50 protein-coding genes (1 of these 50 running past the window's edge) are annotated in these 57,671 nt (G+C 66.0%); 20 read left to right on the forward strand and 30 right to left on the reverse strand.

Annotation, left to right across the window (positions count from 1 at the left end; genetic code table 11):
* Positions 1 to 163 precede the first annotated feature (163 nt).
* Positions 164 to 1,375 (reverse strand): hypothetical protein, encoded by a 1,212-nt coding sequence (locus tag HH308_RS24560; RefSeq protein WP_170196903.1) that lies wholly within the window; start codon positions 1,373 to 1,375, stop codon positions 164 to 166.
* Complete coding sequence (locus HH308_RS24565) at positions 1,372 to 1,587, reverse strand: hypothetical protein (RefSeq protein WP_170196904.1); 216 nt, start codon at positions 1,585 to 1,587, stop codon at positions 1,372 to 1,374. Before HH308_RS24565 ends, HH308_RS24560 begins: the two co-directional genes overlap by 4 nt.
* A 169-nt stretch (positions 1,588 to 1,756) precedes the next feature.
* Between HH308_RS24565 and dusB the strand changes: the two genes are divergently transcribed.
* From dusB to phoU, 3 genes are all read left to right on the forward strand, one after another.
* Positions 1,757 to 2,905 carry a tRNA dihydrouridine synthase DusB gene (gene dusB, locus HH308_RS24570; RefSeq protein WP_312870841.1) on the forward strand — a complete coding sequence of 383 codons (1,149 nt, stop codon included), beginning with the start codon at positions 1,757 to 1,759 and terminating at the stop codon, positions 2,903 to 2,905.
* A gap of 257 nt (positions 2,906 to 3,162) precedes the next feature.
* Positions 3,163 to 5,136, forward strand: coding sequence for an LCP family protein (locus tag HH308_RS24575; protein WP_170196905.1), 1,974 nt, complete (start codon positions 3,163 to 3,165; stop codon positions 5,134 to 5,136).
* 81 nt (positions 5,137 to 5,217) lie between these two features.
* Positions 5,218 to 5,883, forward strand: a complete 666-nt coding sequence (gene phoU, locus HH308_RS24580; protein ID WP_170196906.1) for a phosphate signaling complex protein PhoU — start codon at positions 5,218 to 5,220, stop codon at positions 5,881 to 5,883.
* A 710-nt stretch (positions 5,884 to 6,593) separates the two neighbouring features.
* Here the strand turns inward: phoU and pstB are convergent.
* From pstB to HH308_RS24610, 6 genes are all read right to left on the reverse strand, one after another.
* Positions 6,594 to 7,370 (reverse strand): phosphate ABC transporter ATP-binding protein PstB, encoded by a 777-nt coding sequence (gene pstB / locus HH308_RS24585; protein WP_170196907.1) that lies wholly within the window; start codon positions 7,368 to 7,370, stop codon positions 6,594 to 6,596.
* A gap of 52 nt (positions 7,371 to 7,422) precedes the next feature.
* Positions 7,423 to 8,322 carry a phosphate ABC transporter permease PstA gene (gene pstA / locus HH308_RS24590; RefSeq protein ID WP_170196908.1) on the reverse strand — a complete coding sequence of 300 codons (900 nt, stop codon included), beginning with the start codon at positions 8,320 to 8,322 and terminating at the stop codon, positions 7,423 to 7,425.
* A gap of 1 nt (position 8,323) precedes the next feature.
* The gene (gene pstC, locus HH308_RS24595; RefSeq protein WP_170196909.1) at positions 8,324 to 9,361 is read right to left on the reverse strand and encodes a phosphate ABC transporter permease subunit PstC; all 1,038 of its coding nucleotides are present in this window, start codon (positions 9,359 to 9,361) and stop codon (positions 8,324 to 8,326) included.
* Between the two features lie 185 nt (positions 9,362 to 9,546).
* On the reverse strand, positions 9,547 to 10,617 hold the full coding sequence (pstS, locus tag HH308_RS24600) for a phosphate ABC transporter substrate-binding protein PstS (RefSeq protein ID WP_312870842.1): 1,071 nt from the start codon (positions 10,615 to 10,617) through the stop codon (positions 9,547 to 9,549).
* Positions 10,618 to 10,788: 171 nt separating this feature from the next.
* Positions 10,789 to 11,676: a mycothiol synthase gene (gene mshD, locus HH308_RS24605; RefSeq protein WP_170196910.1), complete on the reverse strand. Its 888-nt coding sequence runs from the start codon at positions 11,674 to 11,676 to the stop codon at positions 10,789 to 10,791.
* A complete protein-coding gene (locus tag HH308_RS24610; RefSeq protein WP_170196911.1) occupies positions 11,673 to 12,428 on the reverse strand; it encodes a winged helix-turn-helix transcriptional regulator in 756 nt (251 codons plus the stop codon). Before HH308_RS24610 ends, mshD begins: the two co-directional genes overlap by 4 nt.
* 116 nt (positions 12,429 to 12,544) lie before the next feature.
* Here HH308_RS24610 and HH308_RS24615 point away from each other — a divergent pair, with 116 nt between their 5' ends.
* From HH308_RS24615 to HH308_RS24625, 3 genes are all read left to right on the forward strand, one after another.
* Positions 12,545 to 13,486: an LmeA family phospholipid-binding protein gene (locus HH308_RS24615; RefSeq protein WP_170196912.1), complete on the forward strand. Its 942-nt coding sequence runs from the start codon at positions 12,545 to 12,547 to the stop codon at positions 13,484 to 13,486.
* Positions 13,487 to 14,216: 730 nt separating this feature from the next.
* Entirely contained in the window at positions 14,217 to 15,050 is an 834-nt protein-coding gene (locus tag HH308_RS24620; RefSeq protein ID WP_170196913.1) for a sulfurtransferase, read from the forward strand.
* A gap of 6 nt (positions 15,051 to 15,056) precedes the next feature.
* Positions 15,057 to 15,362 (forward strand): DUF1416 domain-containing protein, encoded by a 306-nt coding sequence (locus HH308_RS24625; protein WP_170196914.1) that lies wholly within the window; start codon positions 15,057 to 15,059, stop codon positions 15,360 to 15,362.
* A 420-nt stretch (positions 15,363 to 15,782) separates the two neighbouring features.
* Here the strand turns inward: HH308_RS24625 and HH308_RS24630 are convergent, their stop codons facing one another.
* From HH308_RS24630 to HH308_RS24665, 8 genes are all read right to left on the reverse strand, one after another.
* Positions 15,783 to 16,667: an ROK family protein gene (locus tag HH308_RS24630; RefSeq protein ID WP_170196915.1), complete on the reverse strand. Its 885-nt coding sequence runs from the start codon at positions 16,665 to 16,667 to the stop codon at positions 15,783 to 15,785.
* Positions 16,664 to 17,653, reverse strand: coding sequence for an SIS domain-containing protein (locus tag HH308_RS24635; protein ID WP_170196916.1), 990 nt, complete (start codon positions 17,651 to 17,653; stop codon positions 16,664 to 16,666). Before HH308_RS24635 ends, HH308_RS24630 begins: the two co-directional genes overlap by 4 nt.
* An 11-nt stretch (positions 17,654 to 17,664) precedes the next feature.
* On the reverse strand, positions 17,665 to 19,188 hold the full coding sequence (locus HH308_RS24640; protein ID WP_170196917.1) for a GMC family oxidoreductase: 1,524 nt from the start codon (positions 19,186 to 19,188) through the stop codon (positions 17,665 to 17,667).
* A 13-nt stretch (positions 19,189 to 19,201) separates the two neighbouring features.
* On the reverse strand, positions 19,202 to 19,960 hold the full coding sequence (locus tag HH308_RS24645) for a DeoR/GlpR family DNA-binding transcription regulator (RefSeq protein ID WP_170196918.1): 759 nt from the start codon (positions 19,958 to 19,960) through the stop codon (positions 19,202 to 19,204).
* Between the two features lie 40 nt (positions 19,961 to 20,000).
* Positions 20,001 to 21,425 (reverse strand): APC family permease, encoded by a 1,425-nt coding sequence (locus HH308_RS24650; protein WP_170196919.1) that lies wholly within the window; start codon positions 21,423 to 21,425, stop codon positions 20,001 to 20,003.
* Between the two features lie 615 nt (positions 21,426 to 22,040).
* On the reverse strand, positions 22,041 to 23,846 hold the full coding sequence (locus tag HH308_RS24655) for a peroxidase family protein (RefSeq protein ID WP_170196920.1): 1,806 nt from the start codon (positions 23,844 to 23,846) through the stop codon (positions 22,041 to 22,043).
* A 64-nt stretch (positions 23,847 to 23,910) separates the two neighbouring features.
* A complete protein-coding gene (locus tag HH308_RS24660) occupies positions 23,911 to 25,230 on the reverse strand; it encodes a cytochrome P450 (RefSeq protein ID WP_170196921.1) in 1,320 nt (439 codons plus the stop codon).
* Between the two features lie 25 nt (positions 25,231 to 25,255).
* Complete coding sequence (locus HH308_RS24665; protein ID WP_170196922.1) at positions 25,256 to 25,921, reverse strand: hypothetical protein; 666 nt, start codon at positions 25,919 to 25,921, stop codon at positions 25,256 to 25,258.
* 177 nt (positions 25,922 to 26,098) lie between these two features.
* On the opposite strand from HH308_RS24665, the gene HH308_RS24670 reads away from it, so the two are divergent.
* The 7 genes from HH308_RS24670 (at position 26,099) to HH308_RS24700 (ending at position 33,910) form a co-directional block, all read left to right on the forward strand.
* A complete protein-coding gene (locus HH308_RS24670; RefSeq protein ID WP_170196923.1) occupies positions 26,099 to 27,274 on the forward strand; it encodes a PucR family transcriptional regulator in 1,176 nt (391 codons plus the stop codon).
* A gap of 165 nt (positions 27,275 to 27,439) precedes the next feature.
* Entirely contained in the window at positions 27,440 to 28,087 is a 648-nt protein-coding gene (locus HH308_RS24675; protein ID WP_170196924.1) for a heme-binding beta-barrel domain-containing protein, read from the forward strand.
* A 779-nt stretch (positions 28,088 to 28,866) separates the two neighbouring features.
* A complete protein-coding gene (locus HH308_RS24680; RefSeq protein ID WP_170196925.1) occupies positions 28,867 to 29,787 on the forward strand; it encodes a phosphotransferase in 921 nt (306 codons plus the stop codon).
* Positions 29,784 to 31,040, forward strand: a complete 1,257-nt coding sequence (locus HH308_RS24685; protein WP_170196926.1) for an aspartate aminotransferase family protein — start codon at positions 29,784 to 29,786, stop codon at positions 31,038 to 31,040. Before HH308_RS24680 ends, HH308_RS24685 begins: the two co-directional genes overlap by 4 nt.
* Positions 31,041 to 31,223: 183 nt before the next feature.
* Entirely contained in the window at positions 31,224 to 32,354 is a 1,131-nt protein-coding gene (locus HH308_RS24690; protein WP_170196927.1) for a cupin domain-containing protein, read from the forward strand.
* 30 nt (positions 32,355 to 32,384) lie between these two features.
* Entirely contained in the window at positions 32,385 to 33,233 is an 849-nt protein-coding gene (locus HH308_RS24695; RefSeq protein ID WP_170196928.1) for a fumarylacetoacetate hydrolase family protein, read from the forward strand.
* Positions 33,194 to 33,910 carry a maleylpyruvate isomerase family mycothiol-dependent enzyme gene (locus HH308_RS24700; protein ID WP_170196929.1) on the forward strand — a complete coding sequence of 239 codons (717 nt, stop codon included), beginning with the start codon at positions 33,194 to 33,196 and terminating at the stop codon, positions 33,908 to 33,910. The genes HH308_RS24695 and HH308_RS24700 overlap by 40 nt, the downstream gene beginning before the upstream one ends.
* Positions 33,911 to 34,423: 513 nt before the next feature.
* Here HH308_RS24700 and cydC read toward each other — a convergent pair.
* The 5 genes from cydC to HH308_RS24725 all read right to left on the reverse strand — a co-directional run bounded on the left by cydC (position 34,424) and on the right by HH308_RS24725 (position 41,613).
* The gene (cydC, locus tag HH308_RS24705; RefSeq protein ID WP_170196930.1) at positions 34,424 to 36,115 is read right to left on the reverse strand and encodes a thiol reductant ABC exporter subunit CydC; all 1,692 of its coding nucleotides are present in this window, start codon (positions 36,113 to 36,115) and stop codon (positions 34,424 to 34,426) included.
* Entirely contained in the window at positions 36,099 to 37,781 is a 1,683-nt protein-coding gene (gene cydD, locus HH308_RS24710) for a thiol reductant ABC exporter subunit CydD (RefSeq protein WP_312870843.1), read from the reverse strand. Before cydD ends, cydC begins: the two co-directional genes overlap by 17 nt.
* Positions 37,778 to 38,812, reverse strand: a complete 1,035-nt coding sequence (gene cydB, locus HH308_RS24715; RefSeq protein WP_170196932.1) for a cytochrome d ubiquinol oxidase subunit II — start codon at positions 38,810 to 38,812, stop codon at positions 37,778 to 37,780. The genes cydD and cydB overlap by 4 nt, the downstream gene beginning before the upstream one ends.
* A gap of 9 nt (positions 38,813 to 38,821) precedes the next feature.
* Complete coding sequence (locus tag HH308_RS24720) at positions 38,822 to 40,387, reverse strand: cytochrome ubiquinol oxidase subunit I (protein ID WP_211188829.1); 1,566 nt, start codon at positions 40,385 to 40,387, stop codon at positions 38,822 to 38,824.
* Positions 40,388 to 40,719: 332 nt separating this feature from the next.
* The gene (locus HH308_RS24725; RefSeq protein ID WP_170196933.1) at positions 40,720 to 41,613 is read right to left on the reverse strand and encodes an aminodeoxychorismate lyase; all 894 of its coding nucleotides are present in this window, start codon (positions 41,611 to 41,613) and stop codon (positions 40,720 to 40,722) included.
* A gap of 36 nt (positions 41,614 to 41,649) precedes the next feature.
* Here HH308_RS24725 and ygfZ point away from each other — a divergent pair, with 36 nt between their 5' ends.
* Both ygfZ and HH308_RS24735 read left to right on the forward strand, forming a co-directional pair.
* Positions 41,650 to 42,843 carry a CAF17-like 4Fe-4S cluster assembly/insertion protein YgfZ gene (gene ygfZ, locus HH308_RS24730; protein WP_170196934.1) on the forward strand — a complete coding sequence of 398 codons (1,194 nt, stop codon included), beginning with the start codon at positions 41,650 to 41,652 and terminating at the stop codon, positions 42,841 to 42,843.
* A gap of 172 nt (positions 42,844 to 43,015) precedes the next feature.
* Positions 43,016 to 43,189, forward strand: a complete 174-nt coding sequence (locus tag HH308_RS24735; RefSeq protein WP_170196935.1) for a DUF3073 domain-containing protein — start codon at positions 43,016 to 43,018, stop codon at positions 43,187 to 43,189.
* Positions 43,190 to 43,489: 300 nt separating this feature from the next.
* Here the strand turns inward: HH308_RS24735 and purM are convergent, their stop codons facing one another.
* The 3 genes from purM to HH308_RS24750 form a co-directional block, all read right to left on the reverse strand.
* On the reverse strand, positions 43,490 to 44,596 hold the full coding sequence (gene purM / locus HH308_RS24740) for a phosphoribosylformylglycinamidine cyclo-ligase (protein WP_170196936.1): 1,107 nt from the start codon (positions 44,594 to 44,596) through the stop codon (positions 43,490 to 43,492).
* Positions 44,597 to 44,725: 129 nt separating this feature from the next.
* Positions 44,726 to 46,285 carry an amidophosphoribosyltransferase gene (purF, locus tag HH308_RS24745; protein WP_211188823.1) on the reverse strand — a complete coding sequence of 520 codons (1,560 nt, stop codon included), beginning with the start codon at positions 46,283 to 46,285 and terminating at the stop codon, positions 44,726 to 44,728.
* Positions 46,286 to 46,397: 112 nt separating this feature from the next.
* Entirely contained in the window at positions 46,398 to 46,772 is a 375-nt protein-coding gene (locus HH308_RS24750) for a sterol carrier family protein (protein WP_211188831.1), read from the reverse strand.
* 421 nt (positions 46,773 to 47,193) lie between these two features.
* Here HH308_RS24750 and HH308_RS24755 point away from each other — a divergent pair, with 421 nt between their 5' ends.
* On the forward strand, positions 47,194 to 48,702 hold the full coding sequence (locus tag HH308_RS24755) for a glutamate-cysteine ligase family protein (RefSeq protein ID WP_170196939.1): 1,509 nt from the start codon (positions 47,194 to 47,196) through the stop codon (positions 48,700 to 48,702).
* An 18-nt stretch (positions 48,703 to 48,720) separates the two neighbouring features.
* Here the strand turns inward: HH308_RS24755 and HH308_RS24760 are convergent, their stop codons facing one another.
* Entirely contained in the window at positions 48,721 to 49,800 is a 1,080-nt protein-coding gene (locus tag HH308_RS24760) for an NAD(P)H-dependent amine dehydrogenase family protein (RefSeq protein ID WP_170196940.1), read from the reverse strand.
* A gap of 34 nt (positions 49,801 to 49,834) precedes the next feature.
* Positions 49,835 to 50,617, reverse strand: a complete 783-nt coding sequence (locus HH308_RS29605) for a hypothetical protein (RefSeq protein WP_211188824.1) — start codon at positions 50,615 to 50,617, stop codon at positions 49,835 to 49,837.
* A 118-nt stretch (positions 50,618 to 50,735) separates the two neighbouring features.
* Between HH308_RS29605 and HH308_RS24770 the strand changes: the two genes are divergently transcribed.
* Positions 50,736 to 51,038, forward strand: a complete 303-nt coding sequence (locus HH308_RS24770) for an antibiotic biosynthesis monooxygenase family protein (protein ID WP_170196964.1) — start codon at positions 50,736 to 50,738, stop codon at positions 51,036 to 51,038.
* Positions 51,039 to 51,040: 2 nt separating this feature from the next.
* Here the strand turns inward: HH308_RS24770 and HH308_RS24775 are convergent, their stop codons facing one another.
* The 4 genes from HH308_RS24775 to purL form a co-directional block, all read right to left on the reverse strand.
* Positions 51,041 to 51,448: a DUF2752 domain-containing protein gene (locus HH308_RS24775; RefSeq protein ID WP_312870844.1), complete on the reverse strand. Its 408-nt coding sequence runs from the start codon at positions 51,446 to 51,448 to the stop codon at positions 51,041 to 51,043.
* 81 nt (positions 51,449 to 51,529) lie between these two features.
* Entirely contained in the window at positions 51,530 to 51,976 is a 447-nt protein-coding gene (locus HH308_RS24780; RefSeq protein WP_170196941.1) for a CD225/dispanin family protein, read from the reverse strand.
* Entirely contained in the window at positions 51,976 to 52,461 is a 486-nt protein-coding gene (locus HH308_RS24785) for a CD225/dispanin family protein (RefSeq protein WP_170196942.1), read from the reverse strand. The genes HH308_RS24780 and HH308_RS24785 overlap by 1 nt, the downstream gene beginning before the upstream one ends.
* 601 nt (positions 52,462 to 53,062) lie before the next feature.
* Positions 53,063 to 55,348 carry a phosphoribosylformylglycinamidine synthase subunit PurL gene (purL, locus tag HH308_RS24790; RefSeq protein WP_170196943.1) on the reverse strand — a complete coding sequence of 762 codons (2,286 nt, stop codon included), beginning with the start codon at positions 55,346 to 55,348 and terminating at the stop codon, positions 53,063 to 53,065.
* A 296-nt stretch (positions 55,349 to 55,644) separates the two neighbouring features.
* Here purL and HH308_RS24795 point away from each other — a divergent pair, with 296 nt between their 5' ends.
* The 3 genes from HH308_RS24795 to HH308_RS24805 form a co-directional block, all read left to right on the forward strand.
* Entirely contained in the window at positions 55,645 to 56,409 is a 765-nt protein-coding gene (locus HH308_RS24795) for a GntR family transcriptional regulator (RefSeq protein WP_170196944.1), read from the forward strand.
* Between the two features lie 2 nt (positions 56,410 to 56,411).
* Positions 56,412 to 56,639 carry a 4Fe-4S dicluster domain-containing protein gene (locus HH308_RS24800; protein WP_170196945.1) on the forward strand — a complete coding sequence of 76 codons (228 nt, stop codon included), beginning with the start codon at positions 56,412 to 56,414 and terminating at the stop codon, positions 56,637 to 56,639.
* Positions 56,640 to 56,713: 74 nt separating this feature from the next.
* A protein-coding gene (locus HH308_RS24805) for an ABC transporter substrate-binding protein (protein ID WP_170196946.1) crosses the window boundary here: on the forward strand, positions 56,714 to 57,671 show its 5' portion. Its footprint extends 455 nt past the window's final position; 958 of the gene's 1,413 nt are visible here — the first part of the coding sequence; its start codon is at positions 56,714 to 56,716; its stop codon lies beyond the right edge, outside the window.

Here is a 57,671-nt window from a genome sequence, read left to right on the forward strand (position 1 = left end):
CGGCGTTGACGCACAAATCTGCACGTCAGAGCATCCCCGCCCGACGTTTCCGCTGATCAGCGACCCGAACTCCGGTTCACCTGCGCGCAACCTCGCCGAAACATTCGATGTGACGTGCATCACTCCTATGCCGAAAGTCGAGACGCTAGCGGAATTTCCCTGCTCAGACAGCCGCGTGCCCCGCACCGACGGCGCGCCCGTGCGCGGCGACGAGTCCGACGATGTCGGCCGGGACGTCGTCGCGTCCGCTCAGCGCCTCCACCGCTCGGCTGACCACCGCGGCGTCGCGCGCGATGGGCAAGTCCAACACCACACCCACCTGCTCCGGTGACATGACCGCGACCACCGGCGCCAGCGATCCCCACTGTCCGGCGGCGTCGGCCTGCCCGATCAGGTCGTCGAGCAACTCGGTGTCGAGCCCGACGATGCGTCCGGCGAGAAATGTCCGCGGTTCGGTCGGCAGTTCGCCGGCGAGCGGCAGCAGGTCTAGCCACATGTCGTCGGCCAGCGCGGCGTCCATGACCGCGGCGACGGTGTCCGGCGCCTGGACTGCGGGATTCGACGCGAAGACGCGCAGGCTCTCCACGGACATCAACCGCGTGACCGGCAGCAGCGTGGCCCACGCCCCGGTTGAGTGCGCGGCGCCGATGAGATCAGCGAGTACCTCCGTATCAAGCTGTGCCGCCAGGTCTCCCATGGTTCTGCGGTGCTCGTCGCCGATGGCGTCGAGCAATCCGAGCGCGTGACTCCACAGTCCCTCGTCTCCCGCGGCCGCCAGGATTCCGGGCAGCCGGTCCGACACGACGTCGACGACGTAGTCGATATTGGCGCGATCCTCCAGCAGGAATGCGACGCGCAGCAGATCGGAGTCGTTGATCTCCCGGGCGGCGGTGCGCAGTGCGTCGTCGGAGATCGCCCCGACGAACCTGCCGAGCGTGATGTGCTCGCCGTCGGCGACGAGTTGCGCCGCGACCTTGCCGGCGAGGCTCGCCGGGAGCGCGGAGAGGATCGGGCCGCAGCGTCGGGGATCGAGTTCGGCGGCGACGCGCGCGAGGAAGCCCACCCGCAGGTTGCCGGCGACCGCGATTCCGCGAGACACCTCGATCGAGCTCGCGATCGCCGCGGTCAGCAGTGGACCGAAAGCCACGGCGGCCGCCTTGGCGGCGATCGGGGCGGGCACCAGCTTGGCCGCGGCGGCGATCCGCTTGAGTTTGTCGCCGTCGGCGTCGAACAGGCGGTCGCTGACCGACATCCGCACAGTCTTCAGCGAATCGGGCGACACCTCGGCGAGAAATGCCAGCCGCTCTTCCTCGACGCCGAGTGTGCGGGCCAGTTTGGTCAGTTCCGCGGCATGCGCGAGTTCGGTGGCGTTCACAGTCCCAATACTTTCTTGATCGCCGGTCGGGCGAGACGCGGCGCGTGATCCAGCGAGGCCTTGATGGCGCGGTCCATCGCGGTCGCGCGGTCGGCGAGCGCGGCGCGCAGCATCGCGTCGAGCGCGTTGAGATCTTCCGGTGGCAGCGCCGCGACGTCGTCGGGCAATGGGGCATTCAGCGTCTTCGACAAAGACGACGCAGCGGGAGACATGCGGCTCCTCCTGAAATTCACTCACGTAACTTACCGATGGGTCAGAATGATTTGTAACACGTTTCATAGCTGGCGGGAAGCACTCGGGCTGCCAGAACACGACTCCGTTGCACACTTGCGCCCGACGACGATTTCGCCCGACGCGCCGGTCGATGGGAGAATCGTGCAGGTGAACACCTCTGCAGCACTGTCGACCGGTACCCGGATCGGGCCCTATCCGGTCGACCCGCCGGTCGTGCTCGCGCCGATGGCCGGCGTCACCAACCGGGCATTCCGCCGCCTCTGCCGCGAATACGGGAGCCCCGACGCCATCTACGTCTGCGAAATGATCACCGCGCGCGCCATCGTCGAGCGCAATGAGAAGACACTGCACATGATGTCGTTCGACGCCGACGAATCGCCGCGGTCGATGCAGCTCTACGGCGTCGACCCGCGAACTCTCGGCGAAGCGGTGCGCTTCATCGTCGGGGAAGGTCTCGCCGACCACATCGACCTCAACCTCGGCTGCCCGGTTCCGAAGGTGACCAAACTCGGCGGCGGCGCGGCCCTCCCCTACAAGCGTGGATTGTTCACGAAGATCGTCCAGTCGATGGTCGCCGCGGCCGAGCCCGCCGGAGTGCCGGTGACGTTCAAGTTCCGCATCGGCATCGACGACGACCATCTCACCTATCTCGACACCGGCCGCATCGCCGAAGACAACGGCGCGGCGGCCGTCGCCCTGCATGCCCGCACCGCCGCCCAGCGCTACTCCGGCACCGCCGATTGGTCGGCGATCGGCGAATTGAAGCAAGCTGTGACCACAATCCCAGTTTTCGGAAACGGCGACATCTTCGCGGCGTCGGACGCCGTGGAGATGATGGCGCAGACCGGCTGCGACGGCGTCGTGGTCGGGCGCGGATGCCTCGGCCGGCCGTGGCTGTTCGCCGAACTGTCGGCGGTCCTGCGCGGCGAGGCACCGCCGACGCCCCCGACGCTCGGCGAGGTCGGGACCATTCTCGCTCGCCACGCATTGCTGCTCGCCGAGCACCACGGCGAGGATCGCGGCCTTCGTGACCTGCGCAAACACATGACCTGGTACCTGATGGGGTTTCCCGTCGGATCCGATCTGCGACGCTCCTTCGCCCAGGTGTCGACGCTCGCCGAACTCGACGGTCTGATCGCCCAGCTCGACCCGACCGTCCCGTTCCCCGACGACGCCACCGGCCCACGCGGGCGTCAGGGGTCGCCGGGAAAGGTCTCGCTCCCGCACGGCTGGCTCGACGACCCAGACGACGCCACAGTCCCCGCGGGTGCAGATGTGATGCACAGTGGCGGATAGCGCGCGAAGCCGTCGTCGGCGCGGCTCCCTGAGCCCCATTCTCAGGTCAACCAATTAACATGGCACGAACCGCTGCGAATCGTCGCGGCGCTCAGTGGTGCGCTCGACAGCCCGACTGAGCATGAACACCAAGAGGAGCAACGTTGACTGACACGCCGTCGGGCTCGCAAGAGCCAGAACAGCCGTCTCAGCCATCTCGACGCTCCGGTGCTCGTAGGGCGGGCAACCGAGCGTCGAATCCGAACGAGTTCACCCAGATGTTCGCCGATCGCACGCCGCCGACGACGTCGAATCGCAGCTCTGCACCGGCGACGCCCGACTCGTCGGCAGGCCCCCCGACCGACCGTCTGCGCGAACCGCGTAACCGTGACCGCTACGTCCGCAACCGCAACCGGGTAACCGTGCGCGACCTGATGGAACAGATGGATGCGACCGGACAGCTCCCCCGCGTCACCGACGAGCCGCGCGCGCAGCGCCCGCGCCCGGCCTACGATCCCGGACCCGTCTCCAACGACGTCACCACCAAGATCCCCCAGATCGTCACCGGCAGTCCGGTCGACCTGTCCGACGCCGCGACCGCGGCCCGCGTCATCGCCGAGTCCCGCGGCCAAGGACACGGCCGCCCACTTCAGCCGACGCCCGACCTACCCGACCCCATCGAATTGCGCTCGGCGGCTCTGCGCAAGCCCAAACGGACGCGGCGCCAGATGTTCGTCCGCGACGCCACCATCGCCGGGCGCATCGTCGTCGCCATCGCCTGCATCGTCGCCCTCGGCGGCGCGGGGTACGTGTGGAATTACAAACGTTCGTGGGACGGCAACTGGAATACCATCAGCGCCGTCAACCCCGACGACGCGAACATCCGCAACAAGGACGCGCAGTACGGCGACGAGAACTATCTGATCGTCGGCACCGACACGCGCACCGGCAACAACTCCAGTGTCGGTGCGGGCACGGCCAGCGACGTCGAAGGTGCCCGCTCGGACACCGTCATCCTGGTCAACGTGCCGGCCAACCGTAGCCGCGTGGTCGCGGTGTCCTTCCCACGCGATCTCCAGGTAGACCGGCCGCAATGCCGCGACTGGGACAACAGCAGCGGCACCTATGGCCAGAGCATGCCCGCCGAGACCGACGTCAAACTGAACTCGGTGTACGCCGTGGGCGGACCGGAATGCCTGGTCAAACTGCTCACCGAGATGAGCGGGTTGAACATCAACCACTTCATCGGCATGGACTTCAGCGGCTTCCGCAAGATCGTCGACCAGGTCGGCGGCGTCGAGGTCTGTTCGCCCACGCCACTCTACGACTACGAGATCGGCACCGTTCTGAAGAAGGCGGGCAAGCAGAAGCTCAACGGTCGCACCGCGCTGCGGTATGTGCGCGCCCGGACCATCTCCACCGAAGGCAACGGCGACTACGGGCGCATCAAGCGGCAGCAGAAGTTCATGTCGTCGCTGCTGCGGGCCACGTTGTCGGGCAATGTGCTGTCCAATCCGAGCAAACTGAACGGCATCGTCAACACCTTCATTCAGAACAGCTTCGTCGACGGCGTCGACACGCAGTCGCTGCTCGACCTCGCTGACTCGATGCAGGGCATCGAAGCCGGTCGCGTCACGTTCCTGACCATCCCGACGTCGGGTACGTCCACCGACGGTCAGAACAACGAGATCCCACGCACCGACGACATCAACAACATCTTCAACGCCATCATCGACGACCAGCCGCTGCCCGGCGAGACGAAGAAGAAGGCGGCCAAGAACACCTCCGCGCCGTCGTCGGACCCGGCGCCGACCACATCCGCACCGAAGACCACCAAGCTGTCGGCGACCGCGATGTCCCCGGGCAATATCGGCGTGCGCGTGCTCAACGGCACGGGTAAGTCGGGGCTGGCCACCGAGGTCTCGGAGAAGCTGACCCCGCTCGGCTTCGACGTGCGCGGCGTCGCGGACGCCTCCGAGCAGCAGTCGACCACCGTCGTCCGCTACGGCACCGGCGAGGAAGACGCCGCGGCGACCCTGGCGAAGATGTTCCCGGGCGCGTCGATCCAGCCCGACCACACGGTGAAGTCCGGCGTCGAGGTGATTCTCGGCGGCGATTACTCCGGGTCGTTGTCGTCGACGCCAGACGCGGGCACCAAGCTCACTGTCACTCAGCTGCCTGCGACGGTCGGATCGAGCGACCTTCCCAACGATCTCGCGGTCACCAACGCCGGCGACACGACCTGTCAATAGCCGCAGGCATTAAGCCCGCCTTCATACCCCGTTTACCGTGCGGTGACCGGTGCCGTCGGTCGCAGCACGTAGTGTAGATACATGCGAACTGCGTATCAGGAGCAGATGGCTGCTCTCAATGCTGTCCTCGGTCAGATGTGCGAGTTGGCGGGGCAGGCGATGTCCAGCGCCACCCAGGCACTTCTGCAGGCCGATCTGGCGGTTGCCGAGCAAGTCATCTCCGACCACGACCGGATGACCGCACTGTCGGTGCGGGCCGAGGAACAGGCATTCGCTCTGCTCGCACTGCAGGCTCCTGTCGCAGGCGACCTGCGCTCCATCGTCAGCGGATTTCAGATCGTCGCCGACGTCGACCGGATGGGCGCACTCGCGCTGCATGTCGCCAAGGTCGCTCGACGCCGCCACCCCGCGAAGGCGCTGCCCGAAGAAGTGAACGGTTACTTCGCCGAGATGGGCCGGCTCGCGGTGCAGTTGGCGCACAATGCACGTGAGGTGCTGACGTCGCAGGATCCGGAGGCTGCTCTGACCCTGCAGGAAGACGACGACGCGATGGACGATCTGCATCGCCACCTGTTCACCGTGTTGATGGACCGCGACTGGACGCACGGCGTCGCCGCGGCCGTCGACGTTACGCTGCTCGGACGCTACTACGAGCGCTTCGCCGACCACGCCGTCCTCATCGGGCGCCGCGTCGTCTTCCAGGCCACCGGCAAGACCCCGGAGCAACTCGCCGACGCCGAAGCCTAGGGGACGGTAACCCGAGCAGCATTGGCGCCGGTTGACGTCGCGCTGCGGTAACCGACGTCGCGCAGCGGTAGGCCGGAAAAACAGGAAAACTGCTGATGAGCAAGGGCAGAATGCCCTCGGCGACCCACTATTCGGACGATTTTCTCCCAGCCGACCCACACCACACCACACCAACCACCCCCGCCGCCGCTGAACAAAGCAGCTTCCACTCAACGCCGACCGCACATCAGCCCGGCAACGCCCACCACAATCTCAACACACAGATTCATAACACCTCAGATTCGCATCAGCGAACGGATCCGGCCGAGGCGGCACGAGACCCGACGACACCGTCGACCCCACCAGTCACAACGAACCGCCGCGGCCGCAGCTGCCGACACCGCACGTTCTGGAGGCGACACACCACTGATGGCGTGTCGCACTTAAAGAGTTGCATGACCGTTGCGGTCCTCTGCCGGTTGAGCGAGCGCAGCGAGTCGAAACCCCACCCGCCGGGCACTGACGAAACCCACAGCGTCACAGCGGTTTCGACTCGGCTTCGCCTCGCTCAACCAGCAGGACGCAGCGAAGCAGGATGCGCGCAAGACATCAATACCACTAGCCGCGACACACCACTAGTCCTGTCACCAGTCCGTGAACGACCTGCACAAACACCTCGTCCCCAGCACCGAGACAGGTGCTGGGGACGAGTGTTTGGCAGACGGCCGAGCCTAGCCGAAGCGGCCCGAGATGTAGTCCTCGGTTTCGCGCTTGAGCGGGTTGGAGAACATCACCTCGGTGTCGTTGATCTCGACGAGGTGCCCCGGCTGGCCGACGGCCTCGAGATTGAAGAACGCCGTCTGGTCGCTCACGCGGGCGGCCTGCTGCATGTTGTGAGTCACGATGACGATCGTGTACTCCTTCTTGAGCTCACCCATCAGATCCTCGATGGCCAGAGTCGAGATCGGGTCGAGCGCCGAGCAGGGCTCGTCCATCAGCAGGACGTCGGGCGAGACGGCGATGGCGCGGGCGATGCATAGCCGCTGCTGCTGGCCGCCCGACAGTCCGCCGCCCGGCTTGTCGAGCCGGTCCTTGACCTCGTTCCACAGGTTCGCGCCGCGCAGGCTGCGCTCGGCGACGTCGTCGAGAGTGGACTTGTTGCGCACGCCTTGAAGTTTGAGCCCGGCCACGACGTTGTCGCGAATCGACATGGTGGGGAACGGGTTCGGCCGCTGGAACACCATGCCGATGGTGGTGCGGACGCTGACCGGGTCGACACCCTTGCCGTAGACGTCCTCGCCGTCGAGCAGCACCTTGCCGGTGGCGTACGCGCCCGGGGTCACCTCGTGCATCCGGTTGAGGGTCCGCAGCACGGTCGACTTACCGCAGCCCGACGGACCGATGAAGGCTGTGATGCTGCGCGGCGGAACCTCCAGCGTCACCTCCTTCACCGCGTGGAACTTGCCGTAGTAGACGTTGAGGTCTTTGATGTCGAGGCGCTTGGCCATGAGTCTTCAGTCCTTGAGAAGTGCGAGTGTTGTGGTCAGGAGGTCTGAGCGGTCAGGAGGTCTTCGGCGCGAAGAACTTCGCGATCCACTTGGCCCCGAAATACGCCAGGGCCACCAGAATGACCAGGGTCAGGGCAGCTCCCCACACCTTCTCGAAGGCGCCGGGACCGTTGTTGTACTGCTGCACCATCATCAGCGGCAGCGATTCCTGGTTGCCGTCGAACGGATTCCAGTTCATCGCCTTGGTCGAGCCGACGAGGATCAGCACCGGGGCCGACTCCCCCATCACGCGGCCGATGGCCAGCATCACGCCGGTAACGATGCCCGACAGCGCCGTCGGCAGAACGATGCGCGCGATCGTCTTCCACTTGGGCACGCCGAGCGCATAGGCCGCCTCGCGCAGATCCTGCGGGACGATCTTCAGCATCTCCTCGGTGGAGCGGACCACCAGCGGAACCATGAGCAACACCAGCGCGATCGCGACGAGGAAGCCCATCCGCGGCAGACCCAGCGTCGTGCGCCACACCGCGTAGACGAACAGTGCTGCCACGATCGACGGCACACCGGAGAGAATGTCGACCATGAACGTCGTGACGCGGGCCAACACCGAGCGCCCGTTGCTGTATTCCACCAGGTAGATAGCCACGAAGATACCCAGCGGAATGGAGAGGACGGCGGCGAGGGCGGTCTGCAGCAGGGTGCCGACGATCGCGTTCAGCGCGCCGCCGTACCGTTCGGCGTTCGTCCACCATCCGGCGTCGAGCAGCGGGGTGATGCCGTTGTAGATCAGCGTGCCGATCAGCCACAGCAGCGGAATGATCGCGATGACCACGGCGACGACGACGGCGACGTGCGCCACACGGTCGGCGATCTTGCGTCGGCCGCTGATCGGCTGGAAGCCCGACGGCCGGGTCTTGACCGGGTCGGTGCCCGAGATGTCGAGGGTCGTCATATCACTTCTGCTTCCTGGCGACCACGGACCGCGCGGCCGCGTTGACGATGAACGTCAGAACGAACAGGGTCAGGCCGGCCGAGATGAAGGCACCGGTCTTGGTCGGTGAGTCGAATTCGGCGGCGTTGTTGGCGATCGTCGTCGCGAAGGTCTGGCCGCTCTCCATCAGATTGAAGTCGATCGGTCCGGTGTTGGAGATGATCAGGTAGAGGGCCATCGTCTCGCCGAGCGCGCGGCCGAGGCCGAGCATCGAGCCGCTGATGTAGCCGGAGAAACCGAACGGCAGCACAGCCAGCCGCACGACCTCCCATTTGGTGGCGCCGAGCGCCAACGCGGCTTCGCGATGCGACACGGGAGTCTGGATGAACACCTCGCGGGTGACCGCGGTGATGATCGGGAGAATCATCACCGCCAGCACGATGCCCGCGGTGAGCAGCGTGCCACCGGTGGACATGTTGGCGACGTTGGTCTGCGGGGTCTGGAAGAACGGCAACCAACCGAGGTTGGTGACGAGCCAGTTGTTCACCGGGACGAGCGCGGGTCCCAGAACCAGGATGCCCCACAGGCCGTAGACGATCGACGGCACCGCGGCGAGCAGGTCGACGAGGTAGGTGACCGGACCGACGAACCGCTTGGGCGCGTATTCGGTGAGAAAGATCGAGATGCCCAGGCCGATCGGCATCGCGATGATCAGGGCGATCACCGACACCAGCACCGTCGCGTAGAACAGTTTGGGGATACCGAACTGCAGCGAGCCGCCGTCGACGACCCAATCGCCTTGGAAGGTGAAGAAATTCGCTTGGTTGTCGGCGAGCGCGGGCGCGGCCTGAATGATCAGGAACAGCGCGATCAGCGCGATCACAATCGATACCAGCAGCCCCGACCCCACCGCGAGACGGCGGAAGATCGCATCGCCGAGTCGGCCGCGGGCAGACCCGGCCAGGTCCGACGGTGGCGGCGGCGGTGGCGGCGCGACGTCGGGCTCGACGCTGGCGTCGTCGGCGGCGTTGTCCCCCTGGCTCTTACTCAGTGAGGTCATACGTCCTTCTACGGATTCGGCTCTGGTCATGATTCGATTGGGTCCACGTCGCGCGCGCCGACGCCGGTCACCGGCGTGTTCGGCGCTCGGGTGGCTCCCGCAGCCTTCCCCAAGTGTGTCAAGTGCTGCCGTGGGACCGCAAACGCTGCGGCCCCACGGCAGTCGTGGTCAAACCGACGCACGCCCTATTTCAGTGCGTCGACGGTGCCCTGGACGGTCGTCTTGTAGGCGTCCGGCAGCGGCACGTAGCCGATCCCGCTCAGTCCGTCCTGGCCCTTGTTCAGGATGGTGGTGAATGCGCTCTTCAACGACGCCGCGGTGTCGGAGTTCGAGTATCCGGTGCTGCAGACGATCTCGTAGGTGGTGAGCAGCAGCGGGTAGGCGCCGGGGGTCTTCGAGGCGAACAACTTGTCCGAGTCGACGACCAGGTCCTTACTGCCCGGGGTCTTGAAAGTCACGGCGTCGAGTGCCTTACCGGCCGACGTCGCGTCGAGCTTGACCGGGCCCGCGCCGAAGTCGATCGCGGCGACGCCCAGCTTGTTCTCGGTCGCGAAGCCCCACTCGACGTACGCGATGGAGCCGGGGGTCTTCTTCACGGTGTCGCCGACGCCGGTCGACTTGGCCGCGGCCGAGCCGCCGTTGCCCTTGAATTCCTTGCTGTGCTCGTACGGCCACGCCGCCGGTGCTGCCTTGCTGAGGAAGGCCTGGAAGTTGTCGGTGGTGCCGGAGCTGTCGCTGCGGTGCACCGGGTTGATCTTGGTGGCCGGCAGCTTGGCACCCGGATTCAGTGCGGCGATCGCCGGGTCGTTCCAGGTGGTGATCTTCGAGTTGAAGATCTCCGCCAGCACGGTCGGGTTGAGGTTGAGGTTCGACACACCGTCGACGTTGTAAGCGATCGCGACCGGTCCGGCGACCAGCGGGATGTGCCATGCGTCGTTGCCGCCGCAGCGGGTCTTGGCCTTGATGACCTCGTCCGGCTTCAGCGCGGAGTCCGAGCCGGCGAAGTCGACGTCGCTGGCCAGGAACTTCTTGATGCCGTCGCCCGAACCGCTGCCGGTGTAGTCGAGGACCACGCCGCCGTTGTCGGTGAGCACCTGGCCGAAGTGCTCCATCGCCTTCTGCTGGGCGGTCGAGCCTTCACCGGTGATGGTCTGCGAGCTCGAGCTCGAGCCACCGCCACATGCGGAGACAGCCATGATCGCCGCGGCGCCTGCTACTGCGGCGCCGACCCGGATGCCATTGCGCTTGATATTCACGTCCCAGACTCGCTTTCGCTCAAAACTCCAACACTTGAAGTCTTCTCGATCAGCGACGCTATGGGTCAGTGGTGGACGTTCGGACTCGACAAGGTGAACGCAGAGTTAACTGACGCGGTCCGGCGGGCGCAATGTGACCAATATCCCCCGTGGAAGCGACCTGCGGTGAAACTATGCGCGGCCGTAAGCGACGTCGATGGCATACCGACCGAAGCCGAGTCGCTCATAAGTGTGCAGGGCTGCGGTGTTGTCGCCTTCGACGTACAGATTGCATTCGGCGACGAGCGGATCGAGGTAGTGCAGCCCGGCCAGCGTCAGGTAACGCCCGAGTCCGCGGCCCTGGGCGGCGGGGTCGACGCCGACGATGTACACCTCACCGAGGTCGGGTCCGTGGATCTTGGTCCAGTGGAAGCCGAGGAGGTGACCGGGTGCCGCTGCGTCGTAAGCGAGGAACAGTCCGGCCTCGTCGAACCAGTCGGAGCCGGTGCGCGCGGCGATGTCGTCGAGGGTCCATCCGCCCTGCTCGGGATGCCAGTCGAAGGCCGCGTTGTTGACGCGCAGGATCTCGGCGTCGTCCTCGGCCCCGGAATAGGTACGCACGATGATGTCGTCGCGCTGCGGCAACTCGGGGAGGTCGGCGCCGTCGAGGGGACGTCGGAGCTGCAGCAACGTGCGCGTCGCGGACAATCCGTTCGACGCCGCGAGCGCCGCCGCGGCGGGCAGGTCGCCGTGTGCCCACAGCCGGACATCCGGAAATGCTTCGACGACGGCGGTAACCAGCGCCGACCCGACGCCCCGACGTCGACGATCCGGGTCCACCACTAGTTCGGCCATCGACGGCTCGTCGTCGCGGCCGGGCAGCACATTCGCGTAACCGGAAATCGAATCGTCGTCGGAGGCGAGGAAATGCTCGACGTCGGGTGCCCCGTGGGCGACGGCGAGTACCGCCTGCTCCGACAGCGCGGCCACCCCGTCCGCCTCTGCGGCGGCACCGAGAATCTGCGCGACGGCGTGCCGCTGCTGCGCGTCAAGGACCGACAGTCGTGCCACCTCGGTCATTCGACCGCCTCCTCCACCAGATCAAAGTCGTCGGCGTCGCCGACATCCGCTGCGTCGGGACCGGATTCGTCGGACGCTCGGGATCGCCCGACCGGCCGTACCGCCTTGTAGCCGACGTTGCGTACGGTGCCGATCAACGATTCGTGGTCGCCGCCGAGTTTCGCGCGCAGGCGTCGAACGTGGACGTCGACGGTGCGCGTGCCACCGAAGAAATCGTAGCCCCAGACTTCCTGGAGCAGTTGGGCACGGGTGAAGACGCGACCCGCGTTCTGCGCGAGATATTTGAGGAGTTCGAATTCCTTGTAGGTCAGGTCCATCGGTTTGCCGCGCAGCCGGGCGGTGTAGGTGTCTTCGTCGATGACGAGTTCACCGAGCGAGATGGTCGACCCCGACTCGGCGGCGTCGCCCGCCCGCGCCCGTACGGCGAGCAACCGTAGTCGAGCGTCGAGTTCGGCGGGACCGATGCCCGCCAGTAGGAAGTCGTCGAGGTCCCAGTCGGCGTTGACCGCCACCAGGCCGCCCTCGGTGAGCACCGCGACGACGGGGATCGACCCCGTGCTGCCCAGCAGCCGGCACAGGCCGCGCGCCGCGGCGAGGTCGGTGCGGGCGTCGACGATCACCGCTTCGGCAGAGCCGGTCGCCATCAGCGACGACACTTCGGCCGGTGCGACGCGCACACCGTGAGCCAGCAGGGACAGCGACGGCAGTACCGCGTCGGCATTGGCTTCGCTCGTCAGAATTACGAGATCCACACCCACTCCGATCGGAATAGCGGCCCATCACGGGCCTGAGTCATATCAACGCACAAAACTGAGTCGACGTTGACTCGGCGGGGTTCACACAGTGTGTCGGTGTAAGAATAGCCCGGATGCCGCCCGCCGAAAGCAACCCACCGACCCAAGCGCCGTCGACGACCCCGCGCGACCAGCCTGAATCAGGCGCGCCGCGGCTGCGTCGGGCTTTCGTCATCATTGCGGCGGCGGTCGTAGTAGCCGTCGTCGCGGCGTTCGTCGTCGACACCGGGCTGGGCGCTCGCGGCGAGAGCCGACTGTCGCATTCGCTGCAGACCTCCCCACGACTGGAGTTCGCCCCCGAGGTCACCTTCGGCGGATTCCCGTTCGTCACCCACGCCGCAGCCGGAGACTTCACCTCGCTCACCGTCACGGCGCGTGGCGTCGCTCTCCCGCGAGCCGGATCGGCCGCGTGCCGCGCCACCCAATGCTGGGCCGAACTCGGCGTCAACGCCACCGGCGTGCGAACCGGCGCCGACGCATGGTCGTTGTCCCCCGACGCGGCGCTGTCGCTCGACGCCGTGACCGCCTACGCCAAGCTGGACTCGGTCAACCTGGGCCGAATGCTCGACCTCACCGACCTCTCGGTGAATACGCCTGCGCCACAAGGCAAGGCGGGCGGCGGGGGCCCAGGCGACGGACTCCTCGAGCGCACGTCGGGGGTGCTGCTGACCGGTACAGTCGCGCTGCCGCCCGACGCCGCCACCACATCGTCGGTGCCACCGTCGGCGTCGAAGTACACCGGCCCCAAGGTTCGGGTCAGCGTCACCGTCGATCTGTCCGTCCGCGCCGACTCCCTGATCCTCACGCCGACGGACTTCTACGACGGCCCCGAGGAACACGCGTCCGACGACGTCCCCACGCAGTACCGCGCCGCGGTACTGCGACGCTTCGGCGCCGCGGTGCCGATGCCACCACTGCCGTGGGGAGTGAACCCGACCTCGGCAAACAGCGCGGGCAGCGATGTACTGATCAAGGGATCGGCGACCGCGCGCGTAGTTCGGGTGGATCAGTTCTAGCCCGTTCTAGCCCCACCCGCCGGTTGGGAGCCGGGACGAAGCGCTAGCGCAGACCCGCGTCGAAACCACGCACGACAAAGGCACCAACGCGACCAAACAGCCTGCACCAGTTGATATTTCGCTACCGCGCTGTTGCACTCAGCTGGTCGCGGCCTGCTGGCAACGAATAGGTACACAGACCACGGAACATGAAGCGTCACGCTCCAGCATCGGACGCCGCACTCGACGCCGCTCGACGATCATTCGGTGTCCCATCGAGGCCGATCCGCGCACCGCCGAGGAACATCACCCACGCCGTTGCGGCACGATTCGACCCACGAGACCAAGAAAGTCGCGCCGCCGGGGCGATAGCGGAAGCCGTTGCCGCACAGGTTGTTTCAGGCCAGCTTCGACAGCAGGACGGCCAGTACCGCGCCCCGGCCGATTCAGATCACCGACCTGTTGTATCCTTTCAGCCATGCAACCGTGCCGTGAGTTGATGCTCACCCGCCGCCGCGCCATCGACTTCTGTCGTGTCGCCAACTGTTGCTGTCGGTAAACGACGGTCGCCGCTACCGCGACCATCTTTGATGGCGGTACCGCACAAATCCTCCTGACAGGCATTTCTGCACGTCTTCTGCTGTGCGCGCCGTCCATCACACTCCCCAGATGATCCGTGCGGTCACCTCGACCGTCGTCATCTATCCCCGTATGACGGAAAATCCGAAACACCTTTCGAAAGGGAGCCATCATGGCACGTTCCGACGTCCTGGTCAGCACCGAATGGGCTGAACAGAACCTCAACGCCGACAACACCGTGTTCGTCGAGGTCGACGAAGACACCACCGCCTACGACGGCGGGCACATCGCCGGCGCCATCAAGCTCGACTGGAAGTCCGACCTGCAGGACCCGGTCCGCCGCGACTTCATCGACGCCGATCACTTCAGCAAGCTGCTCTCCGAGCGCGGCGTCGCCAACGACGACACCGTGATCCTCTACGGCGGCAACAACAACTGGTTCGCCGCGTACGCCTACTGGTACTTCAAGCTGTACGGCCACAACGACGTCAAGCTCATCGACGGCGGCCGCAAGAAGTGGGAGCTCGACGGACGCCCGCTGAGCACCGAAACCGTCACCCGCGCGGCCACTGAATACAAGGCGGCAGCCGCCGACAACAGCATCCGCGCATTCCGCGACGAGGTCGTCGCCGCAATCGGCAACAAGAACCTCGTCGACGTGCGCAGCCCTGACGAGTTCTCCGGCAAGATCCTCGCGCCGGCCCACCTCCCGCAGGAGCAGAGCCAGCGCCCCGGTCACATCACCGGCGCCATCAACGTGCCGTGGAGCAAGGCCGCCAACGAAGACGGCACTTTCCGCAGCGACGAAGAGCTCACCGAGCTCTACAAGGATGCCGGCCTCGACGGCGAGAAGGAGACCATCGCCTACTGCCGCATCGGCGAGCGCTCGAGCCACACCTGGTTCGTGCTGCAGGAGATCCTCGGCCACCAGAACGTCAAGAACTACGACGGCAGCTGGACCGAATACGGTTCGCTGATCGGCGTGCCGATCGAGTTGGGAGAATAAGAAATCATGTGTGCTGCACCCAAGCAGGGACAGGCGTTGCCCGCGGGCGTTGACGTCGAGAAGGAAACCGTGCTGACCGGTCAGGTCACCGACGGCTCGGGTGCACCGGTCGCCGGTGCGTTCGTCCGGCTGCTCGACTCGACCGGCGAGTTCACCGCGGAGGTAGTCGCCAGCCCCACCGGAGACTTCCGGTTCTTCGCCGCCCCCGGCACCTGGACTCTGCGTGCACTGTCCTCGGTCGGCAACGGAGACGTGACCGTCAGCCCCGAGGGCCCCGGAGTCCACCAGCACGACGTCATCGTCGCGAAGTGATTCGCTGCGAATCGATTGCTGCCACCCAGGAGCGAATCACGCGAGCGACAGACATGACCGTCGCGAAGTAGGCTCCGCGCGGAGCGATTCCGCACCCGACGACCCCGTCACGCGAACGCGTGGCGGGGTCGTCTTGAATGACCGGCCGAAGTACTGATGACCTGCAATACCCCGCACCCACGCCGCTCCCCGAGTGCCGAAGCGAGCTCGCGAGCTTCGGTGTAACGAGGGGCCGGTGAGATAAAAGACCAACGCACACAACGCATCTCGACCAGCAAACGCGATGAACGCCGATTCCCCAGCACCGGCCCGTACTCGATGGCCGCGGGATTCCCGCCGCACGAGCCGCCCAGCGCGCCAAGACATCCCGCGCAGCGTATCCGTGCACGGATCGCACCCATCCCATCGCGGAATCCAGGCTCAACCACCAGCGTGCTCAACGCGGGGCAACACCAGCGCCGCCGCGCCGATCGCGCCGGCCAGGTTGCCGAGTGTTCCCGCTCGGATCGACGGATCCCAGGCGTAGTCGGCCGAACGCATCAATCGGCGCAGCAGGGGCGCACGGTACAGGTCGAGATACTGGGCAACCGATCCGCCTATCACCACTTCGTCGGGATGGAAGGCGCTGATCAGTGTCTCGAGGCCTGCTCCGACATGTGTCCCATAGGTCTCGAACAGCCGTAGGGCTGCGGAGTCTCCGCTTCGCGCGGCTGCCGCGGCGTCGTCGCGCCGCCCGCCCGTCGACCCATCCAGGCTGGTTCTCGACGCCAACTGTTCCCAGCACGTGGGTAACCCGCAATAGCACGGCGCCGCAGGGCCGTCCACCGCGATGTGGCCGAGTTCCGGGTGCGCACCGTCGGCCGCACGAAACGGCGCGCCGTCGACGAGCATCGTCACCCCGACGCCGGTGCCGAGGGTGACCATCAGCATTGCGCGACTTCCCGCGCCCGCACCGAACCGTTGCTCGCCGATGGCCGCGGTCGCCGCGTCGTTGTCGATCCGGCAGTCGACGCCGAATGCGTCGGCGATCAGACCGGTGATCTGCAGTTCGCTGTACGCGGGCAGCGTCGCGCGATTGTGGATGATCCCGTCGGAGTCCACCGGTCCGCTCGCACCGATGCCGACGCCGCCCACCGGTTCGTCACCCACCAGCGCGGCCAGCGAATCGATAAGTGCGGCAACGGCTTGCGTGCTGTCGTCGTGCCGAGTGGGTGCGGTGGTGTCACCGACGACCCGACCCGCTCCGTCGAGTGCGACGATGCGGGTGCCGGTACCACCGAGGTCGACGCCGAGATACCGGCTCATAGTGACGACGTCACCTTCGAGCCGTAGGCGAAGGCGCCCGGTGTGATGCCCCGCCCCCGTGCGACGGCGACCGTCAGATGCTGGGCGACCAGCGCGCCGTGCACGAGCTGCGCGAGAGGTGTCGACGGCCCGGAGATCCGGTGCGTAGCAGACTCGCCTGCGCCAACGGAGACGACCGTCGATCCGGTGGCCAGCAGGTCCTCGGCGAGCTGGCGCGCGGACGGGGTCACCGACGCTCCGTCGAAGAGCACCGCGGTGAGTCCAGGACCGGCCAATTCCAGTGGGCCATGCCGAAATTGGCCCCCGGCGTAGCCGTCCGAGGGGATCTTTGCTCCCTCCTTGGTGATGAGCCCGGAGTACAACGACGTCGCGGCATGATCACCGAAACCGATGTACGCAAGTCGCGCACCCGGCACGGCGATGTCGGCGGCGACGGCGCCCAGGAAGTCGGGCACCGTGAAATCGGCCACGGCCGCGAGCGCAGCGGTCGGGTCAGTCGCCGACGAGTTCGTTATCATATCGGCGATAACCTGTTGCGCAGCAAGGGTATTCAGGTAACTCTTGGTGCTCACGGTGGCTTCCGGTCCGCTGCACAGGTCGATCACGACGTCGCTGCGCCGACCCAGCGGGCTGTCGGCACCGTTGGTGACGCCGACGATCGCGGCCGGACTACAGTCGGCCAACAAGGCCACGACTTCGCCGCTCGCCCCGGACTGCGACGTCGCGATCAGCAGCGTGCCGGGCGTGACGAGTTCGGGGGCGTCGAGCAGTTGGCCGCTGTCGATCCACCACGCGGGACGGCCGGTGGCGACGATCCGTCGCCAGGTCCCGATCGCGGCGAAGTGCGACGATCCCATGCCGGTCAACACGATTCGGTCGTACTGGCCCGTGAGAACGCTGCCGAGGCCCTCGGGGATCGGTGTCGCGACGAAAGTTGCGAGTGCCTCCGGTTGGGCGGCGATGTCGAGTTCGAAGGGGGTAGTCATCTGTTGGTTCCTCACTTCGCCGCGGCGCGGTAGCGGGCTACGGCCTCGGCCGGGCTCACCCCGGCGAGGCCTGCAGCCATTCGGGCGCCGATCATCGCGATCGGCAGATTGATGTTGCCGCGGGTGATGTCAGGCATCACCGATCCGTCGGCGACGTAAAGTCCCTCGACGCCGTGCACCGCGCCGGTGGCGTCGACCACGGCCAGCGGGTCGTCGGCGGGACCCATCTTGCAGGTGCCGGCGGGGTGGCAGTAGCTGGCCACACTGTTCAGGGGGTCTCGGTCGGAATTGGCCTGCGCACCGAGAATCGCGGCCAATTCTGGGACGACAGTCATCGATTTCAGCAGTTCGAGCGCCTCGCCTAGCACGGCGCGGTCGTGGCCGGCCGGATCGCTGGCATACCGGTGGTCGATGTGCAGTGCGGAGTCTGGCTCGGTACCGCTGATTCGCACCGCGCCCTGCGATTTCGCGCGCATCGCGCCGCCGTAGAGACTGATCGGCGGCAGTCCCGGGTGGCCGCTGTTGGCCCCGGCGACCATGAATACGTGAATGTCGTACGGCCCGTCGTCGCACTGACTGGACCGGGCCCGACCCAAGCTCTGCTCGTCGGGATTCCACTCGAGTTCGGCGAGTTCCTCGAGGAGTCCGTCCTTGCCGTGGAAGTCGAGCTGCACGCAGGCATGGTCGAGGAGGTTCTCGCCGACGCCGGGCAAGTCAACCGTCTGGTCGACTCCGGCGGCGCGTAGCACGCTCGCTGCGCCGACGCCGGACCGCTGCAGGACGGCGGGCGAATGGTAAGCGCCACAGGCGATCACGACGCGGCCGGCGCGGATGGTCTGTCGCTCGCCGTCGGAGCCGACCACCTCCACTCCGATGGCGGTGGTGCCGTCGAACAACACCCGTCGCACTGGACTGTCACCGACGATCGTCAGATTGTCCAGATGCCGTACCGGGTCGAGGAATGCGAACGATGCGTTCCAACGCACGCCGTCGACGATGTTGACCGGCATCGGACCGATCCCTGGGCCCGCGGTCACGTCGTCGAGATCATCGGCCCAAGGCAGGCCGACGCTCACGCCTGCATTCACGAACGCCTTCTGCGCGCTGGTCAGTTCCTCGGTGCGGTAGCGGCGGACCCGAAGGCTCTCGTGCACCCAGTCGAGCATCGGCTCGACCAGTTCAGCCTGCCAGCCGGGGTTGCCCGCCTCGGCCCACCCGTCGTAGTCCTCGCGCGCGCTGCGAGCGGCGGTACATCCGTTGTGCGCCGAGCAGCCGCCGATGATCCGGGCCCGCGGCAGATCGAGTTCGGTGCCGGCGTCGTCGGTCAGCTTCCAATCGTGAGACAGCGGAATCGCCTTGGCGCTGAGCATGTCCGCCGGCCAGTCACCGCTTTCGCGGGCGCCGTAGTCGGGTCCTGCTTCGACTAGCAGGACCGAACCGGCAGTGAGCGCTGCCAGCATGCCGGCGAATGCCGCTCCGCCGGTTCCACCGCCGACGACGACGGTGTCGACTTCGCTGGGCAGGTTGATGTTCATCGGTGAGTCCGTTCTATGAGATGTACGGGGCGATCCCCGCAGCAGTGAGGCTCTGCCGAACATCGGTCGGCAGGTGGGTGTCGGTGTGGATCTGGTCGGCGGCGTCGACCGCGGCGACCCGCGCGAATGCCGTCTGCCCGAATTTGGTCGAGTCGCAGGCGACGATGCACCGGGTCGAAGAGACGAGTGCGGCACGTTTGATCGCGGCGTCGGCCTCGTTCCACTCGGTCAGGCCGGCGGTCATGTCGACGGCGGACACCGTCATGACATAGCTGTCGAAGCGATAGTCCGCGAGGGTTCGTTCGGCCGCGGGACCGACGAACGATTGCTCGCCATGGCGAACCTCACCGCCGGGAACCATCACCCGTGTCGCAGGTGACGCCATCAGCACGTCGGCGACGCGGAGGTTCAAAGCGCAGACGGTCAGCTTGCGGCCGACGAGCTCTTCAGCGATCGCGACGCCGGTCGATCCGCCGTCGAGGACGACGGTCTCGCCGTCGGCGAGCTGCGCGACGACGCTGACCGCGATGGCCCGCTTGCTCTCCGCGTTGAGGCGCGTCCGCAGGGCGTAGGGCGGTTCGAAGTTGCCGCTCTGGCTGCGTACCGCGCCACCGTGGGTGCGCCGCAGCAGCCCTTCGGCTTCGAGTTGGGCGAGGTCGCGACGGATCGTCATGTCCGAGACCTCGAACCGCGCGCTCAACTCCGCGATAGCCAGTCGCCCGCGCAGGTCGAGCGTTTCGAGGATCTGCTGCTGACGTTCCGTTGCGTTCATGTACTCGCGCCTCTCGATAGGTTGGCTTGGGTGGTAGCGGTCAATTCACATCGGGGAGCTCTCCCGCATTGGCCATCCATTCTCGCCGACCAGGCCGCAGATTCCGGCCATACAGCACCGCCGCGCCCAGCGCCAGATAGCCGAGCGCGATGAACGGTGCGTACATCACCGGGGCATCGGGAAGCGGTACAAGGCTTTTGTAGCCGATGACCAGCATCGCGGCCGTCGAGATGAGCGGGCAGATCACGAACGGGAACAGGGCGAACTCTTCGGGGTGCACCCGACGGAAGTAGAGGAAGGCTGCAACGTTGGCCAGGATGAAGATCGGAATGTAGACGAAGGTGCCGGTGGTTCCGAGCATGTTGAACAAGTTGTACGGGCCCATCGGAATCCCGAGCACCACGGTGATCACGATCGCGACGGCAGAAGCGAGGTATACCGCGACTACCGGCGTGCCGTACGCTTTGCTCACCCTGGCGAGAGGTTGCGGCAGCGCCCCGGTGCGGGCCATGCCGAAGATGGTTCGGGTGGCACTGGTAGTGCAGGCGATGCAGACTCCCAGACCGGAGTTGACCAGCGCGATCAGGATGATGACCGACCCGCCCGCCCACAGTCGGTCGGCCAGCACGAATGCCGGAGCCGTCGGTGAATCAGCCAGTGCGGCAAGGTTATCGGTGCCCCAACCGATTTGCAGGCCCCATGCGCAGATCACGTAGAACAGGCCGATCAGTGCCAAGCTGCCACCGATCGCCTGCGGCACCAGACGCTTGGGATCCCGCGATTCTTCGCCGACGGCGGCCGCCGACTCGAACCCGGTGAAAGCGAAGATCGACAACACGATGGCCAGGAAGAATCCGGAGCCGCCGCTGATGTGCGCGGGATTGAAGCCGGTGAAGTTGACACCTCCGGGACCCGGATCGAAGACGCCGGTGAGTGCCAGGCCGAGACCGACGGCGATCTCGAAGATGGTCATTACGACGAGGAACCGGATCGAAATCACAATTCCGCGGTACGCGCAGGCGAAACAGATGACCAAGATGGCCAGGGAGTACACCCACCAGGGAATGCCGATACCGTACTTCGAATCGAGCTCGTCGTGCAGCACCGCACCGGTGAACGCCGCGAGCGCCGCGGGCACGACGGTGACCATGACGGCGTATAGCCAGCCGGTGATGAATCCCCAGCGCGGCCCGATGCCGTGCGAGATGTAGGTGTAGAAGCCCCCGGCCGACGGCAGGTGTCGGGCGAGCCCGGTGATCGGCACCGCGATGGTGGCGCACACCAGGAACGCCGCGAGATAGGTCAGCGGCGCAGAGATCCCGGCCTGGCTGGTCGCAAACCCGATGGTGTAGAAGATTCCCAGGGTGGGCGAGATCTGCGCGATGGATTGCATCAGCACACCGGCAAGTCCGATCGAGCCCTTCCGCAGATCGGTGTGGACGACCTTGACGTCCTCAGTTGTCATCTGAACTCCTCTAGACAATCAATCTGTTCGATTGAACACTTGATGTGATCATCATCACCGGTTAGATGTTCGAAGTCAATAGATTTGTTCGATTTGATGTTCGATATAGTGCCTGATGCCCAGTCTCACTGCCCACGCAAGTGGCATCGCAGTCGGCAGTGCTGACCAAATCACCTGCTCAAGACCATGATTGCGAGTAGGATCCGCCCACCGGCACCTGTCCTACAAACGAACGTCTCTATGTTCATTTGGACGATCGCAGACTTCCCGACCAACACCCCACCCGAGCTGGGCCGCATCGCGCACCGACGTGGCTTCGGCGAACGAAGGTACGTCGCCGACTGCGATGTCGGCGGGCGGGCGGAGGGGCCCCAAGTAATCAGTGCGCCTCGAAAGCCGGCTACCCGGCCAAGGGATGACGGGGATACCCGGGCAAATACCGGCGTTCGATGATGGCCCGTCGACTCGAACACGAGCGCCGCCGACCGATCTTCTCCAACGCCCCCGAGGACGACGCAGTCGACTCCCCACGGAGACAAAGCAATCGCCGCGGTCCGGCCACCAAGGCCGGACCGCGGCGATCACCCGCACGACTCTCCTACTACTTCGATCCGATCACCACGGCACGTACGACTTGACCGTATCGGCCAGTCGCACAATCGGATTCGGCTTACCGGGCACCGGTGCCCCGACCTTGGGCCACGGCGCGAAGACACGCTCGACATCGCCGATCACCGGAGCGAGCTCCGGATAGTGGCGCAGCAGAACGTCTTTCATCGAGGTGTTGTTCACCCAGTCGAACCCGACCTTGGTGTACACCTCCGGCCGGAAGTCCGTGGTGAGGAACCGGTCGGACTTGATACGCCGCGACGCCATCAGGATGAAGATGCGGAATGCGGTGTCGGAGAAGCCGAATCCCTTCGGCGGCTTCTCTGCCTGCATGCCGATCTGCAGGTCGACGCTGTCGACGTCGCCGCGATAGATGTCGGCGATCTCGCGGGCCCACTGGCGGTTCGGCGTGATCTCGTCGAATGTCTTGCGACGTGGCATGCGCAGCATCTCGCGGAAGTCGTTGTAGCGCGGGATTCCACGTTCGCGGTCACGGACGATGTCGAGGGTCGCGAGGTCGGTCACCTGGCCGTCGAGGCGCTCGAGGCTGCGCAGCGCGTTCGGGTAGTTGTGCAGGCAGACCGCACCCGCGCTGGCCAGGCCGAACGAGTACCACATGTCGCCGAACTCCAGCCGGTCCATGAAGTCGCGCGTGTGCTTGCCCTGCAGTTCGGTGAAGTACTTCGACTCCAGCTCGTCGCCGCTGGCCAGCGAGTAGAAGGTCCAGTCGTCGGGGATCAGCGGGTGCATGCGGTACACCGACACGAACTCCTCGGTCAGCGAGAACGGTGCGGCGTGGTGCGCCGTCGACGACCCGAGGACACCCGAGAGTGCCTCGCTGTCACCGAGCCGGCCGAAGGTGTCCTTGAACGTTTCGCCGAGTGCGCCATACCAGTTGGCGTTCATGCCGATCTGCAGCGCCGGGTGGCGCAGCACGCAGGTGGTCCATTCGACGGTGTGGATCTTCGCGATCAGCGCCGAAACGACGAGCCAGGCGATCTCGAAGAGCCGCTGATCCGACAGTTCCGGGTACGACTTCTTCAGCGCGTCGCAGACCGAGTTGTGCTCACGGGCGAATACCGTGTGCAGCAGTCCGACGCCCACCCACCAGTTCTCCTCGAAGCCGGTGGTGTCGATGCCGTTGATGGTGGCGTGCTTGGGCAGCCGACCGTCGTCGGTGACCTTGATCTTGCCGTCGACGAAGGTGCGGATCTCCTTCTGCTTATCCGCGCCGCTGCCGTAGATCTGCGACGCGTCCCACCAGTGGGTCTCCTGGTTGGCGTAAATCGGCGCGCGACTGGTCACCGGGCACTGGCCGGGCATCTCAGTGGATCGCCGGATGCGCATCGGGTTCTCCGGGAAGCTGTCGCCCTCCGTCAAGGGGATCTCGATCGCATTCTCCGCCACCCCGTTGCCGTGGAAGAACCAGTTGTGGTTCTCGAACTGCAACCACGCGGCACCGAGCGCGTTGAGAATGCCCGCGGGCTTGAATTCGTCTCGCGCCATGAGCTTTTCGCTGATCTCACGCGGGTGCGGGTCGAGCAGGCGGGTGGTGTCGGGCTTGGTCTTGTTCAGCGGCACGTTGCGACCGAAGCCGGTTCCGCGGGCACCCATGGCCGGGGTGGCCAGGTCGTTCCACGAACCGTCCGGGGTGCGGGCGCGCTTGACCTCGTCGGTCGCCTCGCCGTAGTCCTTCGGCGGGCGCACGCCGTCGGCTTCGTACAGATTGTCGTCGCGCAGCTTGTCGCGCTCCTCCGACAGCGCCTTCAACTGAAGGGTCAACGCTGGGTATTCATACCATTCACGGCTCATTGCGGGTTCTTCCAATCATGCTGTACGGCAAATGAATTCAAGGGACCGGTCGACGCCGGGCGGGTCAGGCCGGCCGGAGGCCGACGGTGGCGGTGAAATAGTTCAAACCGAACGGCAGCGGCTCGGTGGGCCGGACGTCTGCGTTCTTACTGACCAGCTCGCGGGTGCTGAGCAGGCGCGCCAGAAATGCCTGACCGAGGAACAGCGACAGGTGTAACCCCGGGCAGCCTTGTGGGCCGTTGCTGAAGAAGTTGAAACCCCAGTACGATCCGGCGTCGCCGGTCACCCAACGTTGCGGATCGAAGCTGTCGGCGTTCTCCACGAGATCGGCGTTGCGATGGTTGAAGATGTTGTGGATGAGGATGTCGGCGTCAGCGGGAACGCTTACGCCACTGGGGAAGTCGACGTCGCCGAGGGCGACGCGCCCGAGCATCGGGGTCGTCGGCCACAGCCGCATCGCTTCGTAGATCGCGCCGGCCAGCTCCGACAGCCCCACCACGTCCGACGCCGAGCTCAGGTCGGCGGCACCGATCTCGGCCTTGATGCCGGCCCGGATCTCGTTGTGCGTGGCGAGCACCACCAGCGTGCGCAGCAGATTCGCGGGCAGGGTGTCCCCCATGGCGAACAGCCAGTGCACGATCTGCCCCTCGAGGGGGCCGTGCACGTCCTGCGGCGCCTCGGCGAAAAGCCCTGCGAGACAGTCAGATTCCGGTTCCGCGGTGTACCGCTTCAGGTAGTGCAGCAGGTCGGGGTACTCCTCCCCGACCTTGCCGGGCGTTCCGTTGGCTTGTGCCATCAGTGTCGACAGGGTGTCGGTGAGCTGGGTGTCGCGAGCCGCCCGCTCGCCGAGCACCACGCGACGGGTGAGCCGCTGGAACGCGGCATTGATTGCGGGCCAGGCGATTTCGTCCGCGTCAGCGAGCTGGTCGGCTTCATCGCGGGCGACGTCGAGGAACGTCGCCGCCAAGCGGTGCAACGGTTTTCCGGTGTCGAGGACGGCCTCGGCGAATGCCCGGCGCCCTTCCCAATCACCCGAGCGTGACAGCGTCAACGCGTCGGGCTGAAAGACCATCATGCCCTGCTGCTTGGCCTTCGGATTGGACGCGAACAGCGCGGGCGAGCCGGCCAGCACGAACTCGATGTCGGACGGGTCGGTGACGAGCACGCTGTTGTTCCCGGCGACGCGCACGTAGAACGGCGCGGGACCGTATTTGCGGACCAAGCCCGCGATGGTGTCGTAGCCGCGCCGGTCGACGTCGAGCAGCGACGCGACCTTGACGGCGCCTTCTTTGCGGCTGAACAGGCCGGTGACCATATTGGGTGCCGCGGCGGTCAGCGTGAATTCGAGGCCTTCGAGCACAGATGCTTGCTGCGGAGCTGACATCGAGGTGTTCTTCCCTTGTCTAGAACTATTGCGTCCGGAGGGCGAAATACCCGATACGGTCGTAGCGGCCCTTGGTGCCCGGCAGACCGGGCAGTTTGAAGAAGATCTTCCCGAGGTAGGCCCCCGGCACCAGTTCCACCAGTTCGTCGCGGATGCTGCGGATCACCAGCGCCGGATTCTCCTTGACCGACGCGTAGTTGATGACGAGCACCGCAACGTCGGCGTCTTCGACGCCGCCCTCGGTGAAGGTGTCGAAGGTGAACGCCGCCTTGCCGTCGTCACCCGAGCGCATCGAGTACAGCGGCCACAGCAGCTTGCCGACGATGGCCGACGATTCGGTCATCCGGTTCTCGCCGCCGGAGTTCGCCGAGTCGAAGCTCTTGCCCCGCCACGGCATCCAATTCTCGGTCAGCGCCTTGGCCGCGCCGTCGAGCGCCCTGTTCGTCGTGGTCGTGACGAGCATCCCGTCGGTGGGTCCGTCGAGCGCGGTCGGCGTGGCGCCGAGCGCGAAGAGCTGATTGAGGTTGTCGATGGCGGCGTCACGCTCATCGCCGCCCGCGCGCACGCGCAGGCTGTCGATGAGCTGCCAGGCTTGATCTTGTGCTGCTGCGGCATCCACGGATGCCAGCGTTCGTAGTCGGGCGAGAAAGTCGGCCGTGTCAGCGGTACCGAGGGCAGATATGTCGGACATCGATCCTCAACTTCAGGCTGGGTGAAACGTCGGGGCTGTGACGCGCTTCACTTAACCAAAGTGAATCTGGAGCGATACGAGATTCGAAAACGCGTGTTCTGCGGAACAACGAGCTGCCATCAGCAGTGTGACCGAGAACAATCACTTCATCGAAGTGAAGGTTTACGCTGACTTTCGATGACGTACTCGGAACAAGAATTGCGGCGGCTCGGATCGTCGTTGGTGGAGACCGCGGGCGATCTCGGCGCGAAGGCTGCGGCCGCAATCTCCGAGTCCGTGCCGTTCTACCGCGACACGGCCTCGATCGGCGCCGACGATCTGCTGACCAGCTGCACGGAGAATCTGCGCTTCGTCTTCTCCGCGCTGGCCAGCGGCAAGACCGCCGACACCACCGCGGCCAGTGAGACCGGGGTCCGCCGCGCGCGGGCGGCCGTCCCACTGCACGAAGTGATGACCGCCTATCGGGTCGGCTTTCGCAGCGTGTGGGAGCCGGTCATCATCGGTGGCCGCAATCGACCCGAGCTCAGCGCCCAGACGCTGCTGGAAGCGACGGCTCGCGTCGTCGCCGCCCAGGATTCCTTCACCGACGCGATGGCTATCGCCTATTCGCGCGAGCAGGCGTCGCTGGTGCGTGTCGAGTCCGAACGCCGATCGGCGCTGATCGCCGGCCTGCTGACCGGCAGCTTGGTTGGCGGGCGCACCCTGTGGGAGATCGCCGATACGCTCGGGCTGCCCAACTCCGGACCGTACGTGGTGGTGGCCGTGTCGTGCGCCGACGTCGGGCGGTCGCCGATGCCGACGGTTGCCGACGAACTGGGGCACCTCGCGATCCTGTCGGTGTGGCAGTTGATGCCCAACGCCTACGTCGGCGTGGTGCACCTGCGCAATCGTTCCCGCCTCCCCCAGCTCATCACCGTCCTCGAACGCCTGGCGCGCACCAGCGTCGGCGTCTCCGGGGTGTACGACAATCTCGCCCAGACCGGTGAAGCGCTGCGGCTGGCCCGGATCGCGAGTGCGGGCACACCGCGCGGGGTGCGGGTCACCGTGTTCGACGCCGCGCCGCTGGCCATCGCCGCGGGCACCGATCCACCGACGATGCGTGCGGTTGCGAGCGGAGTTTTCGCAGGTCTGCCCGACGACGAGCGGGACATGCTTCTCGACACCATTGAGGCGTGGTTCGAGTGCGCGGGCTCGGCGTCGGACGCGGCGGCACGCCTGTATTGCCACCCCAACACGGTTCGCCATCGCCTCCACCGGGTGGAGAAACACATCGCCAAGAGTTTCACCAATCCACGCCATGTGGCCGAGATGTGCGTGGCTCTGGAGGTGGCCCGCAGGTTCGGCCTCGACTGAGCACGACTGTGCCAGTGAAATGAGCCACCACGCTGCATCCGGGCGGGTCTGCCCGGTTACACTCCTACCCGTGGTCCTTTTCTTTGAAATCTTGTTGGTGATCGCATCGGTGATGATCACCTGGTTCGGTCTGTACGCGCTCTACCGCCTGGTCAAAGACGAATCGTGACGTCGAGCGACGATAGCCGCCCGGAAGGATTGCGTTCCGGGAACGAGGCCATCGAAGCAGCCGAGGAACGAGCCAAGCACACGGGCGATCGAAACCTGCCCAAGTGGGGCGACCTCCCGGTCCCGCACGACACCGCAAACCTACGCCTGGGTGCCGATCTGCATCCGGGCCTGCTCGGTTTGCTGCCGCTGGTCGGCATCTGGGTCGGCGAAGGCGAAGGCCACGACCCGATCACCGGCAACGATTACCCGTTCGGCCAGCAGATCATCGTCAGCCATACCGGCGAGAACTACCTGAACTGGTCCTCGCGCATCTGGCGGCTCGACGCCGACGGCAACGTCGACCGCGCCGACCTGCGCGAGAGCGGCTTCTGGCGGATCAGCGAAGACGACAACATCGAACTCCTCCTCGCCCATGCCGAGGGCTGGATCGAGTTGTTCTACGGCCGCCCGCTCAACCAGACCTCCTGGAACATGACCACCGACGTGGTGATCCGCACCGAGACCGGCGCTCACGCCGGCGGAGCGAAACGCCTCTACGGGCTGGTGCCCGACGGCGACCTCGCCTACGTCGAAGAGCGCGTCGACGCCGACGGCGACCTGACCCCGCGCCTGTCCGCGAAGCTCAAGCGCTACGCGGGGTAGAACGTCGGGCTGACCCGCGGAAATCTGTCAACCTTGATCCACCGATGGCACCCCGTCCGCTGGTTGAGCCGGTCCGAGCGCCGTGCTGCCGGTTGAGCCGGACGAGCGCCGTGCTGAGCGAGGCGCTAACCGAGTCGAAGTAGCGCTAGCCGAGGCCGTGTCGAAACCTCTCAGCCACAACGACTTTCGATGATGCGCGCCAATATCGGCGACGTCACCCGGCAAGTGACGCATGTGCACCCGACGGGTGCACATGCCTCGATGTTCGATACCATCACAGTTCGACACGTGCTCGACCATCAAATGCATTGTGGTACAGGGGTTTCGACATGCTCGTCACTTCGACTCGGCTATCGCCTCGCTCAGTACGGCGCGCTTGCGCTCCTCGCGGCTCAACCAGCAGATGCAGTGCCCCGACCGGTGAAACCAGGCTCAACCAGGAGATGGAGTGCCCGCCGTCGGTGAAACCAGGCTCAACCGAGACTCAACCACCAGATGACGACTTTTTCAGGTCAAAGGAGCTAACGGTGTGCGGGCATCGTATGGCCGCGTGGAACTTCGGTCGATGCCGGCGTGTAGGGCCGCTCGGGCAGCGGCGCATATGCCGACACCAGAGTCCGGACCAAGCCAATCAATGCGCGATCTCAACTCGCCGGCTATTCGGCTTCAGTACCGTTAGTCACCGTTAGTCGCAACCACAAGATTGGAGCCGCGCAGTGCCCCTCGCCCCGGATGTTGCCCGCGATATCGCCCGTCAATATTACGGTGTCGACGCGGAGGTGTCACCACTCGCTGGCGAGCGCGACGACAACTTTCGGGTAGCCACGGAGGACTCCACGTGGATGCTGAAGATCGTGCACAGTGCGGAGCCGTGGACGGTTACCCGGTTTCAAAGCGAGATCCTCGCCCATCTCGCGGGCGGTCCGGTGTCGGCACCACGGCTCATAACGACCGTCGATGGCGAACCGCATGCGCGCCTCGACGACGGCCGCGCGATTCGCATGACATCATTCTCGCCCGGCGTGAAGATTCGAATGGCGAAGTCACAGAATCTATTTCGCCTCGGCGCTGCCATCGCCGACCTCGACGCCGCGCTAGCCGACCTTGATCCCGGGGACTACGGTCAGGACCTGGCGTGGGATCTTCAGCAGCCCGAACGCGCCTGTCGACTCCTTGACGACCTGCCGCAATTGGACTCGGACGGAACCTTGAGCGGCGCGTTCGAGCGCTTCGATGCCGACGTCGCGCCACGCCTGGCGATGCTTCCGTCGCAGCTCGTCCACAACGACGCCAACCCCGACAACATCCTCGTCGACGGCGATCGGTTCGAGTTCATCGACTTCGGAGACGCCGTGGTCGCACCGCGGGTCGTCGATCTCGCTGTCGCGGCGTCGTACTTCGTCGGTGCGCCGAGCGCGCTCGACGGCGACCCGGTACTGGGTGCGGCGACCGACGTGCTCGTCGGATACCACCGGCGAACTCCATTGAATGACAACGAGATCGGTCTCCTGCACGAGCTCCTGATCGCGCGGGTGGTCACCGCGATCACGATTGCGTCGTGGAACGCCGAGCAGTCTCCAGGCAACCGAGACTATCTGCTGCGGCACACCGGCGCGGCGTGGCATCGGCTCGAGATCCTGAACTCAGCGGATCGTGACGGCGTCGCCCGAGACCTCGAAGAACGGTTGGCAGCCGAATGACGTCGAACCCGGAATCGTTGCAGTACAGACGCGCCCGCGCACTCGGGCCCGCTAGTCGACTGTTCTACCGCGAGCCGCTGCATATCGTCCGCGGCATCGGGACCAGCTTGTTCGACGCCGACGGGGTCGAGTACCTCGATGCCTATAACAACGTGCCGGTGGTGGGACATTGCCACCCGCGCGTGGTGGACGCACAGAATCGGCAGGCGGGCCTCCTCAACACGCACACTCGATACCTGAGCGACCACATCGTCGACTATGCCGAGCGCCTCCTCGCGACATTCCCCGCGGATCTGTCGAACATCATGTTCACCTGCTCGGGCAGCGAAGCCGTCGACCTCGCGGTGCGGATCGCCCGGCATGGTCGGGCGGGGACCGGCATCATCGTGACCGAGAACGCCTATCACGGCACAACCGCTGCGGTAGCGGCGATTTCACCATCGCTCGGGACTGGACAGCCACTTGGAGCCGATGTACGAGTCGTGCCATCGCCACATCGCCTCGATGATGTCGCGTCCGCCTTTCCCGCCGCTGTGCAGACTGCCGTCGACGACTTGAATCGGCACGGTCACGGAGTCGCGGCTTTCATCGCCGATTCGATCTTCTCATCCGACGGCGTGGTTTCTGATCCAGTCGGATTCCTGTGCGGCGCAGCGGAAGTAGTGCGATCCGCTGGCGGACTGTATATCGCCGACGAGGTGCAACCGGGCTTCGGCAGGACCGGAGCGCACATGTGGGGATTCGATCGGCACCACGTGGTACCCGACATGGCGGTTCTCGGTAAGCCGATGGGGAACGGAATGCCGATCGCAGCCACGGTGCTGCGTCCCGATCTCGCCGAACAGTTCGGTTCGCAGATCCGGTATTTCAACACCTTTGCCGGAAATCCCGTCGCGATCGCGGCGGCCGACGCCGTACTCGACGTGATCGAAGACGAGGAACTGATCGGGAACGCACAGCGAGTGGGTGCGTACCTGAAAAGTCAGTTGCAACGCATGAGCAGCGATCTTCCCCGAATCAGCGAGATACGCGGTGCCGGACTGTTCTTGGGTGTCGACGTCGTCGACGACGACGGTCGACCAGACCGCGGAGAAGCCGATCGGCTGGTCAACGGCTATCGCGACGCCCGGGTGCTGATAGGATCTGCGGGACAAGGCAACTCGGTGTTGAAAATCCGGCCCCCGTTGCCGTTTTCGATGAACGATGCCGATCGCTTCCTGACCGTCACCGAACAGCTACTCGCATCTCGGTGACGGCGTGACTCACATGAAGTCGGCGGTGTAACCCCCACAGGAATGGCACAACCCGAACGGAATTTCCGTTCGGGTTTGGCCTTATCGTTCGGGTTTGGCCTTCGGGTGTGCTGGCGCACCCAATCAGTTCTGCACAACAGAATCTCATGTTCTTCTCTGCGACGTTCGGGACATCCTTGAGACATGACCGACACCGACACCCCCGTACGGCTGCACGCCGTCGACGCACCGGGCCAACCCGTGGTGACTCCAGAATTGACCGAGCTCTACCGCGGCTTCGAGTCCGAACTCCTCGTCCCGCTGTGGACCGAGATCGGCGACCTGATGCCGGCCCATCCTCACCCTACGGCGTTACCCCACTTGTGGCGGTGGAAGAACTTGCGCGAGTTGGCTTCTCGCGCCGGTGAGATCGTGCCGGTCGGCCGCGGCGGCGAACGGCGGGCGATCGCCCTGGCCAACCCGGGCCTCGGCGGCCGTCCGTTCGTCACTCCGACGCTGTGGGCCGCGATCCAGTACTTGATGCCCGGCGAGGATGCACCCGAGCATCGCCACACGCAGCACGCGTTCCGATTCGTCGTCGAGGGCGAAGGCGTGTGGACGGTCGTCGGCGGCGATCCGGTAGCGATGCGCCGCGGCGACTTCCTGCCGCAGGCCGGCTGGAATCTGCACGCCCACCACAATGCGACCCGCGAGCCGATGGCGTGGATCGACGGCCTCGACATCCCCCTGCAGTATCAGCTCAACGCGCAGTTCTTCGAGTTCGGCCGCGACGCACTTTCCGAGGGTGAGCGCACGACGCCGGAGCGCTCACGCTCCGAACGACTCTGGGGTCACCCCGGTCTGCGCCCGATCGGCGCGACGTCGTCGGCGCCCGGCAGCCCGCTGCTCGCCTACCGCTGGGAGCACACCGACCGCGCCCTGACCGACCAACTCGACCTCTACGCCGAGGGATTCGCTTCCGGCACAATCGAACCCGGCCACGCCGCGGTCCGCTTCACCGACCCTCGCGACGGCTCCGACGTTCTGCCGACGATGCGCGCAGAAATGCATCGCGTCGTCCGCGGCACCGAGACCGAGCCGACTCGGCAGACCGGTTCGTCGGTCTATCAGGTCTTCGACGGTTCGGGAGTCGTCACCGTCGACGACCACACCTGGAGCGTCACTCGCGGCGATCTCTTCGTGGTGCCGTCCTGGTCGACGCTGTCGGTGCGTTCCGAAGCCTCCGCCGACGATTCCGACTCCGGCGCGCTCGACCTGTTCACCTTCTCCGACGCCCCCGTCTTCGAAGCACTTCGCCTGCACCGCAAGGCCTGACGGCCACCGACCTCCACCTAGGGACATCCAATGAAACTCGCCACCATCCGCACCGCCGCCGGTACCCGCGCGGTCAGCCTCGACGCCGCGTCGGGCAGTCTGGTCGATCTCGGCGTCTCCGACGTCGGAACGCTTCTCGCTCAACCTGATTGGCGTGCCGTCGTCGAGCAGGCCGACGGTGAGAAGTTCGACGCCGCGGCGGTGGACTTCGCGCCAGTCGTGCCCGCGCCGTCGAAGGTCGTCTGCGTCGGACACAACTACCGCAACCACATCCGGGAGATGGGCCGCGAGATGCCCTCCTACCCAACGCTGTTCACCAAGTTCGCCGACTGTCTGATCGGCGCGAACGATACGATCGAAAAGCCGAAGGAGACCGACGCGCTGGACTGGGAGGTCGAGCTCACCATCGTCATCGGGCAGACCGTCCGTCGCGCCGACGAGGAATCGGCCGCCGCGGCCATCGCGGGATTCACCGTGATGAACGATATCTCGGTGCGCGACTGGCAGTTTCGCACCATCGAGTGGACGCAGGGCAAGATCTGGGGCGACTCGACACCCGTCGGCCCCTACCTGGTGACTCCCGACGAGCTGCCGGGTGGCGTGCGCCCCGAACTCGCGGTCAGCACCGTCGTCGATGGGCAGACAATGCAGTCCGACAACACCGCGGACCTGCTCTTCGATCCGGTCCACCTGGTGCAATACATCTCGACGATCCTCCCGCTGCGTCCCGGTGACCTGATCGCCACCGGCACCTCGGCCGGTGTCGGCCACGCCCGCGATCCGAAGATCTACCTCCAGCCCGGCCAAGAGGTGGTCGCGTCGATCGATAGTCTTGGGGAATGTCGGAACACCGTGGTGGAGCAGGCGTGCGAACGCTGACCGATTCGCTGCGCTGGGCGAGACTCGGGACGTCGGCCCTCGACGAGATAGTCAGTGGCACAGGAATTTTCGGTGTCACCGACTGGGACGCCGACTGTGCCCTGCCGGGGTGGACGCATAGACATCTCGGTGCTCATCTCGCCGCGAACGCCGACGCGCTGGGCAACCTGGTCCGCTGGGCCGCGACGGGTGAAGCCACTCCGATGTACTCCTCGCCTGAGCAACGCAACGCCGACATCGCGCTCGGATCCCAGCGGCCGGTCGCCGACATCGTCGGGTGGTTCACCGCGTCGAGCGCCGCCCTGTTCGAGGCGATGGCTGCGCTGACTCCCGACCAGTGGCAGTCGCCGGTGGTCACGGCGCAGGGCCGCACCGTCCCGGCCACCGACATTCCGTGGATGCGCGCCCGCGAGGTCTGCATCCACGCGGTCGACATGGGCACGGGTTTCACGTTCGCCGACCTGCCCGACGACTTCTTGAGGGCATTGATCGACGACGTCGTGGCCAAGCGCGGCGCGCAGGAGTCCCGACCGGGCATCACGCTGTCGGCGGGCGAACAGTCGTGGACGCTCGGCGACGGAGCCGTAGACGTGAAGGCGTTCCTGCCGGATCTGGCGGCCTACCTGACCGGACGCACGGAGCTGGCACAGGCACCGACGCTGGGAGCATGGCTGTAACAGGCTATCCACTGCACGACCCGGACCCAACTCACCAACGCAACCACCGCACACACACCCAACACCAGCCTCGTGCCGACCACGTACGACAAAGGCGCCCTTCGTACGCGGCTCGGGGAATCGAAAAATGGGATCGGGGCGCGCGGCTGAAACGAAGCGCTAGCGAAGTGCAAGACGCGCGGGGGTCCCCGTTCTGCCCATTTTCGAGTCCCCGAGCCGCGCACGACGGCCGCCGAAAAGTACCCACACCAAACGAAAGAACAAGACGTCGAACACGAGACGACCCCCGCACCACTCCCGAAACGGGGAGCCGAAGGCGGCCTGACGGGGCCGCGGTACGGGGGTCGGGTGGTCACCTGGAATTCGCTAAAGCGACTGTGCGCGCAACGAATTGCAGCTTGGACCGTTCTAGCGGATGACCACCTCACGTGTCGCTAAGTCATACAACTTCAGACCACCTCCTTCCTTGTGTACCGACGAACCTACGCCGCACCGCGACGGCCCGCAACGGATTTATCGAACGTCTCCGATCGCACCGTTTTCGGCGAGAGTGATGACTCGATCGGCACCGTGGTCGGGCGGCAGCCGGTGGGTGACCACGACGACGCTGCGCTGCGGTCCGAACAACTCGCGCCGCCCGAAGATGTCGCGCAACACGTCGTCGGCGTCGTCGGGGTCGAGGTGCTCGGTCGGTTCGTCGAGCAGGACGACCGGTGCTCGATGCAGCAGCGCGCGGGCCAGCAGCAGTCGCCGACGTTGCCCGCCACTGAGTGCCGCCGTCCCGCCGGCCAGCACGGTGCCGACGCCGTCGGGCAGGCCGTCGACCCAGCCGCCGAGACCCACCGCACCCAGAGCATCGACGATCTCCTCGTCGGTCGCGTCACCGCGCGCGACGCGCAGATTCTCTGCGACCGAGGTCGTGAACACGTGCGCATCGTCGGCGAAGTAGCACGTCGACGCCCCGAGATCGGTACCGAGCGAGGTGGTCACCGCACCGGACCGCGGCTCCAGCAGACCCGCCATCGTCAGCAACAGCGCCGTCTTGCCGACGCCGCTCGCCCCGACGACGGCGACTCGTTGACCGGGTGACAGGGTCATCGTCAGCGTCGATGCACTCTCCGACGTGGGCCAGCCCCATCGCAATCCGCGGCAGTCGAGACCGGTGACCCGGTCGTCGACCGTGACGTCGTCGGCGACCGCGAACTCGTCGATCTCCGCGGCGGTCAGCTCTGCCGACCCGGCGTCGTCGATCAGCGTCAGAATCCGACGCGCGGCCTGCCGACTGCGCTCGAGTTGCAGACCTGCCTCGGTCAGCGGTGCCGTCGCCTCGAATGCGGACAGCGGCAGCAGGATCAGTACGCCGAGAGTCATCGGGCTCACTCCGGGATCGCCCGCGAGGCCGATGCCGATCAGGCACGCCGCCACCAGCGAAACCCCGAGTGCCAGCGGCGTTGCCGCACTTCCCCACGACTGCAGTCGTTGTCCCCGGTCGGCCGCGTCCACCGCCAACCGCTGCGTTTCGTCGATGCCGGCGAGCACCGTGCCCCGACGTCGGGCCACCGCCAATTCGTCGGCGTGCCATAGTGCGAGTGTTACCGATTCGGCGAGATCCGCCCGCGCCCGCGCACTGCACTCGACGACGTCGGCGGCACCGCGCGCCGCGAGGGTCGGCGCCGCGACGCTGCTGATCAATAGTGCGACGGCCAGCACCCCGGCGGCCGGAACTGACACGAAGGCCATGATCACCACTGCCGCAACGTTGGTCACCGCCGCGATGCCGATCGGGATCACTCCGCGGATCAATGCGTTGCCGATGTCGTCGAGGTCGGCGCCGGTGCGGGTCAACAGGTCGCCGCGCCCGAGCAGCACCGAGTACGACGGGTTGCCCGCCGCCAACGCGACGAAGATGCGCGAGCGCGCCGACGCCATCGCCCGCAGCGCGAGATCGTGGGTGGCGAGCCGTTCGAGGTAGCGAAATAGACCGCGCGAAATACCCAGTGCCCGAACGGCTGTGATCGCGACCGAGAGGTAGAGGATCGGCGGCATCTGCCAGGCACGCGTGATGAGCCATGCGCTCAGTGCCGCGAGTCCCAGCGCGCTCAGCGCACCGCCGATACCCAGCAGGAGTGCTGCCAGGACCGGCCTCGGCCGCACGCCGAGGTAACCGAGGATCCGCCGCAACGATCGGTCATCGGGCCGCGACATGCGCACCTCCGACGTCGACGACGTGATCGGCCGCCGCCCACCATGATTCGCGGTGACTGATCACAATGGCGGTGCACCCGCGGGCGACTCGGGCGCGCACGGCGTCGATCACCGCATTCGACGCCTCGTCGTCGAGATGGGCGGTCGGTTCGTCGAGCAGGAGCAGCGGCGCCGACGCCGCCAAGGCGCGCGTCAAACCGAGCCGTTGGCGTTGTCCCGCCGACAGTCCCACGCCGCCGGCACCCAGCCGCGTCTGCAGACCGGCCGCCAGCGACTCGACGACCGCGCCGAAACCGGTAGCGGTCATGGCCGCGTCGAGGCCATCGGGGGTCACCTCGGCGAACAGGGCCAGATTCTCCGCGACGGTGGCGGGCGCAATGGCCGGATGTTGTGGCAGCCAGGCGAGTTGGGAGCGCAGGTCCTCGACGTCGACGTCACGCAGCGACACGCCGCCGACGCGCACGTGCCCGGAATAGTCGCCGATCAGTCCGAGCAGGACGGCCAGTGCCGTCGACTTGCCCGCGCCGTTCGGTCCACGCCACACCGACAGTGTTCCCGGTGGAATCGACACCGATAATCCATTGGGCGCCATGCCGTCTCGGCCGTCGACGGAAAGGTCGTCGAACTCGATGGCCGCGTCACGAAGCGCAACCCGGTGTCCCGGCGCAGACTTCGGCCGGTCGTCGCCGATCAGTTCGAAGACGTCGTCGGCCGCGGCCAGTCCGTCTGCCGAATTGTGAAACTGTGCGCCCACCTGGCGCAGTGGGAGGTACGCCTCGGGCGCCAGAATCAGCGCGAAAACACCTGCGAACAACGACATTTCGCCGTAGACCAGCCGGACGCCGATGCTCACCGCGACCAAGGCCACGCACAGCGTCGCCAGCAGCTCGAGGACCGCGCCGGAGAGGAAGGCGACCCGCAGCGTCGCCATCGTCGAACGCCGCCACCGCTGCCCCAGTTGCTCGACCTGCTTGGCGGGGCGATGCACCCGGTGCAGCGCACGCAGTGTCGGAATTCCGGCGACCAGGTCCATCAGCTGGCTCGAGAGGCGGCTCGTCGCAGTGAGTTTCGCCGCGGTTCGGTCACGCGTCATGAGTCCGATCAGCACCATGAACAACGGAATCAGTGGCATTGTGATGATGACGATCACCGCCGACGGCACGTCGACGACCGCCATCACCACGATCATCGCCGGTGTGACGACGACCGAAAGCACCAGTGCCGGAACATATCCGGACAGATAGGGCGCAAGGTCGTCGAGCCCGCGGAGTACGACGGTCGCCGCATGGTCGCGCACGGCGAGCAGTCGTCGCGGTGGGGTGCGCCGCGGATCGCTCAACGTGTCGACCGCCTGGCGTCGGAGATCCGCGATCACCAGATCCGCGGCACGCTGCGAATATCGTTCGCGCACATAGTGAACCGCGGTCCGCACCGCCACGGCGATGACCAACACGATCAGCTGGGTGCGCTGCGCCTCGAGCGAGCGCGCGCCGGCGTCGACGATGAGTTCGGACAGGATCGACGCGGTGGCGCCCGCGATGACGACGACGCACGTGGCCGTCGCGACCGCGAACAACACCGTCGCCGCGACATATCGTCGGGCTGCCGGCGAGCTGCGCAGCAGCCGGGGATCCAGCGGCGGTCGCCGCGTTGCCGCGCGGGTCACGCGCGCAGCGACGGCAGCCCGATCGACGGCGGGATCTGCTCGATCGAAATACGTTGGCGGAACACCCAATACGACCAACCCTGGTAGGCGATCACGACCGGCGTGATGAAGCATGCGGCCCAGGTCATGATGGTCAGCGTGTAGTGACTCGACGACGTGTTCTCGACGGTCAGGTTGTAGGCGGGATTCGTGGTGGACGGCAACACATTCGGGTACAGCGACCCGAACAGGGTGATCACGGTGCCGATGATCGCGATGGTCGTCGCCGCGAACGCCAGCCCTTCGGCACGACGCAGCGTCGCCGCCACCGCGCCGACGGCGGCCAGTGCCGCGATCACCACCGGACCCCACGTCCAATCCTTGCCGTAGGCAAGCTGCGTCCAGAGCAGGAACACCCCGGCGACGACGAGCATCGCCATAGACAGCCGCACCGCGTAGCGGGCGGCGTCGTCGCGGATCACGCCGGTCGTCTTCAGTGCCAGAAACACCGCTCCGTGCGTCGCGAAGACCAGCAGCGTGGTCAGACCACCGAGCAGCGCATAGGGATTGAGCAGTGTGAAGAACGAGCCGGTGAACTGGTGCTCGGCGTCGATCGGCAGACCGCGCACCACGTTGGCGAAGGCGACACCCCACAGCAGCGCGGGAATCCATGACCCCAGACCGATCCCGACGTCGCACCACATGCGCCAGCGCGGATCGTTGATCTTGCCGCGCCATTCGATGGAGACCACCCGCACGATCAGACCCACCAGGATCAGCAGCAGCGGAAAGTACATGGCGCTGAACAGCGTTGCGTACCAACCGCCGAACGCAGCGAACATCGCTCCGCCGGCGGTCAGCAGCCACACTTCGTTGGCGTCCCACACCGGGCCGATGGTGTTGAGCAGCACCCGACGCCGGGTGTCGCCCGACTCGTGTCCCCGGCCGATGAACGGCATCAGCATGCCGACGCCGAAATCGAACCCTTCCAAGACGAAGTAGCCGCCGAACAGCACCGCGATGACGACGAACCAGAACTCTGGCAATCCCATGTCTGACTCCTAGTAGGCGAACGAGAGTTGTTCGGGGGCATCGGTATCGGCGTCGTCGCCGCTGGACGACGCGACGTCGGAGCGGGCGCTGGGCCCCTCGATGACGTAGCGGCGCTGCAGGCCGAACCAGATGAGTCCGAGGATGCCGTAGAGCAACGTGAGCGTGATCAGCGACACCCAGACCGTGCCGGCGGTGTGGCGCGAGACGCCGTTGTGGACGAACATGCTGATCCGCAGCGGATCGAGGTTGTCCACCCAGTTGGGTGCGACGACCCACGGCTGGCGGCCCATCTCGGTGAAGATCCAGCCGGAACTGTTCGCCAGGAACGGCGCGGGGAGCATCCACAGCGCGAACAGCCCGAATCGTCGTGAGGAGATGACTTGTTTACGTCTGGTGAACCACAGCCCGGCGAAGGCCAGCAGCGCCGAACCGACGGCCCAGGTGATCATCGCGCGGAAACTCCAGTACGTGACGAACAGGTTGGGCGCGAAGTTCTGCTCCGGCTTGTTGAATTCCTTCGCGTACTGCGCCTGCAGTTCTTTGACGCCCTGCAGTCGGGTGTCGAAGCGGTGATCGGCCAGGAACGACAGCATGCCGGGCGCGGTGATGACGTGGTCGATGTTGTCGCAGTTGTTCTGGCGGCCGATGGACAGCACCGAGAAGCCCGCCCCGGTTTCGCTCTCGCACAACGACTCCGCCGCCGCCATCTTCATCGGCTGCTGCTTGAACATGATCTGCGCCTGGAAGTCGCCGGTGATGAACAGCGCCACCCCCGCGACAACGGTGAGCCACAACCCGAATCGGGCCACCGGACGCCACAGGGTGTGCGCATCGTCGCGCAACTGCTCAGGCGTCGCGTCGACGTGACTCGGCGACACGGCGTCGGGGACCGGTTCGGCGTCGATCGCAGCGTCGGCCGCGTCCTCCAATCGCTTGGCACGCCACATGTTTCGCGCCATCCACCAGCAGCCGATGCCTGCGACGAAGGTCGACGCGGTGAGCAGTGCGCCCGCGATCACGTGGGGGAACGCCGCGAGCGTCGTGTTGTTGGTGATGACCGCCCAGAAGTCGTCCATCGCCGGGCGCCCACGGACCGGATCCCAGTGCACGCCGACCGGATGCTGCATCCACGAATTGGCCGCGACGATGAAGTACGCGGATGCGTTCACGCCGATGGCGACGAGCCAGATCGCCGCCAGATGCAGGCGTTTGGGCAGCCGATCCCAACCGAAGATCCACAACCCGATGAAGGTCGACTCCAGGAAGAACGCCACCAGCCCCTCCAACGCCAGCGGCGCGCCGAAGACGTCGGCGACGAACCGGCTGTACTCACTCCAGTTCATCCCGAACTGGAATTCCTGCACGATGCCGGTCGCGACGCCGAGCGCGAAGTTGATCAGGAACAACTTGCCGAAGAACTTGGTCGCGCGCAGCCACTGCTCGTTGCCGGTCACGTACCAGACCGTCTGCATCACCGCGATCATCGGCGCGAGTCCGATGGTCAGCGGGACCAGAATGAAGTGATAGACGGTTGTGATGCCGAACTGCCATCGCGAGACATCCACGACGTCCAGGGCCAGATTCATTGACACGGTGTCCACTTCGGGCATCCCATCGCGAGCAGTGTGAGTCGAGCTGTTGACTATCCACGCATCTACTACTGAACGTAGTAGAAGTGTCACCTACGCTACGCCCGCCCGCGGCCTCCAACAAGGGACTTCTGTCCTCCTACGAGCGTCCGTGGGATGAATTGTCCCGCACATCGCACCCGCGCCGCGTCGGAAAACCGAAATCCCACGCCGCGCCGTCGACCTCTTTCCGCAGTTCGCGGGCCATCACCGCAGCACGGCGCGCCGACGCGGACGCATCGTGTTGAATCCGCGGCGTGACACTGCACACCCCCGTGTCAGTCGGCCGCGATCGCCTCGTCGACCAACTTGCCGAGATCGATCGAGTCGATGCCCGGATGCTCGACGTCGAAGTCGTAGGAGTTGATTCGACGTATCCGCGCAGCCAGCGTCACACTCGAGACCATCCACACCGAGTCCGCCGCGATGAGGTCCTCGGTCCGCATCCGCTCGGTCGTGACCTCCCACCCGTTGGCCTGCGCGTAGTCGAAGAGCGCCTGCTGGGTGGTTCCGGGCAGGATCCCGGTGTCGGTCGGCGGCGTCACCAGCGTCTTTCCGACGACCGCGACGACGGTCGAGCGCGGCCCCTCGAGCACTATGCCCTCGCTGCTGAGATAGATCACGTCGTCGTAGCCGAGCCGCGCCGCGTGCCGTAGCGCGGCCATGTTCTCCGCGTAGCTGAGTGTCTTCGCGCCGAGCAGCGCCCACGGCGCGGCGGGCGCGAGATCCACCGAATAGCCGCGGTCCAGCGTGATCGCCGCGACGCCCTCGGTGCGAGCCGCGGCCGCACGAGCCGGCACCGCACCGACGGTGACGTAGGCGGTCGCCGCACCGGGCCGCTGTGCCGACGCCGGATCCGATTCGCGCCCCCGGGAATACACGATCCTCAGCAGTCCCTCGACGTCGACGCCATGTCGTTGCGTCCACAGCCCGGCGGCCGTGTCGACGGCGGTGGCGAACGCGTCACGGTCGGGAACCGGCAGGTCGACGATGGCGGCGCTGCGCGCGAGCCGATCCAGGTGCCGCCCGACGCCGCATGCGCGCCCGCCGCGGACGAGCAGGGTTTCAAAGATGCCGTCGCCGCGAACGGCGGCGAGGTCGTCGGCGTACAGAAGGGGCGCGCTCGCGTCGGTGGGACCGTCGGCGACGGTGACCAAGATCAGATCTGCCATGGCTCAACACCTTAATTGCGCGGGTAGGATCTGCCTGTGAGCGCGTCGCCGATTCTGACCAGTTTCTCCTCCGCGGGTGCCGTCGCAGCACCTCGGTCCGATGCCACCGAAGGCACCTCGGTCGCCTGGCATTTCGGTGACCCGTTCGGTGAGCAACGAGCGGCGACGACGACGTCGGCGATCATCGACCGCGCCGACCGCGCGGTCCTCGAACTCGACGGCGACGAACGAATGTCCTGGCTGCACACCATCTCCAGTCAGTTCGTCGCCGACCTCGCCGACCGGCGCAGCGCCGAGAACCTGTCCCTCGACCTGCGCGGTCACGTCGAAGAACATTTCGTCCTCACCGACGTCGACGGCGTCACGTGGATCGACACCGAGGGGCCGCACGGTCCGGGCCTGCTCGACTTCCTCACGAAAATGGTGTTCTGGGCCAAGGTCACGCCGGTCGACCGCCCCGATATGACCGTGCTGACGGTGATCGGACCCGACGTCCGCTCCGGCACCGTGGCCGAGCTGCTGGAGATCCCCGCCGACGCCGAGGTCTACGACGCGGGCGACCTTCCCGAACTGCATCATGACCAAGAGCCGTCGGGGTTCTGGCGGCTGATGCCGCCGATCGGCGAGGGTCGCACATTGCCCGTCGTCGACCTCGTGATTCCGCGGTCCGACGCCGCGTCCTGGTGGAAGGCCGTCGTCGACGCCGGAGCCACGATGTCGGGTACGTGGACCTACGAGGCGTTGCGGGCCGCGGCGGTACGCCCCCGCATCGACGTCGACACCGACGAGCGGACCATCCCGCACGAGGTCAACTGGATCGGCGGACCCGACGAGCACGGCGCGGTGCATGTGAACAAGGGCTGCTACCGCGGCCAGGAGACCGTCGCGCGGGTCCACAATCTGGGCAAGTCCCCTCGACAGCTGGTCCTGCTGCACCTCGACGGCAGCGACGATCACCGTCCGGCCACGGGCGACCCGATCCTCGCCGGCGGGCGCTCGATCGGTCGCGTCGGCACCGTCGTCGATCATTACGAATTCGGCCCCATCGCGCTGGCTCTCGTGAAGCGGGGTGTGCCCGTCGATACCGACCTCGCGATCAGTTCCGAGGATGCGTCGGTGACGATCCCCGCCCGCATCGATCCCGACTCGATAGCCGCCGACGACCGGATTCAGGCCGGCCGGGCGGCTGTCGCGAAGTTGCGTGGCACACAATCCGATACCGCTCGGTAGCGCTCGGACTGGGACGATGGCCGACCGCCCGCCGGACTTTTCGCCACACCTGGGGTGTGAGTCCGCATTATCGTCGCGAGCGCGCTAGACTGTTCATCACGACAGAAATTCCTAACCTAGAACGGGGCCGCCACCAGTTTGGTCGCCCCGTCATTGTGCGAGGGGGTCCCAAATGGGCCGCGGCCGGGCAAAGGCAAAGCAGACGAAAGTTGCTCGTCAGCTCAAGTACTCCACACCCAACACCGACTTCGACAGCTTGCAACGCGAGCTGTCCGGGTCCGGTGCACCGGAACGACACGATCCGGTGGACGATTGGGCTGAAGAAGACGAGTGGCGTCGCGCTTGACGCGACTAACCACCTTCCCCTCCTGAGGTAGTTCTCCGCCCTACGGGGGCGCAACCGCTAATCACCCGACTTGTGCAAGCAAGTCGGGTGAACGTGTGTTGCCTTCACGCGTGGCATTCGTGCCACGAAAGTCATCTCATGCTGAGTCGTACGTCGACTTCGGCGCATGCGGGTCCCTGTCGAAAACGCATGCCGCCGACGCCGTCGTTCGATTCAGCGCACGTCCTTCCAGAAACGCAGCCGGCCGGCTCCGCGTGCATTTCAGCACGAGGAACCGGCCTGTTGACCCTTACCGCGTGGTCAGAACCGCGAGTGTTCGCCCAGCAAGAGCGCCGACCCGGTCTTCGCGCCGTCGGTCGATTCGCCCGCGCGCTTGATCGAGCCCAGCACCCAGTTGTTCACGTGCTTGGCGGTCAGCACCGCCTGTGCGCGATCGGTGTCTTCGGGCGCGACGATGGCGACCATCCCGACACCCATGTTGAAGGTGCGCTCCATCTCTTCGCGTGCCACTCGTCCCCGCTGCGCGATCATCGAGAAGATCGGCGCGGGTGACCAGGTGCCGCGGTCGAGCTCGGCGACGAGTCCCGGCGGGAGGACGCGGCCCAAGTTGTCGGCCAACCCGCCGCCGGTGATGTGCGCGAAGGTGCGGACGTCGGTCTCGGCGGCGAGTGCGAGGCAATCACGCGCGTAGATGCGCGTCGGCTCCAGCAACTCCTCGCCCAGGCTTCGGCCGAACTCCTCGACGTGCCCGTTGACGTCCATGTGTCCCCAGTCCAGCAACACCTTGCGGGCCAGCGAGTAGCCGTTGGAGTGCAGACCCGACGATCCCATCGCGATCACGACGTCGCCGGGGCGAACCTTCTCGGCGGACAGAATCGAATCCGCCTCGACCACACCGACGCCGGTCGCCGAGATGTCGTAGTGGCCGTCTTCCATCAGACCGGGGTGTTCGGCGGTCTCACCGCCGAGCAGTGCGCAGCCGGCGATGACGCAGCCGTCGGCGATGCCTTTGACGATGTCGGCGACTACCTCGGGCACGACCTTGCCGATGGCGATGTAGTCCTGCAGGAACAGCGGCTCGGCGCCGCAGACCACGAGGTCGTCGACGACCATGGCGACCAGGTCGCGTCCGACGGTGTGGTGAACGCCCATCGCCTGCGCCACCGCGAGCTTGGTGCCGACACCGTCGCTCGACGCCGCGAGCACCGGCTCGCGATAGTCGCCCTTCAGTGCGAACAGCCCCGCGAATCCGCCGAGACCGCCCATCACCTCGGGTCGGGTCGCACGTTTGGCGTGCGGCTTGAACAATTCGACCGCGCGTTCACCTGCGTCGATGTCGACGCCGGCCGCTGCGTAGGAAGCTCCAGCCGAAGGTGCGTCGTAGTGACCGGCATCGCGATCGGACATGGTGATGGACTCCTGCGAGATCGAGTGAAAGAAGACCTGCCGCTCGGACAGACCGGCTTTACGCTACCCGACCGGCCGCTCGGACAGACAGTCACGTCGGCTCTCCTGTGCGGCGCGTCACGCGTTACATCACGGACGCATGATCGCGCTGACATTGTCGTTGGCGGTGGTCAGCGGATCGACCTTCGGGCCGTCGCCGAGATCCTCGGCCGCGTTCTTCAGCATCGTCTCGAGCACCGCTTTGCCCATCGACGTCTCTCTCGGCAGCGGGATCGGATACTTCCCGTCGAAGCAGGCGGCGCACAGCTTCGACGCCGGCTGGTGGGTCGCGTTGATCATCTCGTCCGCGCTGATGTAGCCGAGCGAGTCGGCGCCGATGGCCTGCCGGACACCGTCGACCATGCCCTCTTCGGACTCCATGCCGTTGGCGATCAGCTCCGCGGGTGACGCGAAGTCGATGCCGTAGAAGCAGGGCCAACGGACCGGCGACGACGCGATACGCACGTGCACCTCGGCGGCGCCCGCCTCGCGCAACATCCGGATCAACGCCCGCTGCGTGTTTCCGCGGACGATCGAATCATCAACTACCACAAGGCGTTTACCGCGGATCACGTCTTTGAGCGGATTCAGCTTGAGGCGGATGCCCAGCTGCCGGATGGTCTGCGACGGCTGGATGAAGGTCCGTCCGACGTAAGCGTTCTTCATCAGCCCCTGGCCGTAGGGAATGCCCGACTCCTGCGCGTAGCCGACCGCCGCGGGCGTCCCCGACTCCGGGACCGGAATCACCAGGTCGCCGTCGGCCGGGTGTTCCCGGGCAAGGCGGCGTCCGATGTCGACGCGGGTGGCGTGCACGCTGCGGCCGTTGATCACGCTGTCCGGTCGGGCGAGGTAGACGTATTCGAACACGCAGCCCTTCGGCGTCGGCTCGGCGAACCGCTTGGTGCGCACGCCGTCGGCATCGATGGCCAGGAGTTCACCGGGTTCGATGTCGCGGACGAAGGAGGCGCCGACGATGTCGAGGGCCGCGGTCTCCGAGGCGACCACCCAGCCGCGGTCGAGGCGGCCGAGTGACAGCGGACGCACCCCGTGCGGATCACGCGCCGCATACAGCGTGTTCTCGTCCATGAAAGTGAGGCAGAAGGCGCCCTTGACCGTCGGCAGCAGTTCCATCGCGGCCTGCTCGATGGTGCGGTCGGCCGCGCCGTGCGCTAGCAATGCGCCCAGGACGTCAGAATCCGACGTCGCACCGCCGTTGCCGGTGAGCCCGAGCTCTCGGGCTCGGCTGGCGAGTTCAGCGGTGTTCACGAGGTTGCCGTTGTGGCCGAGCGCAACGCCGGTACCTGCGGCGGTCGTACGGAAGATCGGTTGGGAGTTCTCCCAGGTGGTGGAACCGGTGGTCGAGTAGCGGCAGTGCCCGACGGCGACGTGACCGACCATCGCAGCCATGGTCTGCTCGTCGAAAACCTGACTGACCAGGCCTAGATCCTTGAAGACGATGACCTGCGAGCCGTCACCCACCGCGATGCCCGCCGCTTCCTGACCGCGGTGCTGCAGCGCGTACAGGCCGTAGTAGCTGAGCTTGGCGACGTCTTCGCCAGGTGCCCACACTCCGAACACACCACACTCTTCGCGCGGCTCGTTCTCCGAAACATCTTCGGAGACAAGAAGATTCGGGGTGTTAACTGACATGTCTGCCACAAGGACTCCCGGGTTGGGTGGGCTGGTGCGGGGAGGCGCAGGGCTCAGTCTACCGGCCGGTCAGCACCAACTCCGAATCTGACAACGCGGGAAACGGCCGATATTAATCCCCGACGCCGTGCCCTCGAACCCGGATCAGGGGCAGGTGATCGCCCACCTCACCGGCCCGCGACCCGGATGCGGAGACGTCGCCACGAGCCACCGCGTCGTCGAAATCGGCCAGCCCGGCGACCAGCGCGAGCCATGTTCGAGGCGTCGTCTCGACGACGTTGGGCGGCGTCCCACGTGTGTGCCGAGGTCCGGCGATGCACTGCACCGCGACGAACGGCGGAACGCGGACCTCGACCGATGCGCCCGGAGCCAGCTGCGCGAGGGTCCGTGCCGACTGCCGCACGGCCGCCGCCAACGTCGCTCGATCGGGCTGCTCGACGGTGTCGTCGGCAAGCCAGTCGACGGTCGCCAGCACGGCGGCGCGCATCTGCGCAGGATCAACTGTTTTCGGGCGAGTCACCCGTCTATGGTGCCCGACGCCCCCGACGGCGCCGGTGTGGCGAACAGCACACCGAAGCCACGGCCGCTCGCCCAGCACCACCCCTCCCGCTCACCGAGTGCCGCCCGCTCGCCCAGCACCACCCCTCCCGCTCACCGAGTGCCGCCCGCTCGCCGAGCACCCCCCTCCCGCTCACCGAGTGCCACCCCGCTCGCCCAGCACCGCCCCCTCCCGCTCACCGAGTGCCGAAGCGAGCTCGCGAGCTTCGGTGTATCGAGGTGCCGCAAGCCGACGTCGCAACGCTGCCACTGCTCGACGGACGATCGGAAACGGCAACCCGGGCGTCGACGCCCACCCGATCACCCGATTTTCGCCACGAGTCGCCCCGTCGGTGTTGCACGATTATGCGATGGGTATCGATGTGGCGAAACGCACATTCACCGGCGACGACCGGGTCCAGTTCCGACGTCAGGTGTCACGCGGCACCGAGGCGATCGCTCGAATGCTCTCCGACGGGCTGTTCACCGACCACGGCAAGCCGCCCGAGCCGCTCCTCGGTATGGAGGTGGAGCTCAACCTGGTCGACGCCGAGATGGCGCCGGCGCTCGCCAACGCCGCCGTGCTCGACAGCATCGCCGACCCGGACTTTCAGACCGAGCTCGCCCAGTTCAACATCGAGATCAATGTCGCGCCGCGGCCGCTGACCGATGACGAGACGCTCGCCCTCGAACAACAGTTGCGGGCCTCTCTGAACAACGCCGAGGCTCGTGCCGCGGCGATCGACACGCATCTCGTGATGACCGGCATGCTGCCGACGCTGACCGCGGAGCACTTCTCCGATCAAGCCCTGTCGGCGAATCCCCGTTACGGACTGCTCAACGAGCAGATCTTCGCCGCGCGCGGCGAAGACATCGAGATCGACATCACCGGCGTCGAGCTCGACTCCGACAGCAAGCCCGAACGGTTGCGGTTGACCACCGATTCGATCGTTCCAGAAGCCGCGTGCACGTCGTTGCAGTTGCATCTGCGCGTCGCCCCCGAAGACTTCGCCGACCATTGGAACGCGGCACAAGCCATCGCGGGAATTCAGGTCGCACTGTCGGGCAACTCGCCGTTCTTCGCCGGTTCGGCACTGTGGCACGAGAGTCGGATCGCCGTCTTCGAACAGGCGACCGACACACGGCCGTTGGAACTCAAGAACCAGGGCGTCCGCCCCCGCGTGTGGTTCGGCGAGCGGTGGATCACCACCATCTTCGACCTGTTCGAGGAGAACACCCGCTACTTCCCCGCCCTGCTGCCGGTCTCCACCGACATCAACCCGCTCGACGTACTCGAGCACGGCGGCATCCCCAACCTCGATGAACTGCGCCTGCACAACGGAACCGTGTACCGGTGGAACCGTCCGGTCTACGACGTCGTCGACGGCCATGCGCACCTGCGCGTCGAGAACCGCGTACTGCCGGCCGGACCGACCGTCGTCGACACGATGGCCAACGCCGCCTTCTATTACGGACTGCTGCGCGGGCTCGTCGAGCAGGATCGGCCGGTCTGGTCGCAGATGTCGTTCGACGCCGCCGCCGAGAACCTGCACTCCGGCGCCCGCGAAGGCTTTGGCGCACAACTGTATTGGCCGAAGGTCGGCTGGGTACGCCCGGACGAGCTCACCCTGCGCAAGCTGCTGCCGATCGCCGACGCCGGGCTGCAGTCGTTCGGCGTCTCCGCCAAAGCCCGATCCCGGTACCTGTCGGTGATCGAAGGCCGATGCCTGTCACGCCAGACCGGCTCGGAGTGGCAGCGTCGTTCGGTCAGCGCGCGCGAGGCAGCGGGCGACGATCGGGCCACCGCGCTGGCGGGGATGCTCGCCGACTATGTCGCGCTCATGCATGAGGGAGAGCCGGCGCACACCTGGGCGTTGTGACGGCCGCGCGGCGGGGTCTTACGCTCGCGCCACCAGTCCCCGCCCGGACACCATCGGAAGGTCGAGCGCCGTTACCAACCCCGGTGCGGCGGCGACCACCGCCCCGACCGCGTTGATCAGGCGCTGAGCCGTCACGATCATGCCGGACACATTGTGGTCGCCGTTCTCACCGTGGTGGGTGAACTCGACTTCCATGTCGGGTTCGCCGCTGACGATGACGCGATAGCAGCCGTCGCCCTTGGCCGGTTTCGGCCACGTCGGACACTGATCGGGGTGCGTCCGGGTGTAGTGCTCCAACACGATTCGATCGACACCGCCCACCTGCCCGACCACCTCGAAGCGCAACGCGGCCATCGTGCCGGCTGCGACGTCCACCGAGACCGTCGAGTAATCCCGTTCTGCCGCAACGCGTTCCACCCGCTCGACGAGCGGCTCGTCGAGCGTCACGCCCAGCCCCGCGGCGAGTTGCCGAACCACACTGCCCCACGCCAGCGACAACACCCCCGGATTGAGCAGCATCGGCGTGGTGTCCATCGGCTCGCCGAAGCCGAAGATCTGCTTCATCACGACCGGCTGGTAGTAGGTGGAGTAGTCGGCGATCTCCTGACAGCGCACTTCGTCGATGCGCTGCGACAAGCTTGTCATGGCAAGTGGCAGAACATCATTCGCGAATCCAGGGTCGATGCCGTTGACGTGCAGGCTCGCCCCGCCGGCTCTACCCGCCTCGACGATCCTGTTCACCATCTGCTCGGGGATCACTCCCATCGGATACTGCAGGACAACCGGCCCGCTCGACACGACGTTGATGCCGGCTTCCAGGAACGAAACCAGATCATCGATGGCCTCGATGATCCGATCGTCGGTCATCGCCGTATGCACGATCGCGTCGGGCTTCAACGCGAACAGCGCCTCGCGATCATCGGTCGCGACGACGCCGAGTTCGCGCCCCAGGCCGGCGAGGTCGCCGGCGTCGCGTCCGACCTTGCCCGGATCCGACACCCACACGCCGACCAGTTCAAGGTCTGGGTGCGCATCGATTCCCGCGATGGCGTGGCGTCCGACAGTTCCCGTCGACCATTCGACGATTCGCAGAGTCATGCTTCGACAGTAGAGGACTCAAGTAGAACACGTTTCAGTTTGCCAGGATCCACTTCTTGGTCGACGGGGCGCACGCGAGAACCAGGGTGATGACGGGGAATAGCAGAAAGCACAGCGCACCGACGACAGATCCGGCGGCATAACCGGCTTTCGTGTCCGACGACAGCCCCGTCCCGCCAATGACCGATCCCCACATCGCCCAGCTGACGATGTTTCCGATCAGCGATAGCGCGATGAATACGCTGCAACCCGCGGTAATCAACGTCCGGCCGGTCAATCGATGCCGCAAGATCTGTACACCTCCCGCGGTGAGCAGCGCGCCGACGACGATCGCGACAACGATCTCGCCGATCATGATCGCCGTGAACCCACCGCCGAACTCGCTCAGGTTGAGTTGTGAACCAGCAGCCATGGCGATACCGGCACCGACGAGAATCACCACCATGTGTACGACGCCCAGGAAGGCCAGCACCGCCGCGGTCGTGGCCGTCGCACCCGACGGTTTGGGCTGATACGGGTAACCCCCGAGTCCCGGCTGTCCGTACTGCTGGCCGTATGCCGCATAGTCCGGCGTCGGCGCACCCGGATACTGCTGACCGTAAGGCTGCGGCTGACCATAGCCGGGTTGCTGACCGTAACCGGGTTGCTGACCGTAGCCGGGTTGCGTGCCAAAGCCGGGTTGCTGACCATAAGGCTGCTGACCGTAAGGCTGCGGCTGACCGAATCCCGGCTGACCGAACTGCTGTCCGGTCGGCGGCTGCTGTTGTTGATAGGGCTGTTGTTGATCGGGCTGCCGACCGTACGGGTCATAACTCATCAGAACTCCAATGCTCGCATCCGCGGCGATCTTCAAATACCGGCGATTCTCGCCAGAATACCTGCGTCTGTGCTCGTCTGCCGCTACCGGCGTCGTCGCAGCGGTTAGCGTGGTGGTCATGATCGTCGAACACGTCGTCCTACCGGTTCGCCCGGGAACGGAAGTTGAATTCGAGACCGCTTTCGCTCAGGCCAGATCGATTATTTCGGCAATGCCGGGATTCTGCTCGCTGACATTGTCGCGTGGCATCGAATCACCATCGAATTATCTGCTTATCGTCGAATGGGAATCACTGGAAGCGCACACCGTCGGCTTCCGGAAATCGTCGGACTATCACCGATGGCGCGAACTTCTCCATCATTTCTATGACCCATTCCCGGAAGTCGAACATTATCGGCCGATCGTCGCCGCCGACGCCTGAACTCACACTTTCAATACGCTGAACGGATATACCGGGATGTTGCGGATGACGAACCACACCCCGATCATGACCAGGAAGGTGACCGCCGCCCAGCGCTGATGCTGCCAGCTGCGAACTCGGCGCCCGCGCCACAATCCGATGCAGTATGCCCCAAAAGCCCAGAGCAGCAACGCCATGCAGACGACGCCGACAGCGTTGTACCGAATGGCCGCGCCCAGGTCACCGTGCAGCAGCGAATAGATCGCCCGCAACGATCCGCACCCCGGGCAGTCGATTCCGAACAGCAACTTCGTCGGGCACACCGGCGCAGGCCCGCCCGGCGTCGTCGGATCGGCGAACCAGATTCCCACGCAGCCGACTGTCGCCAGCCCCACGACGACAGCGGGCCCGGCGATCTTGTGATGACTCACCTTGCTGACCGCACCGAGAACCCGGTCGGTGAACGGTACCGGCCGGGTTTGCGGAGAATCAGTTCGGGTCAGGGGTCTTCCTCAGTAACTCGGAGTCGTATAGGTGTAGGTATACGAGGGAGTGTAGTCGGGGACGGTGCTGGCGACACCCACGAGAATAACGAAAAAGACGACATAGGCGATGATTGCGAGCACATAGACGACCACCGAAATGATCGCGCCCCACATCGCCCACTTCTTCGCCTCGTCGGCCGCACGCTGAGCACCCGCGTAATCTCCGGTCGCCCACAATTTGCTCACCGACGTCGATTTCACAATCGCGACGATGCCGAGCGGCAGACAGCACAGCACCGTGCACAGAATCGCCCACACGAGGTTGTTGTCGGGCTCCGGGCCCATCGGCATTCCGTATTGCGGTTGACCGTACTGCGGTTGACCGTATTGTGGCTGCCCGTATTGCGGTTGGCCGTATTGAGGCTGCTGGCCGTATGGGTCTTGCTGACCGTACGGATCATTGGGATAAGTCATCAGCGGCTACTCGCAAACCAGATACCGCCGTACGCGACGTTGATGATGATGGCGATGACGAAACCGATCACCCACGCGATGGCGCCCCAGATCGCCCACTTCTTCGCATCGTCGGCGGCAGCCTGCGCACCGGCGAAATCGCCTGCGGCCCAAAGCTTCTTCACCGACGTCGCCTTGACGATCGACACGATGCCGAACGGAAGCGGCAACCAGGCACAGCAGATGACGCCCAGAACGGTGACGACGATCCCCCACACCAGGTTGTCCGCGGGAGGCGTCCCGCCGGGAGCGCCGAACTGCGGAGCCGCCCCGTAGGGCTGGGCCGGCTGCCCGTACTGCGGCTGTTGTCCATACTGCGGCGGCTGCCCATATTGCGGCTGCTGTCCGTACTGCGGTGGCTGCTGCCCGTACTGCGGCTGCTGCGGGTCGTGCGGCTGCTTGCTATACGGATCGTTGTTGTCGCCGCTGCCATATGGGCTGGTCATCGAAGAGTCCTGCCTTCGTCGGGATGCGCATGAACCTGATCGAGGCTCCGATCAAACAGATCACAGCGATCGATCAGTGTGAGTGCGTCGAGAGTACTAAACCCGACGGATCTCCGCGAGAGGACCCGGTGGCGACCTCTGCCGTCCAAATGACGGAGGTATTCGAATAGGTGAGGCGCAACCGCCGCACTCCCGCCGGCTGAGAGAAACGAAGCCCCAGCCCCTCCCGCCGGCTGAGCGAAACGAAGCCCCTCCCGCCGGCTGAGCGAAACGAAGCCCCTCCCGCCGGCTGAGCGAAGCCCAGCCCCTCCCGCCGGTTGAGCCAAACGAAGCCCCCTCCCCGTCGGTTGAGCGAAACGAAGCCCCTCCCGCCGGCTGAGCGAAGCCCAGCCCCTCCCGCCGGTTGAGCCAAACGAAGCCCCCTCCCCGTCGGTTGAGCGAAACGAAGCCCCTCCCGCTGGTTGAGCGAGCGCAACGAGTCGAAACCACCCCAGCACTGACCGAAATCGATAGTGCCACCATGATTTCGACTCGCTGCACTCCCTCAATCCACAGGCGACAACCCGCTGCGCCGATCGACGACCGGCGCAGCCGCGATACTTCAGCCGAACAGAGCCGGCAGAGTCCGCTCGAACGTCTCGTGCAGTTCGGCCAGCGGAATCTCGAAATGATCTTGAACGCTGACCGCGTCGCTGCCCTGATCGACGACGCCGATCCGGGTCCACGGCATGCCGCGGGCATCGAGCATCGCCGAAAAACGTGACTCCTCGGTCCGCGGAACCGCGACCAGCACGCGGCCCGCCGATTCGGAGAACAGGGTGACGAACGGATCCGCGCCCTCCGGCAGAATGACCCGACAACCGGTCTCACCGGCGAGTGCCGCCTCGATGACCGCCTGGATCAGTCCGCCTTCGGAGAGGTCGTGGGCGGCCGAGATCAGGCCGTCGCGAGACGCCGCTACCAGGATCTCACCGAGCAGCTGCTCGTGGGTGAGATCGACGATCGGTGGCACACCGCCGAGATGGTCGTGAACCACCTGCGACCAGATCGATCCGTCGAACTCATCGCGAGTCTCGCCGAGCAGGATCAGCGTCTCGCCGGGTTCGGTGCCAATACCGACGGGAGTACGGCGTCGCACGTCGTCGATCACACCCAGCACGCCGACGACCGGAGTCGGGAGAATCGGCGTCGAGCCGGTCTGGTTGTAGAAGCTGACGTTTCCGCCGGTCACCGGGATCCCGAGCTGTGCGCAGCCGTCGGCGAGGCCGCGGACCGCCTGCTGGAACTGCCACATCACGGCGGGGTCCTCGGGCGATCCGAAGTTGAGGCAGTTGGTCACGGCCGACGGCGTCGCACCGGTCACCACGACATTGCGATACGCCTCGGCCAGCGCCAGTTGCGCACCGCGGTACGGATCGAGGAAGGTGTAGCGGCCCGACGCGTCGGTGGCCAACGCGATGCCGCGACCGGTCTCTTCGTCGATGCGGATGACACCCGAGTCGGCGTTCTCGGCCAGGACAGTGTTGCCGCGGACGTAGCGGTCGTACTGCTCGGTGATGAACTTGCGGCTGCACAGCGCCGGGGAGGCGAGCAACTCCAGAGTCGTCGCGCGCAACTCATCCGACGTCGAGGGCCGGGCCAGGCCCGCTGTCGTCGACGCGATCACCTCGTCCTGCGACGCGGGCCGCTCGACGGGACGCTCATACACCGGGCCCTGGTGTGCGACGGTGCGCGGCGGAACGTCGACGACGGTCTCGCCGTGCCAGTCGATGATCAGGCGCTCACCGTCGGTCACCTCACCGATCACCGTCGCCAGCACATCCCACTTGCGGCACACGTCCATGAAGCGCTCGACGTTCTCCGGCGCGACGACGGCGCACATGCGTTCCTGCGACTCGCTCGACAGCACCTCGGCCGGGGTCATGCCCACCGCGCGCATCGGCACCAAGTCGAGGTCGATATGCATGCCGCCATCGCCGGCCGCAGCCAATTCCGAAGTGGCACAAGACAACCCGGCTCCACCGAGATCCTGGATCCCTACCACGATGCCGGCCCGGTACAGGTCGAGACAGCACTCGATGAGCACCTTCTCGGTAAACGGGTCACCGACCTGCACACTCGGCAACTTCTTCCGGTTCGGCCCCGAATCGTCGCCGTCGTCGAACGTCTCCGACGCCAGCACCGACACACCGCCGATGCCGTCGAGTCCGGTGCGCGCACCGAACAGGATGATCTTGTTGCCCGCGCCGGAGGCGAAGGCCAGCTTGAGGTCCTCGGTGCGCAGCACGCCCGCGCACAGCGCGTTGACGAGCGGGTTGCCCTGGTAGCTCGGGTCGAAGACGGTCTCGCCGCCGACGTTGGGCAGACCGAGCGAGTTGCCGTAGCCGGAGATGCCGCGGACCACGCCGTCGACGACCCGGCGAGTGTCGGGGTGATCGGCCGCGCCGAAGCGCAGCTGGTCCATCACCGCGATCGGGCGCGCGCCCATCGCCATGATGTCGCGGACGATTCCTCCGACACCGGTCGCCGCCCCCTGATACGGCTCGACATACGACGGGTGATTGTGTGATTCGACCTTGAACGTCACCGCCCAGCCGTCGCCGATGTCGACGACGCCGGCGTTCTCCCCGATACCGGCCAACATGCGCGAACGCATCTCGTCGGTCGTGGTCTCGCCGAAGTACCGCAGGTGAACCTTCGACGACTTGTAGCTGCAGTGCTCAGACCACATGATCGAATACATCGCGAGCTCGGCGTCAGTGGGGCGACGACCGAGAATTTCCTTGATACGCGCGTACTCGTCGTCCTTGAGACCGAGTTCACGGTAGGGCTGGGGCAGATCTGCGGAGGCCGCAGCGTCGGACACGGTATCGGGGTGTGCGCTCACTCGGACCAGTTTAGGGGACGTCGTGGAGGTACCCCGACGCACGTGGGGCACGCCGACGACGTCGGCGCCGCGATCATCTCAGAGTCGGGTCGCGTCTGCTCGCCGTCACTTTCGCGCACGCTGGGTTCAATTCCCGACGGCGTACCGCGAGGTGGCGCAATGCCCTGCTCATTCGACGTACCCGCAGGTCGCGAGGATCGGCGTCCACGCCGGGGTGGCGTAATGACCGCAGGTGCGTCAAGGGTGTCTTCGACGCCGCCCCGGCGCCTCGCCCAATGGCCCTACGCTGCCTATTCATGCAGATCAGGACCGAAATCGGACGCGCTGACACACGCCGCGTCCGCGCTGACGACGCCCGCGTCGTCAGCGACGTGCTGCGCCGCGGAATCGACCGGGGCGAGCACACCGGGTCATTGGACGAACGTGACCTGTCTGCGGAATTCGGCGTCTCCCGCAATGTGGTGCGCGATGCGCTGTCGATTCTCGCCGCGGAGGGGCTCATCGACCGTGCCCCGCGTGTCGGCACCCACGTCGTTCGACGCAAAGCCGAACACGGGCTCGACGCCCTGCGCGGATTGAAGGAGACACTCGTCAGTCACGGCGACGTCCGCAACGAGGTGCGGGTGGCGACACTGCTGCGGCCGCCTGCGGCGGTGGCCCGCCGGCTGCGCCTGGAGACCGGCGTCGAAGCCGTCTACATCGAACGGATCCGGCTCCTCAACGACGAACCGGTGAGCCTCGACCTGACCTACCTCGTCCCCGACCTCGGCATCCCGCTGATCGCCCACGACATCGAGAACAACGATGTCTTCGCGCTGCTCGAACAGATCTCCGGACAGCGCCTGCACTCCGCGCAGCAAAGCGTCGAAGCCGCTAACGCCGACCCGCATTCGGCGGCCAACCTCGACGTTCCGCCCGGCACGGCCATCCTGCTGCTGGAGCGGCTCACTTCGCTCGGCCCGCACGCGCGGCCGGTCGACCTCGAATACATCCGTATGCGCAGCGATCGAATCTCGTTGCACGCCACAGCCTTCCGCGACACCATCAGATCAGGGGACTGACCATGACACTCATCAATACCCGCTCCGACGTTCCGGTCACCATCGACGAGTCACTGTGCATCGAGGGGTGCACATTGTGCGTGGAGGTGTGTCCCCTCGATTCGCTGGCCATCAACCCCGAGTCGGGCAAGGCGTTCATGCACGTCGACGAGTGCTGGTACTGCGGGCCGTGCGCCATTCGCTGCCCCACCGGCGCGGTCACCGTCAACATGCCCTACCTGCTGCGCTGATACCCGCCGAACATCACAGCACCACAACGTCTTTCACAGCCCGCTCAGCCCATCACAGCCCGTGAGGTTCCGCCATGCCCAGAAACACTCCGCTCACTCGCCTCGCCCCGTTGTTCGCGTTGGTGACGGCGGCGACTCTCACCGTCGCCGGCTGCTCCCTGTCCGGCGACGACTCCGCCGACGCCACGCAGGTCGTGGTCGGGTACCAGTCCAAGACCATCAACACCGTCACGGCGGGCACGCTGCTGCGCGCCCGCGGTGACCTGGAGAAACGTCTCGACGAAGTCACCGAGAAGACCGGCAAGCACTACAAGGTGCGCTGGGAGGACTACGACACCGGCGCACCCATCACCACCGGCATGATCGCCGGAAAGATCGACATCGGCTCCATGGGGGATTATCCGTTGCTGATCAACGGGTCCCGTGCCGACGCCAACCCCGCCACGGCGACGTCGGTCCTGGCGGTCACCGGCTCGTCGCCCCGGGGATCGCTGAACATGGTTGTCGCCAAACCGGATTCGCCCATCACCTCGATCCGCGACCTCGCCGGCAAACGGGTGTCCGCGAGCGTCGGATCGGCTGGCCACGGCACCTTGCTCGCCGGCTTGAAGCAGGCAGGCATCGACGCCACCGACGTCGACATCACCAACCAGCAGCCACAGGTGGGGTCGTCCGCGCTGGAGGCGGGCAAGGTCGACGCGCTCGCCCAGTTCGTGGCATGGCCCGGCCTGCTGGTCTTCCAGAACAAGGCACGACTCGTCTACGACGGTGCGCAGCTGGGCGTTCCGACGCTGCACGGCACCATCGCGCGCAACGCGTTCACCAAAGGACACCCCGAGGTGATCGACGCGTTCCTCAAAGCGCAACTCGACGCCACCAAGGCACTGGCCGCGGACCCGCTCGCCGCCTCGCAGACCGTCGCCAAAGCCAGCGGCCTGCCCGCCGAGGTGGTCTACCTCTACAACGGTCCAGGCGGCACCGACTTCAACCCGGCCCTCAAACCGTCGCTGATCGCCGCCCTCAACGGTGACA

Source organism: Gordonia asplenii (assembly GCF_012933505.1).
Lineage (GTDB): Bacteria > Actinomycetota > Actinomycetes > Mycobacteriales > Mycobacteriaceae > Gordonia > Gordonia asplenii.

What these genes read in the sequence shown, in the direction of transcription:
- HH308_RS24565 (WP_170196904.1), bottom strand. Translation starts at nt 1,587, where the DNA reads ATGTCTCCCGCTGCGTCGTCTTTGTCGAAGACGCTGAATGCCCCATTG.
- HH308_RS24575 (WP_170196905.1), top strand. Translation starts at nt 3,163, where the DNA reads ATGTTCGCCGATCGCACGCCGCCGACGACGTCGAATCGCAGCTCTGCA.
- phoU (WP_170196906.1), top strand. Translation starts at nt 5,218, where the DNA reads ATGCGAACTGCGTATCAGGAGCAGATGGCTGCTCTCAATGCTGTCCTC.
- pstB (WP_170196907.1), bottom strand. Translation starts at nt 7,370, where the DNA reads ATGGCCAAGCGCCTCGACATCAAAGACCTCAACGTCTACTACGGCAAG.
- pstA (WP_170196908.1), bottom strand. Translation starts at nt 8,322, where the DNA reads ATGACGACCCTCGACATCTCGGGCACCGACCCGGTCAAGACCCGGCCG.
- pstC (WP_170196909.1), bottom strand. Translation starts at nt 9,361, where the DNA reads ATGACCTCACTGAGTAAGAGCCAGGGGGACAACGCCGCCGACGACGCC.
- mshD (WP_170196910.1), bottom strand. Translation starts at nt 11,676, where the DNA reads ATGACCGAGGTGGCACGACTGTCGGTCCTTGACGCGCAGCAGCGGCAC.
- HH308_RS24615 (WP_170196912.1), top strand. Translation starts at nt 12,545, where the DNA reads ATGCCGCCCGCCGAAAGCAACCCACCGACCCAAGCGCCGTCGACGACC.
- HH308_RS24620 (WP_170196913.1), top strand. Translation starts at nt 14,217, where the DNA reads ATGGCACGTTCCGACGTCCTGGTCAGCACCGAATGGGCTGAACAGAAC.
- HH308_RS24625 (WP_170196914.1), top strand. Translation starts at nt 15,057, where the DNA reads ATGTGTGCTGCACCCAAGCAGGGACAGGCGTTGCCCGCGGGCGTTGAC.
- HH308_RS24630 (WP_170196915.1), bottom strand. Translation starts at nt 16,667, where the DNA reads ATGAGCCGGTATCTCGGCGTCGACCTCGGTGGTACCGGCACCCGCATC.
- HH308_RS24635 (WP_170196916.1), bottom strand. Translation starts at nt 17,653, where the DNA reads ATGACTACCCCCTTCGAACTCGACATCGCCGCCCAACCGGAGGCACTC.
- HH308_RS24640 (WP_170196917.1), bottom strand. Translation starts at nt 19,188, where the DNA reads ATGAACATCAACCTGCCCAGCGAAGTCGACACCGTCGTCGTCGGCGGT.
- HH308_RS24645 (WP_170196918.1), bottom strand. Translation starts at nt 19,960, where the DNA reads ATGAACGCAACGGAACGTCAGCAGCAGATCCTCGAAACGCTCGACCTG.
- HH308_RS24650 (WP_170196919.1), bottom strand. Translation starts at nt 21,425, where the DNA reads ATGACAACTGAGGACGTCAAGGTCGTCCACACCGATCTGCGGAAGGGC.
- HH308_RS24655 (WP_170196920.1), bottom strand. Translation starts at nt 23,846, where the DNA reads ATGAGCCGTGAATGGTATGAATACCCAGCGTTGACCCTTCAGTTGAAG.
- HH308_RS24660 (WP_170196921.1), bottom strand. Translation starts at nt 25,230, where the DNA reads ATGTCAGCTCCGCAGCAAGCATCTGTGCTCGAAGGCCTCGAATTCACG.
- HH308_RS24665 (WP_170196922.1), bottom strand. Translation starts at nt 25,921, where the DNA reads ATGTCCGACATATCTGCCCTCGGTACCGCTGACACGGCCGACTTTCTC.
- HH308_RS24670 (WP_170196923.1), top strand. Translation starts at nt 26,099, where the DNA reads ATGACGTACTCGGAACAAGAATTGCGGCGGCTCGGATCGTCGTTGGTG.
- HH308_RS24685 (WP_170196926.1), top strand. Translation starts at nt 29,784, where the DNA reads ATGACGTCGAACCCGGAATCGTTGCAGTACAGACGCGCCCGCGCACTC.
- HH308_RS24690 (WP_170196927.1), top strand. Translation starts at nt 31,224, where the DNA reads ATGACCGACACCGACACCCCCGTACGGCTGCACGCCGTCGACGCACCG.
- HH308_RS24695 (WP_170196928.1), top strand. Translation starts at nt 32,385, where the DNA reads ATGAAACTCGCCACCATCCGCACCGCCGCCGGTACCCGCGCGGTCAGC.
- HH308_RS24700 (WP_170196929.1), top strand. Translation starts at nt 33,194, where the DNA reads ATGTCGGAACACCGTGGTGGAGCAGGCGTGCGAACGCTGACCGATTCG.
- cydC (WP_170196930.1), bottom strand. Translation starts at nt 36,115, where the DNA reads ATGTCGCGGCCCGATGACCGATCGTTGCGGCGGATCCTCGGTTACCTC.
- cydB (WP_170196932.1), bottom strand. Translation starts at nt 38,812, where the DNA reads ATGGGATTGCCAGAGTTCTGGTTCGTCGTCATCGCGGTGCTGTTCGGC.
- HH308_RS24725 (WP_170196933.1), bottom strand. Translation starts at nt 41,613, where the DNA reads ATGGCAGATCTGATCTTGGTCACCGTCGCCGACGGTCCCACCGACGCG.
- HH308_RS24735 (WP_170196935.1), top strand. Translation starts at nt 43,016, where the DNA reads ATGGGCCGCGGCCGGGCAAAGGCAAAGCAGACGAAAGTTGCTCGTCAG.
- purM (WP_170196936.1), bottom strand. Translation starts at nt 44,596, where the DNA reads ATGTCCGATCGCGATGCCGGTCACTACGACGCACCTTCGGCTGGAGCT.
- purF (WP_211188823.1), bottom strand. Translation starts at nt 46,285, where the DNA reads ATGTCAGTTAACACCCCGAATCTTCTTGTCTCCGAAGATGTTTCGGAG.
- HH308_RS24750 (WP_211188831.1), bottom strand. Translation starts at nt 46,772, where the DNA reads ATGCGCGCCGCCGTGCTGGCGACCGTCGACTGGCTTGCCGACGACACC.
- HH308_RS24755 (WP_170196939.1), top strand. Translation starts at nt 47,194, where the DNA reads ATGGGTATCGATGTGGCGAAACGCACATTCACCGGCGACGACCGGGTC.
- HH308_RS24760 (WP_170196940.1), bottom strand. Translation starts at nt 49,800, where the DNA reads ATGACTCTGCGAATCGTCGAATGGTCGACGGGAACTGTCGGACGCCAC.
- HH308_RS29605 (WP_211188824.1), bottom strand. Translation starts at nt 50,617, where the DNA reads ATGAGTTATGACCCGTACGGTCGGCAGCCCGATCAACAACAGCCCTAT.
- HH308_RS24770 (WP_170196964.1), top strand. Translation starts at nt 50,736, where the DNA reads ATGATCGTCGAACACGTCGTCCTACCGGTTCGCCCGGGAACGGAAGTT.
- HH308_RS24780 (WP_170196941.1), bottom strand. Translation starts at nt 51,976, where the DNA reads ATGACTTATCCCAATGATCCGTACGGTCAGCAAGACCCATACGGCCAG.
- HH308_RS24785 (WP_170196942.1), bottom strand. Translation starts at nt 52,461, where the DNA reads ATGACCAGCCCATATGGCAGCGGCGACAACAACGATCCGTATAGCAAG.
- HH308_RS24795 (WP_170196944.1), top strand. Translation starts at nt 55,645, where the DNA reads ATGCAGATCAGGACCGAAATCGGACGCGCTGACACACGCCGCGTCCGC.
- HH308_RS24800 (WP_170196945.1), top strand. Translation starts at nt 56,412, where the DNA reads ATGACACTCATCAATACCCGCTCCGACGTTCCGGTCACCATCGACGAG.